Source organism: Micromonospora sp. NPDC005174 (genome assembly GCF_040608495.1).
Lineage (GTDB): Bacteria > Actinomycetota > Actinomycetes > Mycobacteriales > Micromonosporaceae > Micromonospora.
Window position 1 is genome coordinate 1 of sequence record NZ_JBEXIJ010000010.1, and the last position, 56288, is coordinate 56288.

52 protein-coding genes, 1 pseudogene and 1 riboswitch (1 of these 54 running past the window's edge) are annotated in these 56288 nt (G+C 73.0%); of the genes and pseudogenes, 16 read left to right on the forward strand and 37 right to left on the reverse strand.

What is annotated here, in order from left to right; translation table 11 throughout:
* Nucleotides 1-199: 199 nt before the first annotated feature.
* The 4 genes from ABZU91_RS13740 to pdhA all read right to left on the reverse strand — a co-directional run bounded on the left by ABZU91_RS13740 (nucleotide 200) and on the right by pdhA (nucleotide 5737).
* On the reverse strand, nucleotides 200-1879 hold the full coding sequence (locus tag ABZU91_RS13740) for a right-handed parallel beta-helix repeat-containing protein (protein WP_355239337.1): 1680 nt from the start codon (nucleotides 1877-1879) through the stop codon (nucleotides 200-202).
* Nucleotides 1880-2013: 134 nt separating this feature from the next.
* Entirely contained in the window at nucleotides 2014-3552 is a 1539-nt protein-coding gene (locus ABZU91_RS13745) for a dihydrolipoamide acetyltransferase family protein (protein WP_355239339.1), read from the reverse strand.
* Nucleotides 3537-4541 carry an alpha-ketoacid dehydrogenase subunit beta gene (locus tag ABZU91_RS13750; protein ID WP_355239341.1) on the reverse strand — a complete coding sequence of 335 codons (1005 nt, stop codon included), beginning with the start codon at nucleotides 4539-4541 and terminating at the stop codon, nucleotides 3537-3539. The genes ABZU91_RS13745 and ABZU91_RS13750 overlap by 16 nt, the downstream gene beginning before the upstream one ends.
* Complete coding sequence (gene pdhA, locus ABZU91_RS13755; RefSeq protein WP_355239344.1) at nucleotides 4538-5737, reverse strand: pyruvate dehydrogenase (acetyl-transferring) E1 component subunit alpha; 1200 nt, start codon at nucleotides 5735-5737, stop codon at nucleotides 4538-4540. The genes ABZU91_RS13750 and pdhA overlap by 4 nt, the downstream gene beginning before the upstream one ends.
* A 136-nt stretch (nucleotides 5738-5873) precedes the next feature.
* On the opposite strand from pdhA, the gene ABZU91_RS13760 reads away from it, so the two are divergent.
* Nucleotides 5874-6317, forward strand: a complete 444-nt coding sequence (locus tag ABZU91_RS13760) for an Lrp/AsnC family transcriptional regulator (RefSeq protein WP_355238872.1) — start codon at nucleotides 5874-5876, stop codon at nucleotides 6315-6317.
* Nucleotides 6318-6330: 13 nt separating this feature from the next.
* Here ABZU91_RS13760 and ABZU91_RS13765 read toward each other — a convergent pair whose 3' ends face one another.
* The 4 genes from ABZU91_RS13765 to ABZU91_RS13780 are packed head-to-tail and all read right to left on the reverse strand — an operon-like array spanning nucleotide 6331 to nucleotide 10545.
* On the reverse strand, nucleotides 6331-7302 hold the full coding sequence (locus ABZU91_RS13765; protein WP_355238875.1) for a DNA primase small subunit domain-containing protein: 972 nt from the start codon (nucleotides 7300-7302) through the stop codon (nucleotides 6331-6333).
* 37 nt (nucleotides 7303-7339) lie between these two features.
* Complete coding sequence (locus tag ABZU91_RS13770) at nucleotides 7340-8635, reverse strand: acyltransferase (RefSeq protein WP_355238878.1); 1296 nt, start codon at nucleotides 8633-8635, stop codon at nucleotides 7340-7342.
* Nucleotides 8636-8656: 21 nt separating this feature from the next.
* Nucleotides 8657-9631 (reverse strand): NAD(P)-dependent oxidoreductase, encoded by a 975-nt coding sequence (locus ABZU91_RS13775; protein ID WP_355238881.1) that lies wholly within the window; start codon nucleotides 9629-9631, stop codon nucleotides 8657-8659.
* Nucleotides 9632-9654: 23 nt separating this feature from the next.
* Nucleotides 9655-10545 (reverse strand): glycosyltransferase, encoded by an 891-nt coding sequence (locus ABZU91_RS13780; RefSeq protein ID WP_355238884.1) that lies wholly within the window; start codon nucleotides 10543-10545, stop codon nucleotides 9655-9657.
* 209 nt (nucleotides 10546-10754) lie between these two features.
* On the opposite strand from ABZU91_RS13780, the gene ABZU91_RS13785 reads away from it, so the two are divergent.
* The 4 genes from ABZU91_RS13785 to ABZU91_RS13800 all read left to right on the forward strand — a co-directional run bounded on the left by ABZU91_RS13785 (nucleotide 10755) and on the right by ABZU91_RS13800 (nucleotide 14555).
* Nucleotides 10755-12314: a glycosyltransferase family 39 protein gene (locus ABZU91_RS13785; RefSeq protein WP_355238887.1), complete on the forward strand. Its 1560-nt coding sequence runs from the start codon at nucleotides 10755-10757 to the stop codon at nucleotides 12312-12314.
* A gap of 61 nt (nucleotides 12315-12375) precedes the next feature.
* Nucleotides 12376-13107 carry a histidine phosphatase family protein gene (locus tag ABZU91_RS13790; RefSeq protein WP_355238890.1) on the forward strand — a complete coding sequence of 244 codons (732 nt, stop codon included), beginning with the start codon at nucleotides 12376-12378 and terminating at the stop codon, nucleotides 13105-13107.
* Nucleotides 13091-13960 (forward strand): NAD(P)H-hydrate dehydratase, encoded by an 870-nt coding sequence (locus ABZU91_RS13795; RefSeq protein WP_355238893.1) that lies wholly within the window; start codon nucleotides 13091-13093, stop codon nucleotides 13958-13960. Before ABZU91_RS13790 ends, ABZU91_RS13795 begins: the two co-directional genes overlap by 17 nt.
* 94 nt (nucleotides 13961-14054) lie before the next feature.
* Nucleotides 14055-14555: a hemerythrin domain-containing protein gene (locus ABZU91_RS13800; RefSeq protein WP_355238896.1), complete on the forward strand. Its 501-nt coding sequence runs from the start codon at nucleotides 14055-14057 to the stop codon at nucleotides 14553-14555.
* 260 nt (nucleotides 14556-14815) lie between these two features.
* On the opposite strand, the gene ABZU91_RS13805 is transcribed toward ABZU91_RS13800, so the two are convergent.
* The gene (locus ABZU91_RS13805) at nucleotides 14816-15622 is read right to left on the reverse strand and encodes an SDR family NAD(P)-dependent oxidoreductase (protein WP_355238899.1); all 807 of its coding nucleotides are present in this window, start codon (nucleotides 15620-15622) and stop codon (nucleotides 14816-14818) included.
* Nucleotides 15623-15773: 151 nt separating this feature from the next.
* A riboswitch (ZMP/ZTP riboswitch) is annotated at nucleotides 15774-15863 on the forward strand.
* 18 nt (nucleotides 15864-15881) lie between these two features.
* Here ABZU91_RS13805 and ABZU91_RS13810 point away from each other — a divergent pair.
* A complete protein-coding gene (locus ABZU91_RS13810; RefSeq protein ID WP_355238902.1) occupies nucleotides 15882-17318 on the forward strand; it encodes a glycine hydroxymethyltransferase in 1437 nt (478 codons plus the stop codon).
* Nucleotides 17319-17395: 77 nt separating this feature from the next.
* On the opposite strand, the gene ABZU91_RS13815 is transcribed toward ABZU91_RS13810, so the two are convergent.
* The 6 genes from ABZU91_RS13815 to ABZU91_RS13840 all read right to left on the reverse strand — a co-directional run bounded on the left by ABZU91_RS13815 (nucleotide 17396) and on the right by ABZU91_RS13840 (nucleotide 23663).
* On the reverse strand, nucleotides 17396-17656 hold the full coding sequence (locus ABZU91_RS13815; RefSeq protein WP_007460594.1) for a hypothetical protein: 261 nt from the start codon (nucleotides 17654-17656) through the stop codon (nucleotides 17396-17398).
* A complete protein-coding gene (locus ABZU91_RS13820) occupies nucleotides 17656-18972 on the reverse strand; it encodes a PLP-dependent aminotransferase family protein (RefSeq protein ID WP_355238905.1) in 1317 nt (438 codons plus the stop codon). Before ABZU91_RS13820 ends, ABZU91_RS13815 begins: the two co-directional genes overlap by 1 nt.
* A gap of 4 nt (nucleotides 18973-18976) precedes the next feature.
* Nucleotides 18977-20092 (reverse strand): alpha-hydroxy acid oxidase, encoded by a 1116-nt coding sequence (locus tag ABZU91_RS13825; protein WP_355238908.1) that lies wholly within the window; start codon nucleotides 20090-20092, stop codon nucleotides 18977-18979.
* A complete protein-coding gene (locus tag ABZU91_RS13830; RefSeq protein WP_355238911.1) occupies nucleotides 20085-21071 on the reverse strand; it encodes an alpha/beta hydrolase in 987 nt (328 codons plus the stop codon). Before ABZU91_RS13830 ends, ABZU91_RS13825 begins: the two co-directional genes overlap by 8 nt.
* Before the next feature lie 9 nt (nucleotides 21072-21080).
* Entirely contained in the window at nucleotides 21081-22292 is a 1212-nt protein-coding gene (locus tag ABZU91_RS13835; RefSeq protein ID WP_355238914.1) for a cytochrome P450, read from the reverse strand.
* Between the two features lie 66 nt (nucleotides 22293-22358).
* Nucleotides 22359-23663, reverse strand: a complete 1305-nt coding sequence (locus tag ABZU91_RS13840; protein ID WP_355238917.1) for an SGNH/GDSL hydrolase family protein — start codon at nucleotides 23661-23663, stop codon at nucleotides 22359-22361.
* A 285-nt stretch (nucleotides 23664-23948) separates the two neighbouring features.
* On the opposite strand from ABZU91_RS13840, the gene ABZU91_RS13845 reads away from it, so the two are divergent.
* From ABZU91_RS13845 to ABZU91_RS13865, 5 genes are all read left to right on the forward strand, one after another.
* Entirely contained in the window at nucleotides 23949-25514 is a 1566-nt protein-coding gene (locus ABZU91_RS13845) for an AMP-binding protein (RefSeq protein WP_355238920.1), read from the forward strand.
* A complete protein-coding gene (locus ABZU91_RS13850) occupies nucleotides 25511-26731 on the forward strand; it encodes an MFS transporter (RefSeq protein WP_355238923.1) in 1221 nt (406 codons plus the stop codon). The genes ABZU91_RS13845 and ABZU91_RS13850 overlap by 4 nt, the downstream gene beginning before the upstream one ends.
* 268 nt (nucleotides 26732-26999) lie before the next feature.
* Nucleotides 27000-27905 carry an aminoglycoside phosphotransferase family protein gene (locus tag ABZU91_RS13855; RefSeq protein ID WP_355238926.1) on the forward strand — a complete coding sequence of 302 codons (906 nt, stop codon included), beginning with the start codon at nucleotides 27000-27002 and terminating at the stop codon, nucleotides 27903-27905.
* A 418-nt stretch (nucleotides 27906-28323) separates the two neighbouring features.
* Nucleotides 28324-29265, forward strand: a complete 942-nt coding sequence (locus ABZU91_RS13860) for an exo-alpha-sialidase (protein ID WP_355238929.1) — start codon at nucleotides 28324-28326, stop codon at nucleotides 29263-29265.
* Between the two features lie 9 nt (nucleotides 29266-29274).
* Entirely contained in the window at nucleotides 29275-29961 is a 687-nt protein-coding gene (locus ABZU91_RS13865; protein WP_355238932.1) for an SGNH/GDSL hydrolase family protein, read from the forward strand.
* Nucleotides 29962-30106: 145 nt separating this feature from the next.
* Here the strand turns inward: ABZU91_RS13865 and ABZU91_RS13870 are convergent, their stop codons facing one another.
* The 22 genes from ABZU91_RS13870 to ABZU91_RS13975 all read right to left on the reverse strand — a co-directional run bounded on the left by ABZU91_RS13870 (nucleotide 30107) and on the right by ABZU91_RS13975 (nucleotide 51307).
* Nucleotides 30107-31465 (reverse strand): hypothetical protein, encoded by a 1359-nt coding sequence (locus tag ABZU91_RS13870; RefSeq protein ID WP_355238935.1) that lies wholly within the window; start codon nucleotides 31463-31465, stop codon nucleotides 30107-30109.
* Nucleotides 31462-32430, reverse strand: coding sequence for a transketolase C-terminal domain-containing protein (locus ABZU91_RS13875; RefSeq protein ID WP_355238938.1), 969 nt, complete (start codon nucleotides 32428-32430; stop codon nucleotides 31462-31464). Before ABZU91_RS13875 ends, ABZU91_RS13870 begins: the two co-directional genes overlap by 4 nt.
* A gap of 1 nt (nucleotide 32431) precedes the next feature.
* On the reverse strand, nucleotides 32432-33403 hold the full coding sequence (locus ABZU91_RS13880) for a thiamine pyrophosphate-dependent dehydrogenase E1 component subunit alpha (protein WP_355238941.1): 972 nt from the start codon (nucleotides 33401-33403) through the stop codon (nucleotides 32432-32434).
* A complete protein-coding gene (locus ABZU91_RS13885; protein WP_355238943.1) occupies nucleotides 33400-34191 on the reverse strand; it encodes a DUF3050 domain-containing protein in 792 nt (263 codons plus the stop codon). Before ABZU91_RS13885 ends, ABZU91_RS13880 begins: the two co-directional genes overlap by 4 nt.
* Before the next feature lie 2 nt (nucleotides 34192-34193).
* Nucleotides 34194-35105 (reverse strand): phytanoyl-CoA dioxygenase family protein, encoded by a 912-nt coding sequence (locus ABZU91_RS13890; protein ID WP_355238946.1) that lies wholly within the window; start codon nucleotides 35103-35105, stop codon nucleotides 34194-34196.
* Complete coding sequence (hppD, locus tag ABZU91_RS13895; RefSeq protein ID WP_355238949.1) at nucleotides 35102-36178, reverse strand: 4-hydroxyphenylpyruvate dioxygenase; 1077 nt, start codon at nucleotides 36176-36178, stop codon at nucleotides 35102-35104. Before hppD ends, ABZU91_RS13890 begins: the two co-directional genes overlap by 4 nt.
* Before the next feature lie 73 nt (nucleotides 36179-36251).
* Nucleotides 36252-37490 (reverse strand): beta-ketoacyl-[acyl-carrier-protein] synthase family protein, encoded by a 1239-nt coding sequence (locus tag ABZU91_RS13900; RefSeq protein ID WP_355238952.1) that lies wholly within the window; start codon nucleotides 37488-37490, stop codon nucleotides 36252-36254.
* Between the two features lie 22 nt (nucleotides 37491-37512).
* The gene (locus ABZU91_RS13905; RefSeq protein WP_355238955.1) at nucleotides 37513-39129 is read right to left on the reverse strand and encodes a class I adenylate-forming enzyme family protein; all 1617 of its coding nucleotides are present in this window, start codon (nucleotides 39127-39129) and stop codon (nucleotides 37513-37515) included.
* Nucleotides 39126-39620, reverse strand: coding sequence for a beta-ketoacyl synthase chain length factor (locus ABZU91_RS13910; RefSeq protein WP_355238958.1), 495 nt, complete (start codon nucleotides 39618-39620; stop codon nucleotides 39126-39128). Before ABZU91_RS13910 ends, ABZU91_RS13905 begins: the two co-directional genes overlap by 4 nt.
* A gap of 101 nt (nucleotides 39621-39721) precedes the next feature.
* Nucleotides 39722-40819 carry a beta-ketoacyl synthase N-terminal-like domain-containing protein gene (locus ABZU91_RS13915; RefSeq protein WP_355238961.1) on the reverse strand — a complete coding sequence of 366 codons (1098 nt, stop codon included), beginning with the start codon at nucleotides 40817-40819 and terminating at the stop codon, nucleotides 39722-39724.
* Nucleotides 40812-41057, reverse strand: a complete 246-nt coding sequence (locus tag ABZU91_RS13920) for an acyl carrier protein (RefSeq protein ID WP_355238963.1) — start codon at nucleotides 41055-41057, stop codon at nucleotides 40812-40814. The genes ABZU91_RS13915 and ABZU91_RS13920 overlap by 8 nt, the downstream gene beginning before the upstream one ends.
* A complete protein-coding gene (locus ABZU91_RS13925) occupies nucleotides 41057-41323 on the reverse strand; it encodes an acyl carrier protein (RefSeq protein ID WP_355238966.1) in 267 nt (88 codons plus the stop codon). The genes ABZU91_RS13920 and ABZU91_RS13925 overlap by 1 nt, the downstream gene beginning before the upstream one ends.
* 200 nt (nucleotides 41324-41523) lie before the next feature.
* Entirely contained in the window at nucleotides 41524-42918 is a 1395-nt protein-coding gene (locus ABZU91_RS13930) for a class I adenylate-forming enzyme family protein (RefSeq protein ID WP_355238969.1), read from the reverse strand.
* Nucleotides 42919-43196: 278 nt separating this feature from the next.
* Nucleotides 43197-43547 (reverse strand): antibiotic biosynthesis monooxygenase family protein, encoded by a 351-nt coding sequence (locus tag ABZU91_RS13935; protein WP_355238972.1) that lies wholly within the window; start codon nucleotides 43545-43547, stop codon nucleotides 43197-43199.
* Entirely contained in the window at nucleotides 43544-44794 is a 1251-nt protein-coding gene (locus ABZU91_RS13940) for a beta-ketoacyl synthase N-terminal-like domain-containing protein (protein WP_355238975.1), read from the reverse strand. Before ABZU91_RS13940 ends, ABZU91_RS13935 begins: the two co-directional genes overlap by 4 nt.
* Entirely contained in the window at nucleotides 44791-46059 is a 1269-nt protein-coding gene (locus ABZU91_RS13945) for a beta-ketoacyl-[acyl-carrier-protein] synthase family protein (protein WP_355238978.1), read from the reverse strand. The genes ABZU91_RS13940 and ABZU91_RS13945 overlap by 4 nt, the downstream gene beginning before the upstream one ends.
* Nucleotides 46056-46460 carry a cupin domain-containing protein gene (locus ABZU91_RS13950; protein WP_355238981.1) on the reverse strand — a complete coding sequence of 135 codons (405 nt, stop codon included), beginning with the start codon at nucleotides 46458-46460 and terminating at the stop codon, nucleotides 46056-46058. Before ABZU91_RS13950 ends, ABZU91_RS13945 begins: the two co-directional genes overlap by 4 nt.
* Complete coding sequence (locus ABZU91_RS13955) at nucleotides 46453-47208, reverse strand: SRPBCC family protein (protein ID WP_355238984.1); 756 nt, start codon at nucleotides 47206-47208, stop codon at nucleotides 46453-46455. The genes ABZU91_RS13950 and ABZU91_RS13955 overlap by 8 nt, the downstream gene beginning before the upstream one ends.
* On the reverse strand, nucleotides 47205-48635 hold the full coding sequence (locus ABZU91_RS13960) for an acetyl-CoA carboxylase biotin carboxylase subunit (RefSeq protein WP_355238987.1): 1431 nt from the start codon (nucleotides 48633-48635) through the stop codon (nucleotides 47205-47207). Before ABZU91_RS13960 ends, ABZU91_RS13955 begins: the two co-directional genes overlap by 4 nt.
* 16 nt (nucleotides 48636-48651) lie before the next feature.
* The gene (gene accB, locus ABZU91_RS13965) at nucleotides 48652-49236 is read right to left on the reverse strand and encodes an acetyl-CoA carboxylase biotin carboxyl carrier protein (protein WP_355238990.1); all 585 of its coding nucleotides are present in this window, start codon (nucleotides 49234-49236) and stop codon (nucleotides 48652-48654) included.
* A complete protein-coding gene (locus ABZU91_RS13970; RefSeq protein WP_355238993.1) occupies nucleotides 49233-50972 on the reverse strand; it encodes an acetyl-CoA carboxylase carboxyltransferase subunit alpha in 1740 nt (579 codons plus the stop codon). The genes accB and ABZU91_RS13970 overlap by 4 nt, the downstream gene beginning before the upstream one ends.
* The gene (locus ABZU91_RS13975; RefSeq protein ID WP_355238996.1) at nucleotides 50969-51307 is read right to left on the reverse strand and encodes a TcmI family type II polyketide cyclase; all 339 of its coding nucleotides are present in this window, start codon (nucleotides 51305-51307) and stop codon (nucleotides 50969-50971) included. Before ABZU91_RS13975 ends, ABZU91_RS13970 begins: the two co-directional genes overlap by 4 nt.
* 446 nt (nucleotides 51308-51753) lie before the next feature.
* Between ABZU91_RS13975 and ABZU91_RS13980 the strand changes: the two genes are divergently transcribed.
* From ABZU91_RS13980 to ABZU91_RS14000, 5 genes and pseudogenes are all read left to right on the forward strand, one after another.
* Nucleotides 51754-52563, forward strand: a complete 810-nt coding sequence (locus ABZU91_RS13980; RefSeq protein WP_355238999.1) for a BTAD domain-containing putative transcriptional regulator — start codon at nucleotides 51754-51756, stop codon at nucleotides 52561-52563.
* Between the two features lie 93 nt (nucleotides 52564-52656).
* Complete coding sequence (locus tag ABZU91_RS13985) at nucleotides 52657-53004, forward strand: TcmI family type II polyketide cyclase (RefSeq protein WP_355239002.1); 348 nt, start codon at nucleotides 52657-52659, stop codon at nucleotides 53002-53004.
* A 1-nt stretch (nucleotide 53005) separates the two neighbouring features.
* Nucleotides 53006-54355, forward strand: a complete 1350-nt coding sequence (locus ABZU91_RS13990) for an NAD(P)/FAD-dependent oxidoreductase (protein WP_355239005.1) — start codon at nucleotides 53006-53008, stop codon at nucleotides 54353-54355.
* A 1256-nt stretch (nucleotides 54356-55611) separates the two neighbouring features.
* Nucleotides 55612-55848: pseudogene (locus ABZU91_RS13995) on the forward strand (hypothetical protein); the annotation flags it as partial.
* 213 nt (nucleotides 55849-56061) lie between these two features.
* A protein-coding gene (locus ABZU91_RS14000; protein ID WP_355239008.1) for a low temperature requirement protein A crosses the window boundary here: on the forward strand, nucleotides 56062-56288 show its 5' portion. 979 nt of this gene lie beyond the right edge of the window; only the first 227 of its 1206 coding nucleotides appear in the window; the start codon lies at nucleotides 56062-56064; the stop codon falls past the right edge of the window.

A 56288-nucleotide genomic window follows, 5' to 3' on the forward strand; every position in this document is an offset into this window, starting at 1 on the left:
GGCACGCCAAGGCGATCGGCGCGTGGGGCGCCGGCGTCACCGTGCTGGAGCAGGCCGGGGTTCCACCTCGGCGGACATCAGCGCTCACCGCCCTGGCGTTCCGCCTTGCAGTCGTCGCACATCGGGCCAGTCGCCTGCGCCGACTCGCAGCGGCCGGCCAGCCGGAGGACACGTCGATCCGGTCGACGCGAGCGCCGGGTCAGCTCCAGTCGTTGTCGACGTGGTTGTCGCGCCAGCGTCCGCCCACCGGCGGGGTGTCCAGGCGCATCCCGTCCTCGGCGTTGCCGGCGAGGTCGTTGTCCTCGACGCGGCAGTCCACGCAGCTGCCCCGCTCGGTGATCCACAGTCCGTGGGTCTGGGTGCTGGCTTCGTGGTTGTCCCAGATCCGGTTGCCGCGGATGGTGGCCGAGTCGAACGCCGCGTCGATGGTGATGCCGGCCCGCCGCTGGGGCGCGGCGTCCAGCTGGTACCCGCAGCCCGGGGGCGGTACGTCCCCACTCCAGGCGCTGATGCCGTCGGGCCGGACCGGTGCCAGGAGGAGTTCGTCGCCGGTGTTCGCGGCGACCATGGCCACGGCCCGTCCCACCCGCAGGACCTTGCCCCGGTGCCCGTCGTGCGGCCAGTTCGCCGACCGGTCCACCACCGACCGTTCGGCGTAGCGGACGGTCTCGCCGCTACCGCTGGCGGCCTGCGCGTACTGTCGGCCATTGTTGCGGATCCGGTTGTTGAGCAGGACCGCGTCGGTCATCTGGTGGTCGATCCGAATGGCGTCCAGCCCGTTGCCCCAGAGCTCGTTGCTCTCGATCACCACGTCGCGTACCGGGCCCTGGTAACCCCGCCCGAGGTCGTGGCCGTGGTAGCCGTGCTGACCGTTGCCGCTGATCCGGTTGCCCCGGATCGTGTACGGACCGGGGGTGTTGCCGACGCTGACGCCGTCACCGATGTTGCCGTCGATGACGCAGTCGGTGAGCAGCCCACCCCGCCCGGCCACCGCCGCGGTGCCCTGGGCGGAGATGTCGAAGCCGGCCTCCAGGTTGCCGGTCATCGTGCAGGCGGACACGATGAGACCGTCGGCGCCCCAGTCGGAGATGCCGAACCGGTTGCCCTGGCTGTGGCAGCCGATGATGCGGTAGCCGCGCGGCGGCGGCCAGTAGTCCTTCTGCAGTTCGAGGAAGATGCCGTTGGTGCCGTTGGCGAGGGTGGTGCAGTTCGCGATGGTCAAGCGCTCCACCGTGCCCCAACCGCCGATGCCCACGCCGATGCCGGCGCCGCCGATCTGCTCGCCGTTGTCCAGCCGACCGCAGCCGACGACCACCACGCCGTCGATCAGGGAGTCCTGGAGGAAGTCGCAGCCCAGCCCGGTGGCCGCGGTGTGGTGGATGTAGAGGTTGCGGAACACGCCGCGTACGACGTACTGCAGGCCGAGGCCCTTGGCGAGGTAGCTGTACTCGGCCATCGCGACGCCGGAGCCGTCGATCTGGAAGTCGGCGAAGGTGCAGTCGGCGATGTGGCGTTCCCGGTCGGCGCCGTGCTGCACGGTGGTCCAGAAGGCCAGCGGGGTCGGGTCGGCCCGGTTGCCCTCGTTGCTGAGCATGAACCGGGTCGCCGCCGGGCCGGCGCCGACAAGCGAGACGCCGCTGCGCCACACCGTGCCGGCGTCGCGGATCGAGTAGATGCCCGGCGGGCAGTAGATGACGCGGGCCCGGCCGTCCGAGGCGTACCCGGCACCGAGTCGGTCCACGAGGGCGGCCAGCGCCGGCTGGTCGTTGGTCGTGCCGTCACCGGTGAGGCCGTACTCCAGCGCGTCGCAGTAGAGCGGCGCGCCGGCCGCCGCGGGCCGCCGCACGCGGATCGAGTTGAGTAGCAGCTCGTTCGCCACGGCCACGGTCGGCTCCCTTCGACGCGTCCGGCGCGTACCGGCGGGGCCGACTTCCCGGTGACGCGGCTGGGAAACCCCGGGACGCCCACGGTCCCGGCACCGCGCGGGCGGTGCCGGGACCGAGGGGGTACGCGTCAGACGGCGGCGATCAGCAGCGCCGGGCGTTCCACGCAGTCGGCGACGTGCCGCAGGAAACCGCCGGCCACCCCACCGTCGCAGACCCGGTGGTCGAACGTGAGGCTGAGCTGGGTCACCTTGCGGACGGCCAACTGCCCGTCGACCACCCACGGCTTGTCCACGATGCGCCCCACTCCGAGCAGCGCCGCCTCGGGGTGGTTGATGATCGGCGTGGAGCCGTCCACGCCGAACACGCCGTAGTTGTTCAGTGTGAAGGTGCCGCCGGTGAGGCGGGCCGGAGCGAGCGTCCCGGCCCGCGCCGCGGCGGTGGTCTCCGCCAGAGCGGCGGCCAACTCGGCGGTGGTCAGCCGGTCAGCGTCGCGCAGCACCGGCACCAGCAGGCCCCGGTCGGTCTGCGCGGCGATCCCCAGGTGCACGCCGGCGGACTGGACGATGCGCTGCCCCTCGGTGTCGACCCTTGAGTTGAGCTGCGGGTACCGGCGCAGACCGCTGAGGCAGATCCGGGCCAGCAGGGCCAGGATGCTCACCGGCGCGTCGGGCGTCGCCGCGTTGATCGCCGCACGGGTCTCCAGCAGTCCGGTGGCGTCCACGTCGACCCAGATGGTCACCTCGGGGATCTCCCGCCGGCTGCGGGAGAGCTTGTCGGCGATCACCTTGCGCACGCCGGTGAGCGGGACGACGACATCGCCGTCCCCGGTCGGGGTCGGGGTCGGGGTCGGGGTCGGGGTCGGGGCATCGTGCGGGTCCGGCACGGCGGCGAGCCGGGCCGCGGGCGCGGTCGAGGCCGCCTCCACGTCGGCGCGGCGGATCACCCCACCGGGTCCGGTGCCCCGCACCGCGCCCAGGTCGACGCCGCGCTCCCGGGCCAGCCGACGGACGATCGGCGAGATGACCAGGGCGCTCGACGGTGGAACGCCGACCGCCGGGTCGCCGGCGACGGGACCGGCGTGGGGAGCCGGGTCGCTGCCGGTCGCGGTGCCCGCGCCGGCCCGGCCCGCAGCCGTCCTGGCAGCGTCCGGCCGGACCTCGCTCGGCTGGGCCGCGCCGCCGTGAGCCACGTCAGCCTGGGCCGCGCCGCCGTGGGCCACGTCAGCCTGGGCCGCGGCGGGCTCGGCTGCGCTGGCCGGGTCGGGCGCGAGGGCCAGACGCGACCGACGGCGACGACGTGTCGCGCCGCCGTGGCCGGTGCCGTACCCGATCAGGACATTGCCGGAGCCGGCCCGCTCCTCCTCGCGGTAGGTGGCGTGCCCGGCGGACTCGTCCCCGCCGTCCAGCGGCGCGATGGTGATCAACGGCTGGCCGACGGGGCGGACCTCACCGGCCGCGCCGTGCAGGGTCACGACCCGTCCGGCGTACGGGCAGGGCACGTCCACGACCGCCTTGGCGGTCTCCACCTCGACGACGCTCTGGTCCACCGTGACGACGTCGCCCACGGCGACCCGCCACTCGACGATCTCGGCCTCGCTCAGCCCTTCGCCCAGGTCGGGCAGGAGGAAGACCTGTGTCCGCTCGACGGTGGTCATGCCGCCGCCCAGCGCGCGTCCGGCTGGTCGTCCCACTGCAGGCGGGCCACCGCGTCGAGGACCCGGTCGACGCCGGGCAGGTGGGTGTGCTCCAACATCGGCGCCGGGTACGGAATGTCCAGCCCGGCGACCCGCAGCACCGGGGCGTGCAGGGCGTGGAAGCAGCGCTCCTGCACCCGGGCGGCGATCTCCGCGCCGACACCCGCGAAGCCGGGCGCCTCCTGGATCACCACGCACCGACCGGTACGCCGGACCGACGCGGTGATCGTGGCGTCGTCGAACGGCACGATGGTGCGGACGTCGACGACCTCCAGGTCCCAGCCCTCCTCGCGGGCGGCCTCGGCGGCCTCCAGGGCGACCGGCACCGCCGGCCCGTACGCCACCAGCGTGGCGTCGCGGCCGGGCCGGCGCACGACGGCCCGGCCGAACGGCTCGGTGCGGGTCGGCAACTGCGCCTCGGCGCTGCCGAAGTAGAGCTTCTTGGGCTCCATGAAGACCACCGGGTCAGGGTCGTCGATCGCCTCCCGCAGCAGCGAGTACGCGTCCTCGACCGTCGCCGGGGTGACGACCTTCAGGCCGGGGGTGTGCGCGTAGTACGCCTCGGAGGAGTCGCAGTGGTGCTCCACCCCGCCGATGCCGCCGGCGTACGGCACCCGGATGACGATGGGCACGCTCAGCGCCCCCCGGGTGCGGTTGCGCAGCTTCGCCACGTGCGAGGCGATCTGCTCGAACGCCGGGTACGCGAACGCGTCGAACTGCATCTCGACGACCGGACGCAGGCCGGACATGGCCAGGCCGACCGCGAAGCCGACGATGCCGGCCTCGGCGAGCGGGGTGTCGAAGCAGCGCTTCTCGCCGAAGCGGGCCTGCAGGCCGTCGGTGATCCGGAAGACGCCGCCGAGCGCGCCGACGTCCTCGCCGAAGACGACGACCCGGTCGTCGGCGGCGAGCGCGTCGGCGAGTGCGGTGTTGAGGGCCTTCGCCATGGTGGTGGCCATCAGAGGTCGCCCTCGTCGTCGTGTGCGGCGGCCAGCTCGGCGCGGACCTGCTCGCGCTGCTCGACGAGCTGCGGGGTGGGCTCGGCGTAGACGTGGTCGAACAGGCTCAGCGGGTCGACGGTGGGCTGCTCGTTCATGCGGGCGCGCAGGTCCGCCGCGTACGCCTCGGCCTGCTCGGCCATCTCGGCGACCGCCGCGTCGTCGAGCACCCCGCGGGCGCGCAGGTACGTCTCCAGGCGGGCCAGGGGGTCCCGGTCGCGCCAGGCGTCGACCTCGGCGCCGTCGCGGTAGCGGCTGGCGTCGTCGGCGTTGGTGTGCGGCTCCATCCGATAGGTGTGCGCCTCGACCAGGAACGGACCGTTGCCGGCGCGGGCGTGCGCGACCGCGCGGGTCAGCACGGCGAGCACCGCGACGGGGTCGTTGCCGTCGACCTGCTCACTGGGCACCCCGTAGCCGACACCCTTGTACGCCAGCGACGGCGCCGCGGTCTGCCGGGACAGCGGGACGCTGATGGCGTACCTGTTGTTCTGCACGAAGTAGACGACCGGGGCCTTGAACACGGCGGCGAAGTTGATGCCCTCGTGGAAGTCGCCCTCGCTGGTCGCCCCGTCGCCGATGAAGGCCAGCGCCACGGTGTCGCGCCCCTGGTACGACTCGCCGTGCGCCAGCCCGGCCGCGTGCACGCACTGGGTGGCGAGAGGGGTGCACTGCGGCGCGGTGTGCACCTGGGTCGGGTCGTAGCCGCAGTGCCAGTCGCCGCGCAGCAGGGTGAGCACCTCGACGGAATCGATGCCCCGGGCAACCAGCGCCATCGATTCGCGGTAGGTGGGGAACAGCCAGTCGGTGTCACGGACCGCGAGCGTGGCGGCCACCTGGCACGCCTCCTGCCCCCGCGACGACGGGTAGACGGCGAGGCGGCCCTGCTTGGTGAGCGCGGTCGCCTGGGTGTCGAACCGGCGGCCGAGCACCATCCGGCGGTACAGCTCCCGCAGCGCCTCGACGGGCGGTTCGGGATAGTCGGTGCGGGCCGGCAGCGGCGTACCGGTCGGGTCGAGTAGGCGGACCGGTTCGGCGTCCGGCAGCAGCGGGCGCGCCGGGTCGGGCGGGGTGACCGTCCGACGGGCGCGCGGGGATGCCCTGCGGACCGCCTGGGGTGTGGTCGTCACGGCGGGACCTCCTGGGACGTGTGGTGAGCCTATGCTTCCGCCTGACGGATGATTGACTCAAGATCCACGCAGAAGGCGGGACGACTGGCATGCGGGAGGCGCGTCGGTGAGCCAGGAGAACGGGGACGGAGCGAGCCGGGTAACCGGATCGGGACGATCGGCCCGAACCATGGACGAGGTCGACCGGCGGATCCTGGACGAGCTGGTCCGCGACGGTCGCACGTCGGTACGCACCCTGGCCGAGCGCATCCACATCTCGCGCACCAACGCGTACGCCCGGGTGGAGCGTCTGGTGCGCGAAGGCGTGATCACGGGCTTCCGGGCACAGGTCGCGCCCGAGGCCGCCGGGTTGGGCACGTCGGCGTACATGGCGTTGACGATCGAGCAGAACACCTGGCGGGAGGTGTCGGCCGAGCTGGCGCAGGTGCGGTACGTCGAGCACGTCGCGCTGCTCAGTGGCGAGCACGACGTACTGGCCCTGGTCCGGGCACCGGACAACGCCGCCCTGCGGGACGTGGTGCTCGACCGGGTGCAGCGCATCGCCGGGGTGCTGTCGACGCGGTCGTGGCTGGTCTTCGAGGAGTTCGAAGGAACGCAGAGCCCGTGGCAGTAGGCCACCCGTCGGGTCACCGCTCGGGCGGCGCCTCCAGGCCCTCGCGGTCGGCCAGCTCCAGCAGCGGCTCCAACGAGTGCCGGTCGCCGTCCAGGCCGGCGTGCGGGTCGCCGCGCTCGGCGAACCGGGCCGGCACGGTGAGCACGTCGAAGTCCTCCGGACGCGCGTCGTCCAGCTCCGCCCAGTCCAACGGCGTCGACACCAACGCCCGGGGTGTCGGCCGGATCGAGTACGCCGACGCCATCGTGTGGTCGCGGGACATCTGGTTGTAGTCCACGAAGACCGGCCGGTCCCGCTGGTCCCGCCACCAGGTGGTGGTGACCAGCTCCGGCAGACGGCGCTGCATCTCGCGCCCCAGCGCGAGCACCGCCCGGCGGCACTCGCCGAAACTCCACCTCGGCTCGATCGACAGGTACACGTGCAGGCCCCGGCCGCCGGTGGTCTTCGGATAGCCGGTCATGCCCAGCTCGGCGAGGAACGCCCGCACCTCGTGCGCCACCGGCACCACCTGGTCGAAGCCGACGCCGGGCATCGGGTCGAGGTCGATGCGCAACTGGTCGGGGCGTTCCACGTCGCCGGCGGACACCGGCCACGGATGAAAGCGCAGGGTGCCCAGGTTGGCGGCCCAGATGACCACCGCCAGCTCGCTCGGCGCGACCTCGTCGGCGGTCCGGCCGCTGGGGAACGTGATGTGCGCGGTGCGCACCCACTCGGGCGCGCCCGCCGGCAACCGCTTCTGGTAGAACGCGTCGCCGCGGTTGGTCTGCCGGGTGGCGATCGTCGCGCCCTCGAAGACGCCGCGCGGCCAGCGTTCCAGCATGGTCGGCCGGTCGCGCAGCGCCCGCAGGATGCCGTCGCCGACCGCCAGGAAGTAGCGGACCACGTCCAGCTTGGTCAGCCCGCGTTCCGGGAAGTACGGCTTGTCGGGGCTGGAGACGCGGACCAGCCGCTCCCCCACCTGGATCTCCTCCGCCGCCGTGGCCACGCCCCCGAGGGTACGACGTGCGGGCGGACCCGGTGGGCTACCGGCCCGGGACCAGCGTGGCGTGCTGCTGCGGCAACTCCTCCGTCGGGCCGCCGACGGAGGCCGGCTGCGGCTCCTCGGCCACCGCGGTCTGCTGCTCGACCGGCACCGGCTGCGACGAGCGGCGGGCCACGAAGCCCGGCGTCCAGTCCTTCAACCGCAGCGCCGGCCGCTCGACGAGCTTCCACGAGATGAACGCGGCGACGAAGGCGACCGCGACCGACATCGCGGCGAACGGCACGTACCCCCAGCGGCTCCACCCCAGGCTGGCCATCACCTGCTGGCCGACGAACCCGTAGATGTAGATGCCGTACGAGTAGTCGTTCTTCCGGCCGACCCAGTGCAGCTGGCGCGGCATCCGCACCGACAGCCACACCAGCAGGTACGCGAACGCCGGCAGCCCGATGACGAAGAAGCCACCGAAGAGCAGGGACAATCCCAGCGCCACGGCCGAGGAGATGCCGAGCGCGTCGTTGATCGGCACCCGCTCGCGGTAGAGGTCCAGCGTCGCGCCGAACGCGAACAGGAAGCCCAGGTAGACGATGTAGTGGAAGCTCATCACGCCCACCAGGGGCGAGTCGAACGACCAGCTCGCCGTGGACGCCGGTCCGCTGAACTGCCCCGAGCTCACCCAGTCCTGCACGATGCTCAGGTAGAGCGCGACGGTCAGGAACAGCACGAACCGGCGGGCGTTGCGCAGCACCGCGGTGATGGCCAGGACGCCCACCACGACGTAGCAGAACATCTCGTACTTGAGTGACCACAGGGCGCCGTTGAAGACGCTGGAGCCGCTCTTCTCGCCCCACGGGGTGGTCGCCTTGAGCAGGTCCTGGATGCCGTACTGACGGACACCGGTCCACCAGTTGGCCTGGAGGTAGGCCAACGGGCCGCCGCGGTCCCAGGCGTTGTCGAAGAAGCCGGCGGTGGTGCCGTGCTCGCGCAGGGCGACCAGCGGGGCGACCACGAGCGCGGTGATCAGCAGGCACACCCACAGGCCGGGGAAGATGCGCAGGGCGCGGTGCCAGGAGTAGCGGATGATGCCGGTACGCCGGGCGCTGCGGGTGATCAGCAGACCGGAGAGCACGAAGAAGCCGTACACGGCCATGGTGCCGACGTTGGTCTGCCGGCCGGTCAGGTGGTAGCCGAGGTCGTTGGCACCGAAGCCGAGCGGCTTGGAGTGTGACAACACGACGCCGACGGCGAGGCAGAGCCGGATGAGCCCGATGCCGTTGCTGCGGCCGGAGAGCAGATCGGCAAGCGTGCCACGGGAGCGGACGAGGGCGGGGGTAGTCATGCGGTCAGAACCTCTCGACCATCAGGCGGGCACCTCGGCGCCGGCGTGCTCCCACAACTGCTTCATCTCGGTGTGCAGATCATCGCTCGGCGACCAGCCGAGCACCTCGGCGGCGAGCCCGACGTCCAGCCGCTGCCAGTTCGTCTCGGCCGGACCGGTCTGCTCGGCCTCGACCAAGTCGGTCGGCACCCCACTGGCGTCGATGAGGAGCTGGACCATATCACGGGCGCTGGCGGCTACTCCCCGACCGATGTTGATCACATGGCCGGCCGCTCCGGGTCGGGTCGTGGCCAGCACGACGGCGGCCACCACGTCGCTCAGGCCCACGAAGTCACGCCGCGAGCCGAGCGGGGCCAGCTCCAGGCGGGCGCGCTCACCGGCGCGCTGGGCGTCGCGCAGCCGACCCGCGACCACCCCGAGCAGGCTGTGCCCGGGCTGGCCGGCGCCGATGACGTTGCCGACCCGCAGCGTGACGCCCTCGATCAGGCCCGACCGGTCGGCCTCGCTGACCGCCGTGGTGCAGCGCAGCTTGAATTCGCCGTACGGCATGACCGGCGCGGGTCGCAGCCCCTCGGGCATCGAGGTGTCGACCGGTACCAGCCCGTACTCGTGCACGCTGCCCAACTGGACCACCCGGACCCGACCGGGCAACCGGCCGGCGGCCTCGATCAGCCGCTCGACCAGCGTCACGTTGACGGCGAGCATCTGCGCGTCGTTGAGCCCCCACATGCCGCCCGCGGAGTTGATCACCACGTCCGGGGCCAGCTCGCGGAGCATCTCGGTGATCTCGTCGACGTCGGCGGCAGCCAGGTCCAGGGCGCGGACCGCGACGCCCGGCCCGATGTCACGCGGGGTACGGGCGACGGCGACGACGGTGTGGCCCTGGTCGGCCAGGGCCCGGCAGATCGGGCGACCGAGGAATCCGGTGCCGCCGAGCACCACCACCCGTCGCCGCTGTCCGGCGTCCCGCGACGGGTTCCGTTGCTCGATGATCATGAACTCTCCCTGACTGCGGTCGCTCATCGGCCCGGCCCGAACGCGTGCCGCGACAGGCTCTTCACACCCGTCATCCGGCCCGCGAGGACCGCGGTCGGCAGCAGCGTCACGGCGTGCAGCCGGGAGGACATGTAACGGCGGGCCGCCCGCGCCGCCCGGGGCCAGCCCTGCTCGTCCATCCGTCGGGCGACCTGGACGAAGTACGCCCGCGCCTCGGTGAACCGGGTGCCGGTGATCGCGTCGGCGGCGGACTTGCTGACCGCGTGCCGCCGGTACTGGAAGCACAGGGTGGTGTCCACAGCCATCTGCTCGCCCCGCTGGATCAGGTCGATCACCAGCGCGAGATCCTGGATGACCTGGAACTCCTCGCGGAAGTCGACGGCCTTGAGGGCGTCCGTCCGCCAGCAGATCGACGGGAAGTAGAACCAGCAGCCGCGCAGCAGGCTGGCCGCCAGATCCTCGCCGCCCATCAGCTCCCGGGACTCGACGCGCGGCGCGTAGAGGCGGCGCTTGGCCTCGTCGACGATGGTGTTGACCACCGTGCCGTTGGCGTCGATGATCTCGACCCCCGGCTGGACCATGCCCACGCCCGGGTACTGCTCGATCACCGATCGCACCGTGGCGACGTAGTTGGGGTGCATGATGTCGTCCGTGCCCATCATGACCAGATACTCGTGCTCGGCGAGGCCGACGCACTTGCGGTAGTTGCCGGTGATGCCGAGGTTCCGCTCGTTGCGCTGGTAGCGGACCCGCTCGTCGGTGATCTGCGCGAACCACTCCGGCACACCCGGCTCGGTGCCGTCGTCGACCACTGTGAGACGCCAACCCGGATCACTCTGTGCCATCACGCTGCGGACCGCCGCCTGCATGAGGGGCACGCTCCCGTAGTACGGCAACATGATGTCGACAATCATCGGTTCCCCGGGCCTTACTGTGCGTGGTGGACGTGCGCGACGGGCGCGGGCCACATTATCAGGCGTGGCGTCCGAATCCAGTACCGGCGAGCCGGCCCCGGGCCCGTCAGGACACCACGGCCGGTGACCGGGACGACGGGTCCTCCGGCGACCACGGTGGCGGCTATCATCGTCGCGCCCCCTCCCCGCTCGCCCCCGATCGGACGCCGATGCCAGACCGCGCCGTCACCACGGACGCGCCTTCCGCGCCTACCGACGCGGGGCCGCCCCCGCCCGCCCCCGAGCCGGAGCGGCGGCGACTGTCCTTCGCCCGCCGGCTCGTGCTCAGCGTCTGGTTCTGGCCCACGGCGTTCGCGGCCCTCGCGGTCGGCTGGCGCCTCGGCAGCCCGGAGATGTGGCACGACGAGCTGGTCACTGTCGACGTGGCGACCCGCTCCACCGGGCAGATCCTGGGGATGCTCGAGAACGTCGACGCCGTGCACGGGGCGTACTACCTCTTCATGCACGGCTGGACGAGCCTGTTCGGCACCGGCCCGGCGGTCGTACGGCTGCCGTCGGCGCTGGCCATGGTCCTGGCGACCACGTGCGTGGCGTTGGTCGGGCGTCGGCTCTTCGACCGTACGGCGGGGGTCGCCGCCGGCTTCGTCTTCGCCCTCGTGCCCACGGTCACCCGCTTCGGGCAGGAGACCCGGTCGTACGCCTTCGTCGTCCTCGCCGCGGCCGCGGCCACGCTGTTCCTGCTCCGGGCCCTGGAGAAGCCGGGCTGGCTGCGGTGGATCGCGTACGCGCTCAGCGTGGCCGGTATCGGTCTGGTGAACGTGGTGGCGCTCACGCTGCTACTCGGGCACGGGGTGGCGGTGTTGATCCACTGCTGGCGTGAGCGCCGCTGGTGGTCGCCGGCCTGGTTCGTGCTGGCCGCCGCCGCCGGGGTGGGGATCGCCGCCCCGGTGATCCTGCGCGGCATGAAGCAGGCGGGACGGCAGATCAGTTGGATCCCGGACAGCGCGCCCTGGACGGTCTGGGAGCAGGTCTTCGGCTCGGTGCTGCTGGCCGCCGCGATCACCGCGCTGGCGCTGGTCGGGGTGCTGACCCACCTGCGCCGCGACGTGGCCGCGCGGACCGCCGCCGCCGCGGTGATCGCCGCGCTGCCGGTCCCGGTGATCCTGGTGGCCTCCGCCGGCGACATCAACTACTTCTTCTCCAAGTACCTGCTCTTCCTCGTACCGGCGTGGGCGGTGCTCGCCGGCGCGGCCGTCGGCGCGCTGCGCCGCGCGCCGCTGGTCGCGGTGGGCGTGGTGGTGCTCGCCGCGCTGAGCGTCCCCGGTCAGCTCGCGTTGCGCGGGGAGTACTCGCACGGCTGGTACACGTATCCGCAGAAGCGGGCGTTCGCGCCGCTCTCCTACTCGGAGGCGGCGCGGGTGATCGAGGCCGGCTACCAGCCCGGTGACGGCCTGGTCGCGGGTGGCCCCTGGTGGTGGATGCACGAGCCCGGCGTGCGCTACTACCTCCCCGCCGACATCTCGCCGCGCAACGTCTTCCAGGAGCGGTCGGCGGCAGCGCGTGACGAGCTGTTCGGCGCGGACTGCGCCAGCCCGGCCCGCTGTCTGCGCGACGAGCCGCGGCTCTGGGTGCTGCTGCCGACGGTCACCGACGCGCCGCTGACCGGTCTGCCGAAGAAGCAGTCCGCCGCTCTCGCCGAGCGGTACGAGGTGGTCCGCGTCACGCACGTGACCGGGCTGACCGTGGCCCTGCTGCGCAAGCGCGGCTGAGCCGACCCCGTCCCGGGCGCGCCCACGGTTACGCCGTGCCGCGCCCGGGTAGGGGGTCGGCATGGCGGAACTGTCGACGCTCTGGATCATCCGGCACGGGGAGAGCACCGCGAACGTGGCGGCCACCCGGGCCGAGGAGACCGGCGCGGACGTGATCGCACTGAGCCACCGCGACGCCGACGTGCCGCTCTCGGACACCGGCGAGGAGCAGGCGCGGGCGACCGGCCGGTGGCTCGCCAGCCTGCCCGAGGACCGGCGGCCCGACGTGGCCGTGGTGTCGCCGTACCTGCGGGCGGTGTCCACGGCGAAGCTGGCGCTGCACGGCACCGGGGTGCCGGTGAGCCGCGACGAGCGGCTGCGCGACCGGGAGCTGGGCATCCTGGACGGCCTGACCGGGCACGGGGTGCAGCGGCGGTTTCCCGACGAGGCCGAGCGCCGCGCCCGGTTGGGCAAGTTCTACTACCGGCCGCCCGGCGGTGAGGCCTGGACCGACGTGGCGCTGCGCCTGCGCGCGCTCCTCGGTGACCTGCGCCGTGACCACGAGGGTCAGCGGGTGCTGCTCTTCGGTCACGACGCGCTGGTCTTCCTGCTGCGCTACCTCCTCGAGGGCCTGACCGAGCCGGAGTTGATGGCGTTGACCCGCGAACACGTGATCGCCAACTGCTCGATCACCGACTGGTCCGCCGACGAGCAGGGCAGACTGCGGCTCGGCGGTTTCAACGAGGTCGGCCACCTGCACCGGCAGGGCGCCGAGGCGACCAGGGAGGACGAGATCCATGCCGAACCGGTCTGAGGTTCAGGTGATCACGCCGGCGCTGCTGCGGGACTGGGCGCTGCCCGTACCCGCCGGTGGCAAGGAGAGCCGGGGCACGGTGCTGGTGATCGGCGGCTCCCGCTTCACCCCCGGGGCGGTCCTGCTCGCCGGGGTGGCCGCGCTGCGCGCCGGCGCCGGCGTGCTCCAGCTCGCCCTCGCCGAGTCGACCGCGGCCGCGTTGAGCATCCAGGTGCCCGAGGCGCTGGTGGTGGGGCTGCCGGAGACGTCCGACGGCACGGTGGCCGCCGACCGGGCCGGCCAGCTCCGCGAGTTGGCCGGCGCGGCGGACGTGGTGGCCCTGGGCCCGGGGTTGACGGACATCGACGAGACCTCCCGACTGCTGGACCTCGTCCTGGAGGCGGCCGGGCCGGACACCCCGCTGGTCCTGGACGCGTACGCCCTCGGCGCGCTCAGCCACGAGCCGAAGCTGCTGGTCGGCTCGGGCCGCCCGGTGGTGCTCACTCCCAACGTCACCGAGGCCGGTCACCTGCTCGGCCGGGACGCGGGCGACGACCTGGGCGCCGAGGCCGCCGAGCTGGCACAGCGGTACGAGGCGGTGGTCTCGCTCTACGGGCACGTGGCCGCCCCGGACGGGCGCGGGTGGCGGGAGGAGAGCGGCGACGCGGGCCTCGGCACGTCCGGCAGCGGAGACGTGCTCGCCGGCCTGCTGGCCGGGCTGCTCTCCCGAGGCGCCGACCCGGCGCAGGCCGCCTGCTGGGGTGCCTTCGCGCACGCCGTGAGCGGCCAACGGCTGATCCCCCGGTACGGCCGGATCGGTTTCCTGGCCCGGGAACTGCTCGACGAGATCCCGCGCACTCTGGCCACGGTCTGAGCAGGCGGTATCGCCCGCGTTCGTCCGTTTCGCCGCGCACTCTCGGGGTACCGGATCGACATCAGCCAAGCTATCGAACAAGGGGGGCACACCGGTGTCGACCGATGCCATCGTCCTGCTCAAAGAGGACCACAAGGAGATGCGCCGCCTGTTCAAGGCCTTCCAGGACGCCGAGGAGGGGCCGGCGAGCCAGCGGCAGAAGCTGGTGGACCAGATCCTGGAGGCCCTGACAGTGCACACCTACCTGGAGAACGAGGTGATGTACCCGGAGGTCCGCCGGCTCCTGCCCGACCTGGAGGACGACATCCTCGAGTCGTACGAGGAGCACCACGTGGCCGACCTGCTCTGCCTCGAACTGGCCAGCATGGACGCCAAGGACGAGCGCTTCACCGCCAAGACGACGGTGCTGATTGAGAACGTCACGCACCACGTCGAGGAGGAAGAGGAGGAGTGGTTCCCCAAGGTCCGCGAGGCGTTGGGCCGTAAGCAGCTCCAGGAGATCGGCGAGAAGATGATCGCGCTGCGCGCGGACGCACCGCGTACCCCCACCGAGCCGAAGGCGATCAAGAAGGCGCGCGACGCCGTGACCGCCTGAGGCACCCGCTCACACCGAAGGGCCCGGCGAACTGCCGGGCCCCTCGTCATGCCGCCCACCCCGCCCCCACCCCCACCCCCGGCCCGCCGGCCCGGCGGGCTCCCCCGGCCCCTCGCCCCCGCGATCTTGCACTTTATGTTGCCGATTGGCGACGTTTAGTGCCGTTTCGTCACGACAGAAAGTGCAAGATCGCGGGAGGCGAGGCGAGGCGGGGTCGGGGAGGCGGGGGCGGGGTCGGGGTCGGGGTCGGGGGCGTCGGGTCACTCGCCCGAGCCCGGCTTGGCCATGAGACGGTGCTGTTCGGACTTGAGCTTGTCCGGGATGATCTTCCCGGCAGCCGTCTGCACCTTGTTGATCAGTGAACCCGCCGTGACGGTCTGGTCACCCTTCATCATCGCCGCGAAGCCCTGCGCGGCTACCTCGGCCGGGTCGTCCTTCTTGCCGGAGCCGACCCGGGTGTCCCGCATCTCGGCCCGGTCGAAGAAGGCGGTGTCGGTCGGCCCGGGCATCAACGCGGTCACCGTGACGCCGCTGTCCTTCAGCTCGTTGCGCAGCGCCTCGGCGAAGGACTGCACGAACGACTTCGAGGCGTTGTAGACCGCCTGGAAGGGGCCCGGCATCGTCGAGGCGATCGACGAGGTGAACAGCACGCGGCCCGCGCCCCGCTCGACCATCCCGGGAAGCAGTCGCTTGGCCAGGTGCACCGTCGACCGCACGTTGAGGTCGACGACCTCCAACTCGTCGCGCAGGTCGGTGCCGCCGACGAACGCGCCCCCGGCGCCCCGCCCGGCGTTCAGCGCCAGCGCGTCCAGGGGACGTCCGGTCGCGGCGACGGCGCTCACCAGCTCCTCGACGCCCTGCTCGGTGGACAGGTCGACGCGTACCGGATGGATCTGGACGCCGCCGTCGCGGCGCAGCTTGTCGGCCGCCGCGGTGATGCCGGCGTCCTCGGCGGCCACGATCAGGTCGAATCCGTGCTCGGCGAACTGCACGGCCAGTTCGTACCCGATGCCGCTGGACGCTCCGGTCACCAGAGCTGACGGTCGACCGGTGGTGGGTGTGGTCATGGGTGTCGACTCCTCTCGTGGCAGGGACTGCCGCACCCGTTGCCGGCGCGACGTCCCCCTTGTCGAATGCCCGAGCGCGGGCCGTCCAACCACCTCGGCGCGCTCGCGTCGGGAGTCGCGCGGCTCGGTCGACGCCCGGCCCGGTAGGATCGGCGCGGGCCGTTACTGGCGCGTTGGGATGGACAACCATCGGGGAGCGGCCCCGTCACGAGGACGTTTGCCGAGCGCCTGGGCCTTCCGCACGTACGTAGGAGGTCGCATGTCGCACAACGCCGAGTCCAGCGCATTCCGGAGCGCCCTCGAGGTGATCCGGGCCGTCGAGCCGCGGGTGGCCGACGCCATCGGTGCCGAGCTGACCGACCAGCGGGAGTCCCTCAAGCTCATCGCCAGCGAGAACTACGCCTCCCCGGCGACGCTGCTGGCGATGGGCAACTGGTTCAGCGACAAGTACGCCGAGGGCACCGTCGGCCGCCGCTTCTACGCCGGCTGCCAGAACGTGGACACCGTCGAGGCGCTCGCCGCCGAACATGCCCGGGAGCTGTTCGGCGCGGCCCACGCGTACGTGCAGCCGCACTCGGGCATCGACGCCAACCTGGTCGCGTTCTGGGCGGTGCTCGCCGACCGGGTCGAGTCCCCCGCCCTCAAGAAGGCCCAGGTCCGTCAGGTCAACGACCTCACCGAGGCGGACTGGTTCGCGCTGCGCCGCGAGCTGGGCAACCAGCGGATGCTCGGCATGTCGCTGGACGCCGGCGGGCACCTCACCCACGGCTTCCGGCCGAACATCTCCGGAAAGATGTTCGACCAGCGCAGCTACGGCACCGACCCGGCGACCGGCCTGATCGACTACGACCGGGTGGCCGAGGCGGCCCGCGAGTTCAAGCCGCTGATCCTGGTGGGCGGCTACTCGGCGTACCCCCGGAAGGTGAACTTCCGGATCCTGCGCGAGATCGCCGACTCGGTCGGCGCGACCTTCATGGTCGACATGGCGCACTTCGCCGGTCTGGTGGCCGGCAAGGTCTTCACCGGCGACTTCGACCCGGTGCCGCACGCGCACATCGTCACCACCACCACCCACAAGTCGCTGCGCGGCCCGCGCGGCGGCATGGTGCTCTGCCAGCCGGAGCTGGCCGACCAGGTCGACCGGGGCTGCCCGATGGTGCTCGGCGGTCCGCTGCCGCACGTCATGGCCGCGAAGGCGGTCGCGCTCGCCGAGGCTCGCCGCCCGGACTTCGCCGACTACGCGCAGCGGATCGTGGACAACTCGCAGGCCCTCGCCGAGGGGCTGCTGCGCCGGGGCGCGACGCTGGTCACCGGTGGCACCGACAACCACCTGGTGCTGATCGACGTGTCCGGCTACGGGCTCACCGGCCGGCAGGCCGAACAGGCACTGCTCGACTCGGGCATCGTCACCAACCGCAACTCGGTCCCGCAGGACCCGAACGGCGCCTGGTACACGTCCGGCATCCGGATCGGCACCCCGGCGCTGACCACCCGGGGGCTGGGCGCCGCCGAGATGGACCAGACGGCGGAGTTGATCCACACCGTGCTGACCAACACCACGGCCGGCGCCAACGCCGACGGCACCCCGTCCAAGGCGAAGTACACGCTCGACGCCGACCTGGCCGACAAGGTCTCCCGCCAGGCCACCGACCTGCTGGCCCCCCACCCGCTCTACCCGGGCATCGACCTGGCCTGACGGCCGGCCCCGACCCCGCACGCCCCCGTCGATCATGGAGCCGTGGTGTTTCCACGATCGACGGGGCGCGGCGGGGGTCAGTTCAGGGGGCGCTTCAGGTGGTAGCGGTGGACCTCGGTGCTGCCCTGGACGTTGTTGACGTCCTCGGCTGCCGACACCAGCTCCCAGCCCTCCCGGCCGGCGCGGTTGAGGTGCGCGATGGCCGTGTCGCCGTAGGCGGTGATGTCCTTGCGTGACCCGTCCGGGCCGTACCAGACGAACGAGACGGTGAAATTGCGACCCTGTCCCTGATAACGGCGGACGAGCAGGGCGTACTCCCAGGCAACCATGCGGCCCATTATGACCGTCCACCCAGGAGCTCGTCAGTGATGAGGGCGGCGAGCCGGTCCAATCCCACGTCGATCTGCTCCGGTGTCACCGCGCTGACCGACAGCCGCAGCGCCCGCACCGGCGCGGTGTCGTCGTAGAAGTGCGCCATCGGGGTCCAGAGCACGCCGTAGTTCCGCGCCGAGGTGTCCAGCAACGCGTCGTCGACCGTGAACGGCACCGTCACCACCACGAAGAACCCACCGGCCGGCACCGTCCAGCGCACCTCCGGGCGGTCCGCGAAGCGCCGGGCCAGGCCGGCCACCAGGTGGCGCAGGTTGCGGGCGTACGCGGCCCGCTCCCGGGTGTTCGCGGGCACCAGGCTGCACCCGTGCTCCAACAGCCGCCCACCGATGACCGCCTGCGCGAGGGGTGAGGTGTTCACGGTGACCATGCTCTTGATCATGGCGAGCTGGTCGGCGAACGGGCCGAGCCGGCCGTCCGGTCCGGCCACCCGCTGATCGGCGACCACGTAACCCACCCGCGCGCCGGGCAGCACCGTCTTGGCGAAGGAGCCGAGATAGACGACCCGCCGGTCGGTGTCCAGCGCCTTCAGGGTCGGCGGACGCGGCCCGTCGGCGACGGCGAACAGCCCGTACGGATTGTCCTCCAGCAGCAGCAGGTCCTCCTCGGCGGCCAGCGTGAGCAGCCGCTGCCGGTCGGCGACGTCGATGCTGACCCCGGACGGGTTGGCGAAGTCCGGCATCACGTAGCAGGCACGCGGCCGCAGGCCGGCCTCCCGGGCCCGACGCGCCTGGGCCCGCAGGTCGGCCAGATCCACACCGGACGGTCCGCCCGCGACCGGCCACACCGGCAGGTCCACCAGCCGGGCCGCACCGGTCAGCCCGACATAGGTCGGGGCGACCGCCAACAGCACGTCCGTCGGCCCGGCCCGCAACGCCCGCAGCACCAGGAACATGGCCTCCTGGCAGCCGACGGTCACCACCACGGCCTCCGGGTCGACGGTGATCCCCTCGTCGAGGGCGAGGTTGCGGGCGACCAGGTGGTGCACGATGCCCTTGGTCCGGCCGTACTGCAACAGCAGCCGTCGCGCCTGCTCGGCCGAATGTCCCAGCTCGTCCACGAGATGCCGGTGGAACGTGTCCAGGTGCCGGTGCACCGCGGCGACGTCGAGGAACTCCTCGTACGGGCGGCCGGCCGCGAGCGACACCGCCGTCGGGTACCGTTCGGACACCTCGTTGAGGAAGTTCATCGAGTTCAGCGCCGGATCGCCCAGCGCGGGGTGCAGGTCGGCGACGTCGAGGTCGGCCGGTTCGGTCGGGGCCACCGGATCAGCCCGTCCCGAGCGTCCGCAGCCCGGCCGCCGCCGTCGGATCGGCACAGCCGGCGAGGGTGAGCGCGTCCCGCACCTCGGCGGCGAGCAACGCCAACGCGTCCTGCGCGCCCTGCCGTCCCCCGACGGCGAGCGCCCAGAGCAGCGGACGGCCGACCAGGACGCCCGCCGCGCCCAGCGCCAACGCCCGCAGCACGTCGCTGCCGCCACGAATGCCGCTGTCGAGCAGCACCTGACAGCCGTCGCCGACCGCGTCGACGACCTCCGGCAGCATGGTGACGCTGGCCGGCGCGCCGTCCAACTGTCGACCGCCGTGGTTCGACACCACCACCGCGTCCGCCCCGATCCGCACCGCCTCGATCGCGTCGCGGGGATCCAGCACCCCCTTGACGACAAGCGGCAGGTCGACGTGCTCGCGCAGCCAGGCCAGGTCCGCCCAGCGCAGGGCCGAATCGAACGACGCGTCGGTGTGCGCGGCGATCGCGGAGACACCGGGAACGCCCGCGTGGGCGAGCGTGTCCCTGCCGTACGGCAGGTTGGCGGCGACCACGTCGGCCGGCAGGCGGAACGCGTTACGCAGGTCGCGGGGGCGTCGGCCGAGCACCGGGACGTCCACGGTGACGACCAGGGCGCGGCAGCCGGCCGCGACGACCCGGTCCAGCAGGTCACGGACCAGGGTTCGGTCGCGCAGCCAGTAGAGCTGGAACCAGACCGGGGCGCCGGTGGCGGTGATCTGTTCGATCGGCGTGCTGCTCAGGGTGCTCGCCACGTAGGGCACGCCCGCCGCACGGGCCGCCGCCGCCAGGCCCGCCTCTCCGTCCGGGTGCACGAGCCGCTGGTAGGCCATCGGCGCCACCCCGACCGGCAGCGCGTACGACTGGCCGAGCAGCCGGGCTCCGGTGTCCACCGTGTCCCGGCCGCGCAGCACCCGGGGCAGCACGGCGACCCGGTCCAGCGCGACCCGGTTGGCGGCCAGGGTCACCTCCGCCCCGCCACCACCGGAGACGTAGTCCCACACGTCCGGGGCCAGCACCGCCCGCGCCCGCTCGCCGTAGTCGGCGAACGTCACCTCGGGCGTCGCGGTCGGCCGGTCGGCCAGGGCAGGCTCAACCACCGCGTACCCCCGTGCCCTCCGGCTCGGCCGGAGCCGCCTGTCGATTCGCCGGCAGCCCGAACCGGTCCCGCAGGAACGCGGCGGCGCTGTCCTGTGCGCGCCGGCCGTCGGTGAACACGCCGGGCATGGCGAAGAACCCGTGGATCATGCCCGGGTAGTGGTCGACGCGGGCGGGCACACCGGCGGCGCCGAGCCGCTCGGCGTAGCGCTGCCCCTCGGCGCACAGCGGGTCCAGCTCGGCGGTGATCACCAGGGCCGCCGGCAGGCCGGACAGGTCGTCGGCGCGCAGCGGCGACGCCAGCGGGTCCCGCGACTGCTCCGGTTCGGCCAGGTAGTGCGTCCGGTACCAGGCCACCGAGTGGCGGTTGAACAGGGTGGGGTCGTCGCCGACCGGGCCGGACGGCTCACCGCCGATGTCGGTGTTCGGGTAGACCAGCAGTTGCGCGGCGAGCGCGGGCCCGTCCGCGCGGCACAGCAGGGTCACCGCCGCGGCGAGGTTCCCGCCGGCGCTGTCCCCGCCCACCGCCAGCCGGGTCGGGTCCACGCCGAACCGGTCGGCGTTCTCGGCGATCCAGACGGTCGCGGCGTGACAGTCCTGCACCGCCGCCGGAAAGGGGTGCTCCGGCGCCAACCGGTAGCCGACGGTCACCACCTGGCACGGCACCGCATTGGCCAGCCGTCGGCAGATGCCGTCGGCGGTGTCGATGCTGCCGAGCGTCCAACCACCGCCGAAGAAGTACAGCAGGGTGGGCAGTGGACCCGACCCGGCCGGCCGGTACACGCGGACGGGCAGGTCACCGCCCGGGCCGGGGACGTGCTCGTCGCGTACCTCGAAGACCTGCTCGACCGCGCCGCCGCCGGCGCGGATCGCGGCCAGGTCCGCGGCGCGGGCCTCGGCGAGGGTCTGCACGTACAGCGGCGGTGTGCCCGCCGCGGCGCGGGCGGCGCGGTAGGCCGCCACCTCCGGATGCAGGGCCATGCTGATCTCCTATCCGCCGGTGCTGACCAGCAGCTTGTCGATGCCACGCAGGAAGAGGCTGCCGCTGTACGTCGGGGTCTCGGTGACCGCGAGCCGGGGGAACCGGGCGAACAGGCGGGGCAGCGCGAGACGTCCCTCCAGTCGGGACACCGCCGCGCCGAGACAGAAGTGCAGGCCCACCCCGAAGGCCAGCGACGGCGGGCCGGTGCGGGTGGGGTCGAAGACGTCCGGATCGGGGAACCGCGCCGGGTCGCGGTTGGCCGCGCCGACGATGATCAGCACGTTGGCGTCCCGGGCGACCGGAACACCGGCCAGCACCGTGTCCTCCGGCGCGGCCCGGGCGAGGAAGTGCACGGGACTCTGCAGGCGCAGTACCTCGTCGACGCATCCGGAGGCTAGGGCGTCGTCGGTGGGCAGCGCGGCGACCGTCTCCGGGTGGGCCAGCAGCAGCGGCAGGCCGTTGCTGAACATGTAGACGGTGGTGACGAAGCTCGCGTTGAACAGCACGATCAGATTGCTGATCAACTCCTCCTCGGTCAGCTCCACCTCACCCGAGCCGACCGCCTCCACCAGCGCGCTGATCAGGTCCTCGCCGGGCGTACGACGGCGGTGGGCCAGCAGATCCCGGTAGAACGCCCGCAGCTCCTGCGCCGCGGTGTTGGCCGCGGCCAACCGCTGCGGGGTCTTGCCGGCCACGTCCAGGAACTCGTCGATGCGATCCACCCGGTCCCGGTACCAGGGCAGATCCCCCGCCGGGATGCCGATGAACTCGGCCATCACCAGCGCGGGAATCGGGTACGCGAAGTCGGCCACGAAGTCGACGACGCTGTCACCGGCGTCGGCCATCCTGTCCAGCAACTCGTCGACGACGCGCAGGATCACCGGCTCCAGGGCGCCGAGGCGACGCGGGGTGAAGGTGCGGGAGAAGACCTGCCGCATCCGGGTGTGGTCGGGCGGGTTGATGAACATCATCGACGTCTGGAAGGTCTGCAGGATCTCGTGCTCCTCCCAGCCGGGCGGCGGCTGTTTGGTCCACCGAGGATCGCGCAGCATCTGATCGATCACGTCGTAGCCCACCGCCACCGCCGCCACCGTGCGGTGCTCGGCGCGCGGCGGCACCGCGCTGACCGGCCCGAGCCGGTGCAGGCGCGCGTACCACGGGTACGGATTCTGGCGGCCCTCTTCGCTGTAGAGGCCGGTGAGCAGGTCCTGCACCGTCATGACGTACTCCTCCCCAGGATGTCGGTGCTCCGGGGGCGGCGGGGTCACCCCGCCGCCCCCGGGGTGTCACAGGCCGAGCAGCCGTAACGGCACGGCGTCGGCCATCGCCTTGTTGCCGGCGTCGTTCGGGTGGATGTGGTCCCCCGAGTCGTACGCGGGCAGCAACTGGCTGGGCTTGGCCGGGTCACGCAGCACCCGGTCGAAGTCCAGCAGTCCGTCGAACTCCCGGCTGCCCCGCAGGTACGTGTTCACGGCCTGCCGGGTGGCCTCCTTCTCCGGCGTCCACACGCCCGGAGCGCCATGCCCCTCGTACGGCGTCAGCGTGGCCACCAGGCTGGTCAGCCCGCGTTGCTGGAGTTGCTGATTGATCTGCCGCAGGGTGGCGATGATCGCCTCCGGCGAGTCGTTGGACATCCAGATGTCGTTGATGCCCAGGTGCGTGACGACGGTACGCACCCCGGTCTGGGCGAAGACGTCCTCGTTGAGGCGGGCCGCCGCGTTCGGACCGAGCTGGAAGTAGCCGGGGTAGTCGGCCGCGCCCGGCTCGGTGCCCTCGTGGTTGAGGCGGTTGCCGGCGAGGCTGAGGTTGAGCACGCCCGGGGTGCGCTTGTCGGGCCGGTCGGCGAGCAGCCGGTCGGAGAGCAGGTCGGGCCAGCGCCGGTTCGCGTTGACGGTGCTGCCGTTGCCGTCCCCGATGGAGTCGCCGAGCACGACCAGCGCCCCCGGGCTGGCCCTGCGCTGCACGTCGACGCCGGACAGGAAGAACCAGCAGCAGGTGGGACGGATGGTGAAGCCCGCGCCGTCGGCCGCCCCGGTCAGGTCACCGGCGCCGATGAAGTTCGTCTGCTGGGACTGCCCGTGGAAGGTGGTCGGCCCGGTCGGCGTCGGGAAGTGCAGGGTGATCACCAGGTCGCTGTCGTCCGCGACGGCGAAGGTCAGCGGGTCGCTGAGCAGCTCCGCGCCCCGGTTCATGGTCGCCGAGGCCGCGCCGGTGAAGGTCAGAGCCCGCAGCGTGGCCGGGTCGACGTCGGACACGTCGTCGACGGTCGCGGTGTTCGGTCGGGCGACGGTGGCGCGGCCCACCCGGACCGCCTGCTCGCCGTAGAGGTTGCTCAGCCGTACGCGCAGCGCCGGGCCACCCACCGAGACGTGCACGACCATCCGGACGCTCTGGTCGTTCAGGCCGGTGTTGGTCAGACCGACCGAGTTTCCCCGGGTGACGGCCGCGGCCCAACTGCCCGCCCACTCGTCGCGGTCCGGCCGGCCGGCGGCGGTAGGCGATCCACCAGCGGTGGCGACGACGGCGGGTGTTCCCGTGACCAGTAGCGCCGCGACCGCGGCGACCACGTGCCATCTCTTCGGGGTCGACATTGAACCTCCATCGTGTGGCAGCCCAGGGCCATCCGCTGACGGCTCCCGCCTGGACGATGGTCCAGAAACCTAGCCGCCGCCGATGACGGGCGTCAATCGACTGATCGACACGATCAAATGTCCTCCGGGCCTGCGGTTTCGCCCTTCGGCCCGGTCCCGGCGCGCCCTCGCCGGCCTAGGCTCGCAGGCGGCGGCGGTGCGGTCGCCGAACGCGCCCTCACCGCCCGCGACGTCGCCGGGAACCGACCCGGAGACCGCCGCTCGAATCCGATGGGGGTTTGCCGGATGACTGAGGGACCCGGGCACGCGACCTATGTGGACAGGGCGCTCGACCTCTTCGCCGACTTCGGCGACCGGGAGGCGCTGGTCGGCGGCGGGCAGCGCCTCACCTACACCCAGGCCGCCGCGCGCACACGCGCGATGGCCGCGGCCCTGACCCGCCACGGTGTACGGCCCGGGGCGGCGGTGCTGGTGACCATGGCGAACGCCGTGGAGGGTCCACTGCTCCAGCTCGCGCTGCACCTGATCGGCTGCCGGACGATGTGGGTCGCCCCGGTCACCGCCCGCCGGGAGGTCGACGAGTTCATCCGGCTGGCCCGCCCCGACGCCCTCGTCTACGACGCCCGTGACCCGGCCAGCCTGGGGGCGGAGCTGGCCGCCGCGCTGCCCGGCGTACCGGTGTGCTGCCTGGGTCCCGGCGGCGCGGGCCCGGACCTCACGGCCGACACCGAGCCGGACGGTCCCGTGGCGCTGCCGACGGCCGCCGCCGCGCCGGAGTCGTTCCTCCAGACCAGCGGCACCACCGGCGCACCGAAGCTGGTGCACCACACCGAGAGCTTCTACGCCCAGATCCTCACCCTCGCTGCCGACTTCCGCGCGGCCGGGTTCCCGCTGCTACGGCACCTGTCGCACTCGCCCATGTGGCTGGCCAGCGGCCAGATCACCACCCTGTTCAACCTGTTCACCGGCGGAGTGCTGTTCCTGCGCGACGACTGGGACCCGACGGCGTTCGTGGCCACCGTGCAGCGGGAACGGATCAACTCCACCTTCGTGACCCCGCCGATGCTCTACGAGCTGCTGGACCACCCGGCGCTGGTGGGCGCCGACTTCTCCGCCATGTTCATGTTCAACGTGGGCGCCGGGCCCGCCGCGCCCGCCCGGCTCCGCCAGGCCATCGCGCGGTTCGGCCCGGTCCTGCGCATCGTGTACGGCCTCAGCGAGGCCGTCGTGATCACCGCGCTGCCCGGGCTGACCGACGACCCGGAGCACCCGGAACGGCTGCGCTCCTGCGGGCGACCCTACGGCGACGTACGGATCGAGATCCGCGACGAGGACGGCGCCGTGCTGCCACCGGGGCACGACGGCGAGGTGTGGGTGCGTAGCCGGCTCAGCTTCGCCGGCTACCACGGGCAGCCCGAGCTGACCGCGCAGACGCTCGTCGACGGCTGGGTCCGCACCCGTGACATCGGCCACCTCGACGAGGACGGCTACCTCTACCTGGTCGACCGGGCGCACGACATGATCGTCACCCACCGGCGGAACTGGGCCATCTTCTGCCGCCCGATCGAGGACGTGCTGGCCGGGCACCCCCAGGTACGGTCCGCCGCCGTGATCGGCGTACCGGACGAGGAGGTCGGCGAGGTGCCGTTCGCCTACGTGGTGACCGCGCCGGACGCGACCGTGACGGTGGCGGAGCTGATCGACCTGGTGACCGCCGAGCTGAACGAGATGTGGGCGCCCGCCGGGGTGGAGTTCGTCGACAGGTTGCCGGTGAACCGTTCGGTCAAGGTGGACAAGCGGGCGTTGCGCGCGGAGTACGCCGCGCGGCGGGCGGCGGCGGTCGGCGCGTGACACCCCGCCGGCAGTTGGTCGTCCTGGTCGGCGCGGACCTGGTCTCCAACCTGGGTACGCGCATCTCGGTGGTGACCATCCCCTGGCTGGTGCTGGTCACCACCGGCAGCCCGACCAAGATGGGTCTGGTCGCGTTCGCCGAGACGCTGCCGTACCTGCTGTCCAGTGCCCTCGGCACGCCCTGGGCGGACCGGATGGGCCTGCGCCGGACCTCGATCCTGTGCGACGCGGGCAGCGCGGTGGCCATGGTCGTCGTCGCGCTGACCCCGTGGCTGGGCTTCGCCCCCCTGGTGGCGCTGGTCGCGGTCGCCGGGGCGCTGCGCGGCATCGGGGACCGCGTCAAGCACGTCATGTTCCGGCCGGTCGCCGAGGCCGCCGGGGTGCCCCTGATCCGTCTCACCTCGGCCTACGACGGGTTGAGCCGGGTCGTGACCTTGTTCGGCGCCGCCGTGGGTGGCCTGTTGATCGCCGCGTTCGGGGTGACCGAGGCGATCCTCATCGACGCGGCCAGCTTCGGGATCTGCGCGCTGCTCATCGGCCTCCTGGTCCGCCCCCCGGCCGCCCCGACGGCCCCCGCCGCACCGGTGGGCTACCTCCGCGCGCTGCGGGACGGCTTCGGCTACCTCGGTCGGGACCGACCGCTGCTGGGCATGCTGGTGGTCGTCTCGGCGCTGAACATGGTGGCCAACGCGAGCGTGGCCGTCTACATCCCGTTCTGGGTCGCTCGGGAACTGCACGGTCCGAGCGGGCTCGGCCTCGTGCTGGCGGCGTTCTCGGCGGGCGCGCTGCTGGGAAACGTGGCGTTCACCGCGCTCGGACCCCGGCTGCCCGGCCGACTGACGTTCCTGATCGGCGCGACGGTCGCCGGCACACCCCGGCTGGTCGCCCTGGCGATCAGCGACGAGCTGCCGGTCGTCCTCGTGGTCACCTTCCTGTCCGGGGTCGGCATCGCGGCGGTCAACCCGCTGCTCGGTGTGGCGCTCTACGAACGGGTGCCACCGGACCTGCAGACGCGGGTGCTCGGCATCGCCGGATCGCTGGCCTTCGTCGGCCTACCGGTGGGCGCGCTGCTCGGCGGCTGGTCGGTGGACGCGTTCGGCCTCACTCCGGCGCTGCTGGCCATGGCGGCAGCCTGCCTGCTCGTCACCGCATTCCCGCTGGTGGCCAGGGCGTCCAACCCGAAGGCGCCGACGCCCACACCTGCCGCCACCGCCTGACGTCCCGCGGCGCAGCAGCGCAGCGGCCCAGCGGCCCGCAACCGTCTCGTGCGCCTCCTTTGCTCTGCTTCAACCCACGCACCACTTTCGAGGGCTCGGTGTTGCCTGGGTTGAAGCAGAGCAAAGGGGGCAGGTGAGGTACGGCCAGGCCCGCACCTACCGGACACCTGGACCTCCAAAGGCACCTGTCCCGAGCGCTGGCTCGACCTGTCCCACTGTCGGCGCAAATCGGTTGCGGGCGGCCGGCGGCGCCCGCAGGCTCGGGCGGATGAGCGCACAGCCCGCACCCGACGTGCCGCACAGTGACGAGACGACGGCCCGGCGCATCGACGTGGACCTGGTCCGCCGACTGGTCGCCGAGCAGTTCCCGCGGTGGGCCGACCTGCCGGTGCGCCCGGTCGAGGTGGGCGGCTGGGACAACCGGACCTTCCACCTGGGCGACGAGATGACCGTCCGGCTGCCCAGCGGCGAGGGGTACGTCCTCCAGGTAGCCAAGGAGCAGCGGTGGCTGCCCGTGCTCGGCCGGTTGCTCCCGCTGGAGATCCCCGTGCCGCTGGCCCAGGGCCGACCGGGCGCGGGTTACCCGTACTCCTGGTCGGTCTACCGCTGGATCGACGGACACACCGCCCGGCCCGAGCGGATCGACGACCTGACCCGGTTCGCGACGGACCTCGCGGCCTTCCTGCGGGCGCTGCGCGCCGTCGAGGCCACCGGCGGCCCGGCGGCCGGCGGGCACAGCGCCTGGCGCGGAGGACCACTGTCCACCTACGACGCCGAGACCCGGGCGGCGATCAAGATTCACCGCGACCGGCTGCCCGTCGAGGCGGTCACCGCCATCTGGCAGGACGCTCTCGACGCCACCTGGGCAGGGCCGCCGGTGTGGTTCCACGGCGACGCCGCGTACGCCAACCTGCTGGTCCGCGACGGGCGGCTCGCCGCGGTCATCGACTTCGGCTGCTGCGGCGTCGGCGACCCCGCCTGCGACACGGTGATCGCCTGGACCCTGCTGCACGGCGCCAGCCGAGCGGCGTTCCGCGACGCGGTCGACGTCGACGCGGCCACCTGGACGCGCGGACGCGGCTGGGCGCTGTGGAAGGCGCTGATCACCCTCGACGGTCCGGACCCCGCCGGGGCCCGACGCGTGATCGACGAACTGCTCGGCGAGCAGCGCTGAGGCATTCTCAGTGGCCAGCCGCCGTCGGAGTCGGGTGTTCGGTGCGGCAGCCGGGCAGCGCAGCCGCGACCCGGCGGCCCGGGGCACCCGCAGCAGTTGACCGCACGCGCAGGCGAACACCGGCTGAGCTGCCCGTAGGTAGTCATCGCGGGTACGCCGGGGCCAGCTCCCGTGGCAGCGGTGGCAGCGCTTCGGCGGATAGCTGTGGTACCGGCACGCCGAGCAGCAGGCCCGCGAATCCCCACGTGAACGTGACCGACCGTCGCCACCCGACCACTCCAGCGCGCCGACGCCTTTTCGACAGGCCATCGTTCGTCCTCCGTTCGCCGCGCGGTCGTCCGGACGTCGGCGGCAGCGACTACCGTCGGCCGGCGTCACCGGGACGTCCCGCCCACCAACGCCAGGAGGCCCGTCGCGCATGACGTCGTCATCCATCCACCGCACCGGCGCCGAGGTCGTCGCCGTACACCGGATCGGCGACAACGCGCCGCACAGCGCGTTCACCGACCTCGTCCGGTACGTCGGTATGTGGTTCTGCGCGTTCCGCGAGGCCGACAGCCACCTCTCCGACGACGGTGTGATCCGGGTATTGACCTCGACGGACGGTCGGGCGTGGAGTTCCGCGGCGGTCATCCGGGCGGCCGGCGTCGACCTGCGCGACCCACGGTTCGTGGCGCGGCCCGACGGGCGGCTGCAACTGCTGGCGGCGGCGAGGACCGATGCGTTCACGACGGTGTCCTGGCTCTCCGACGACGGCCGCGCCTGGGGCGACCCGACGTCGGTCGGCGAGCCGGACGTCTGGGTGTGGCAGGCCGCCTGGCACGACGACGCGATGTACGGCGTCGGCTACGCCACCCGGGGGCCGAGGTTCGCCCGCCTCTACCGCAGCGTCGACGGGCTCGACCTGCGGCCGTGGGTGCCGACGCTGTTCGAGGGCGGCTACCCCAACGAGTCCGGGCTGGCCTTCGACCCGGACGGCACGGCCCACTGTCTCCTGCGCCGCGACGGCGACAGCGCCACCGCGCAGCTCGGGCGGGCCCAGCCGCCGTACCGGGAGTGGACGTGGACCGACCTGGGCGTACGGGTCGGTGGCCCGGCGCTGCTGCGGCTGCCCGACGGGCAGCTGGTCGCCGGGGTACGCCTGCTCGACGGCGACGTCCGCACCGCGATCTGCGCCGTCGACGAGGAGCACGGTGAGCTGACCGAGCTGGTCGCGCTGCCTTCCGGAGGCGACACCAGCTACCCGGGGCTGGTGTGGCACGACGACAGGCTCTGGGTCAGCTACTACTCCTCCCACGAGGAGCGGACCTGCGTGTACCTGGCCGAGGTCAGCCTGGCCGAGGAGGCGGTGGTCGGCTAGCGTGCCGACATGCCATCGACGCTGAGCGAATCGACGGACCCGTACTGTCTGCGTCCCGGCGAGGCCGCCGAACTGCTGCACGCCCACCCGTGGCGACGGTTCGTGGCACTCGGCGACAGCGTCGTGGAGGGCATGTGCGAGCCGACGCCGGGCTACCCGGACGTGCAGTGGGTCGACCGGCTCGCCGCCGAGCTGAGGGTCGTACGCCCCGAGCTGGCGTACGCGAATCTGGGCCGGCGCGGACTGCGCGCGCATCAGGTGCGGGCCACCCAGCTCGCCCCGGCGCTGGCGTTCACGCCGGACCTGGCGCTGGTGGTCTGCGGCGGCAACGACGCCTTCTCCCCGGCGTACGACGCGGACGCGGTGGACGCCGAGCTGACCGCGATGATCGGCGCGCTACGGGACGAGGGCGCGGACGTGATCACCGTCGGGATGTTCGACGTGTCGCACAGCCCGGCCGTGCCCGAGCACGTGCGGGCCGGCCTCGGCGAGCGGATGCGCCGACTCTCCGCCCACACGGCACGGCTGGCCGAACGCCTGGGAACAATCCACGTGCACCTCACCGACCATCCGCTCACAGCCGATGCGACCCTCTACAGCACCGACGGCCGCCACGGCAGTGCCCGCAGCGACGCGATAGCGACAGCCGAAACCCTCCGCGCCCTGTCCCGCCACATCCGCCCCGCACCCCGTTGATCATGAAGTTGTTGTCGACCGCATCGGCGTGTCGGGACAATAACTTCATGATCAACGGGGCCGGGGCGGGCCGGGGCGGGCCGGGGCGGGGCGGGGCGGGCCGGGGCGGGGCGGGGCGGGCCGGGGCGGGGCGGGGCGGGCCGGGTCAGTCGTGCAGGAGGATTCCCGTTAGGAGGACTCCGTGGGCCAGGTTGAGGATTCCGTCGCCGCCGGGGTAGCCGACCCTCGCCAGGCCGCCGGAGGCCGTACGGCCGAACAGGTACGGCGCCAGGGAGTACGGGACGTCGGCTGTGACCGTCTCACCGGTCTCGATCTGCACGAAGTCCATCGGCACCCGGTCGGCCGGCAGGTACTGCTGCAGGATCGCCCCGCCCCGGTCGACGGCCGCGCGTAGGCCCTCGGCCCAGTCCTGCGAGCTCAGGTCGGGGCCGATGAGCACCCCGTGCCCGGCCGAGCCGTCCGCCGGCTTCGCCACCAACTCGGCCTGCTCGGCGATTGCCCGGTCGAGCAGCGCGACGGTCAGCGCCACCGTGTGCGGGACGTGCCGGCGGATCAGTGTCTGGTCGTCGGCGGGCAGGATGTCGACGTCCTCCCACAGCCAGGCGAAGGTGGTCTTGTTGCCGAGCAGCCAGGCCGCCGCCGACACGTACATCGGTAGCGTGCCGGCGGCCAGCGCGCCGGCCACCGCGTCCAGGCCTGCGGTCGGAGTGACCCGGTTGGGCACGAACAGCCGGAACAGCGCGTCGACCGGCGCGCCGTCCACGACCAGCCGGTCGTCGGCGTCCAGGGTGGCGGTGGACAGGGGCGCGATGACCAGGTCGATGCCGAAGTCCCGGGCCCGTACGGCGAGCGGGCTGAGGATCCGGATGAACGTCTCCGGGTCGTCCAGGCCCGGGTAGTCGGCGTCGAAGTCCATCAGCAGCGCCAGCCGGGCGCCCTCGGGCAGCCCCAGCTCGTCGCGGATCGCCACGAACCGCTGGTCCAGCAGCGAGGGCGCGGCGCGCAGCGGCAGGCCGTCGAGAATGCCGTGCTCGGTGTAGAGCTGTGCGAACCGCTGGATGACGGTGTCGGCGTCGAACCCTCCGCCGAGGCTGCTGTCGATGTTGTACTCGACGAACTTCGGCACACCCTCGGTGAGGATCACATCCGGCCGGTACGCGGCCAGCAGCGCCTCGGTCAGCGGCTCCGACTCGTCCAGCAGGCGGGTCTCCCCCGCCGGAACGCCGAGCAGCCGACGCAGCTCGCCGGCGGTGTCCACCCGACGGCGGCAGGCGTCCAGGATGAGTTGGGCGAGCCGGTCGCAGACGTCGTTCAGCTCCCGCCAGGTGTCGGCGGCGAGCACCGGGGGTCGGGCCAGTCGCCACTGCTTGTTGTAGGTGGCCCGGCCGTGGAAGACGCGTTCCCAGGCGGCGGCGCCGGTCGCCACCATGGCCCGGCGGGCCGGCTCCGGCAGGTCCGTCCAGGCGCCGTCGGCCGAGGGCCACGGATAGTTCGGATCGATCATGAGCCGTCCTTCATGGTCAGGTGGATGGCGGTGGCGAGCTGCTCCCGGCCGGGCTGCACGGCCCGGTCCAGGGCGGGGGCGAACGGCAGCACCGCGCCGTCCGGTCGGGTCACCCGGCGCGGCGGGGCGAGCAGCCGGACCCGTTCCACCACCGAGGCGATGATCTCGGCGGCGATGCCGCAGGATCGGTTGGCGTCGTCGACGACGACGAGACGGCCGGTACGCGCCACCGACTCGGTGAGGCCGTCGATGTCGAACGGGTACAGGGTGCGCGGGTCGAAGACCTCCACCGACACGTCGTCGGCCAGCTCCTCGGCCACGGCGAGCGCGTCGTGCACCAGGTGCCCGACCGCGACCACTGTGACGTCGTCGCCGCGCCGGTGGACGCGGCCCCGACCGAGCGGCACCGGTTCCAGCTCGGCGACGTCGTCGCGGACGTCCATCGCGCCGGCCGGCGCGAACACGACCACCGGGTCGTCGTGCCGGATCGCGGTGACCAGCAGGCCGTACGCGTCGGCCGGGGTGGACGGTACGACGGTGACCACGCCGACGTGGGCGAAGAGGCTGTACGGGTGGTCGGAGTGCTGCCCGGCCCAGCCGGTCCGCGATCCGGAGCCCGGCACCAGGTAGGTGACCGGCACGGCGCACTGGCCGCCGGTCATCAACGGGAACTTGTGCGCGTGGTTGACGATCTGCTCGAAGACCAGGAACAGCAGCGACGGGATCTGGAACTCGATCACCGGCCGGAGCCCGGCCAGCGCCGCCCCGGTCGCGAAGCTGGTGAACGCCTGCTCGGACAGCGGGGTGTCGCGGACCCGGTCGACGCCGAAGCGCTTGGCCAGCCCGATCGTCACCAGCGAGGCGCCGACCTGGACGTCCTCGCCGAGCAGGAACACCGACTCGTCGCGGGCCAGCTCGTCGGCGAGCGCCCGGGTCAACGCCCGGCGGTACGAGAGTCGGGGCACCTCAACCACCTCCGGTGCGGGCGGTCAGGCCGCTGGCGTACAGGTACGCGAGGGCGTCGGCCGGATCGGGTTCTTCGCTGGCCAGGGCAAACCGCACGGCCTCGTCGAGGGTCGCCTCGACCTCGGCGTCCACGGCTGCCCGCTCCGCGTCGGTGAGCCGTGCGCCCTGGATGTCCACCGGGTCCCGGGATCGACCCCGGGACACCTCGTCGGGCGGGCGGTAGTCGAGGCGTACCGCGTGTTCGAACGTGTGGTGGACGTCGAAGCGGTAGGTACGGGCCTCGACCAGCTCGGGGCCGCCGCCCGCGCGCATGCGGTCGACGGCGGCGGCCGCGGCGACGCGTACCGTCTCCGGGTCCTGGCCGTCGACCTCGATCGCCGGGATGCCGAACGCGGCGGCGCGGCCGGCGATGCTGCCGGCCACCGCGCCGCCGACCGGCATGGTGGTGGCGTAGCCGTTGTTCTCGCAGACGAACAGCACCGGCACCCGCCACAGCGCGGCCAGGTTGAAGGCCTCCAGCAGCATGCCCTCGTTGACCGCGCCGTCACCGAAGAAGCTGACGCCGACGGTTTCCCGGCCCTGCCGCCGCCGGGCCCACACCGCGCCCGTGACGATCGCCCCGGACGCGCCGACGATCGCGTTGGCGCCGAGCACGCCGATGCTCAGGTCGGCGGCGTGCATCGAGCCGCCCCGGCCGGCGTTGAGCCCGGTGACCCGGCCGCACAGCTCGGCGAGCATCCGCGCCGGGTCCGCGCCGCGGGCCAGCACGTGCCCGTGCCCCCGGTGGGTGCCGGCGAGCACGTCGTCGGCACCCAGGGCGGCGCAGACGCCGGCGGCGATTCCCTCCTGACCGAGGTACGGGTGGATGCCGCCGACGATCTGCCCGCCGTGGACCAGCTCCACCGCCCGTTCCTCGAACCGGCGGATCAGCCGGACCGTGCGGTAGAGCCGGACCGGGTCGGCGTCGGTCACGCCGGGCCCTTGACGGCGGCGAGGATGTCGTCCCAGAGCCGGGCGCGGGCGGCGAGGGCGGTGTTGACCGTGTCGGCGCACTCCTGCCACTTGGCGTCGTCGTCGCCGCACAGGTCGGCGAGCATCTGCATGGCCATCGGCGTGTGCTGCTCGCCGTCGACCTCGATGTGCCGTTCCAGGTAGTCGACGAACGTGTGCAGCCGGTTGCTGCGCTCGTTGACCGCGACGACCTGCGTGAACATGTCGGGGATCAGGTCCTCGCGGCCGAACGCGAACGCCGCCGCCTGGCAGTGCACCGGGGTCGACTCGATGATGTGCCAGGTGGTCGCGGCGAACCGCGCGGACGCGGCCGGCGCCCCGGCCTCGGCCAGCGCGTCGGTCACCGGCCGGCCGGCGCGCAGCAGATCCACGAGGGCGTTCACGGCGGTGGTGTCCGCGCCGGCCTCGGCCATGCCCCGCACGTACAGCTCGAAGTGGCTGATGTAGCCCTCGCCCAGCTCGTCGCTCTCCTCGACCATGACGATGTCGTTGATGAGCCGGCGGCTGCCGGTCGGGCCGGTCGGGATCCACGGCACGGTGACGCAGGTCAACTGCCGCTGCAACGACTTCAGCAGCGACATGAAGTCCCAGACCGCGAAGACGTGGTGCTCCATGAAGGTGACCAGCGCCTCGTGGGTGTCCAGGTTGGCGTACAGGGGGTGCTTGACCACGGCGTCGCGCCGCTCGGTCACCGCCTGTTCCAGTCGCTCGATGCCCGGGTGCGTCCTACCCCAGTCGTACCGTGACATTGTCAACCTCCCTGTTGGGCGCGGTCGCGCCAGATGACCGGGCAGTAGTCGGGGTCCGCGTAGTCCGGCCGCCCCTCGTGGGTGCGGCGGACCAGCACGTCGTGGTTGTACGCGGCGAGCGTCCCGTCCGAGAGCGGATACTCCCGCCAGGCGTTGTCGCCGTCCTGTAGGTGCAGCGAGATCGCCTGTCGGGGGCGACCGCTGACGTTGGCGCCACTGCCGTGATACGTGCGGCAGTGGTGGAAGCTCACGTGTCCCCTGGGGATCACCATGGGGACCTTGCTGATCTCCGTGCCGTTGTACGCGGCGTTCTCGGCCAGCATCTCCTCGAGCTGACCGCGGTCGCGGTCGGCGAAGTGCCGCACCACCGTGTCGTCCGCGCCGATCTCCTTCCACCGGTGCGAACCGTCGACCATCGTGATGGTGCCCATCTCCGGGCCGCAGTCGTGGAAGGGGATGAACGCGGTGAGCATCTTCTCCGACGACGAGGACGCCCAGTAGTGCTTGTCGAAGTGCCAGGGCACGATGTTGCTCGGCTCCCCCTCGACCGGTGGCTTGAGGATCAGCGTGGACTGGAAGACGCGGATCTCGTCGGCCTGCGCCAACCGGGCGGCCACCGCGCCGATCAGCGGCTTGCGCAGGATCGCGCCGAGCCCGTCGTGTTCGTGGTGGACGTAGTCGTTGTGCCGCTGCACCGGCCCCTTGGACGGGTCCCAGTAGGCGAGCTTCGGCGGACGCACGGGCAGGCGGCGGTCGCGCTCACCGTCGTAGTAGCGCTGCGCGGCCGCCGCGAGGGTGTCCACCTCGTCGTCGGTGAGGATCTTCCTGGACAGGTACCAGCCGTGCTCGGCGTAGTGCCGCACGTCCTCGTCGGTGGGCAGCAGCGCTCGTTCCGCGGCGGTCAGCGCGCTCACGCCCCCACCCCCTGCCCGGCCAGTTCCCGCTCCTTGGCCTCGTAGAGCGCCTTGATGTTGCCGCTGCCGAAGCCGCTCGCGCCCCGCCGCTCGATCAGCTCCAGGAACAGCGTGCGACGTACGTGCATCGACTCGGCGAAGATCTGCAACAGCTGCCCGCCGTGGTCGGAGTCGACCAGGACCCCCAGTTCGCGCAGGCGGTCCAGCGGCGCGTCCACCCGACCCACCCGTGCCTCCAGGCTGTCGTAGTAGGCGCCGGGCGTGCCGGCGAAGCGCACCCCGCGCCGGCCCAGCGACTCCACGGCCGCCACGATGTCGTCGGTGCGCAGACCCAGGTGCTGCACACCGCCACCGGCGTGCTGGTCGAGGAACGCGTCGATCTGCCCGGGGCGGCGGGTGCGGTCCGGCTCCAGCAGCACCACGGTGACGCGGCCGGACAGGCTCTGCACCACCTTCGAGTTCATGCCCTGTCCGGCGACCTCGACGTGCTCCTCGAAGATCTGCGCGAAGTCGAACAGCTCCCGGAAGTGCCGGACCGTCGTGTCGAGTTCCCCGGGCGGCACGCACACCGCCAGGTGGTCGACCTCGGCGAGGACCGGCTCGGCCCCATCCGTCGTCGACCGGGTGGGCGTGATCAGGCCGGGCAGGAAGTCGCCCCGGCTCCCCCGGCGCTGCACCAGGCGGTGCCGCACGTCGGCGAAGCCCTCCACCTCGGCGGTCACCACCTCGGCGTCCGCGCCGGTGACGGTGGTCGGTGGCGTCACGCCGGTCGCACCCCGACCCAGCAGCTCGGCGTACGCGGCCACGACGTCGTCGACCTCGACGGCGACCACCGCGATGCCGTCACCGTGGCGGTGCACGTAGCGGGCCGCCGGGTGGCCGGCGTCCAGCCCGGAGGTGAGCAGCAGCCGGATGTCGCCGTGGCAGAGCAGCATCGAGCGCTGCCCGGCCAGCCCGGTTTCCGGGCCCCCCTGCCCGCAGAGCTGGAAACCGACGGCCGTACTGAACCAGAACGCCGCCTGTCGGGCGTCGCCTACGTAGAGTTCGATGTGGTCGATACCACGGATGTCCATGTTCTTGAGTGCCCTTCCCGATGCTTCGTCCGTGTTGCCGTCCGGACGCCCCCCGTCCGGGATGCCGCGTCGCTCACCTCCTCGGCTCGGCGACCCGCGCGAGCACCAGGCTCACGTTCTGGCCGCCGAACCCGAACGAGTTGGTCAGCGCGTACTCCGGGTCGGCCCGACGGGGCGCCCCCCGGATGTGGTCCCCCGGGCACGCCGGGTCCGGGTCGTCGAGGTGGTACGTCGGTGGCAGCAACCCCCGACCGAGCGCCAGCGCGGTCACCGCCGTCTCCAGCACACCGGACGCGCCGAGCAGGTGGCCGGTGAGCGCCTTGGTGGAGCTGACCGGCACACCACCGTCACCGAAGACGTCCGCGAGGGCCGTGGTCTCCGCGATGTCGCCGAGCTTCGTGCCGGTGCCGTGGGCGTTGACGTAGCCGACCGCCGCCGCGGGCACGCCGGAGCTGCGCAGCGCGCCCCGGATGCACGCCGCCGCGCCCGCGCCGTCGGGGCGCGGGGCGGTCGGGTGGTACGCGTCGGTGGTCGCGCCGTAGCCGGCCACCTCGGCGTACCCGCTGGCGCCGCGCGCGGCCGCGTGCTCGGGGTGTTCCAGCACCAGCAGCGCCGCACCCTCGGCCAGCACGAACCCGCTGCGGGACGTGTCGAACGGCCGGCTCGCCCGGGTCGGGTCGGCCCCGGCGCGGGCCAGCGCCCGCGCGTTGCCGAACGTGTCGGTGAAGGTCGGGAAGAGCGGCGCCTCGCTGGCCCCGCAGACCACCACGTCGGCTTCCCCGCAGCGGATGAGCCGGACCGCGTCGGCGACCGCCTGGGCGCCGGAGGCGCAGGCCGTGCCGACCGACGAGCTGTAGCCCTGGATGCCGTACCTGATGGCGATCCGGGCCGCCGGCATGTTCGGCAGGATGCCGGTGAGCAGGTACGGGCTGACCGCCGACCGTCCCCGGGCGGCCCGGGCCAGCACCTGCGACTCCAGGGTGGCCATCCCGCCGACACCGCCCACGATCACACCGATCCGGGACGGGTCGACGTCGCGGCCCACCTCGATGCCGGCGTCGGCGAGCGCGTCGGCGGCGGTGAGCAGCGCCAGGACCACGGTCCGGTCCAGCACCCGGCTCTCCGGCCCGGGCAGGACGCTGCGCGGGTCGATGTCGGGCAGCAGACCGGCCACGTCCAGCGAGCCCGATGCCGGATGGCCCTCGGGTGGGCGGGTCAGCCCGGACCGGCCGGTCGTCAACGCGTCGAAGGTCTCCTCGACACCCCGTCCGACCGGGCTGAACAGGCCCATCCCGGTGATCAGCGCGCTCACGCCGGCACTCCGAACCGTCCGCTCACGACGCGGCCTCGGTGAGGTAGCGCTCGCGCAGGGCCACCTTGCGGACCTTGCCGGTGACGGTGACCGGAATGTCGTCGGACCGTACCGGCACGACCCGGCGCAGCGTGGCGCCGACGTCCGCGCCGAGGGCGGCGCGCACCCGGTCGGTGCGGTCCTCGGCCTCGTCGGCGCCGGCGGCCAACTCCAGCAGCACGTCGGTCACCACCCCGTCCGCCGCGCCGACGATCACCACGGTGCAGTCGGTGACGTCCGGGCAGGCGGCGAGGACCCGCTCCTCCGACAGGGCGGTGAAGAACCGCCGGCCGTTCCCGGCATCGACCGAGTCGACCGCCCGGTCCAGGTGGTAGTAGCGGCCCTCGGCGTCGGCGCGGACCAGGTCCCCGGTGAGGTACCAGCCGCGCTGGCGGAACCGGTAGGTGGTGGCCGAGTCGTTCCAGTAGCCACGGAACAGCGACGGCGAGTCGATGCCCAGGAAACCCACCTCGCCGACCGGCACCGGCTCGCCGTCGGCGTCCAGCACGGCGACCTTGGTGAACTGGTACGGCCGGCCGATGCAGCGCCCGTACCGGTCGGTGTCGGCGCGGTGGGTGATGTGGAACATGGAGTGGCCCATCTCGCTGGAGCCCAGCCCGTCGATGAAGAGTGAGCCGGGCACCCGCGCCACCCCGTCGCGCGTGACGGTGTCGTGCCAGCCGACCGCGACGAGCCGGCGGATGTGCGGCTCGTGCGAGCAGTCGCCGGTGTTGAACCACAGCCGCACCGAGTCCAGGTCGTACCCGGACAGGTCGAAGCGGGCCAGCTCGGCCCAGGTGACCGAGAAACCGAACACCCCGTCGGGACGCCAGCGTTGGATCGCGTCGAGGACGCGCTCGCCGCCCTGCTCGGAGAGCAGGAACATCTCCGCGCGGTTGCCCAGCGCCTGGTTGACCATCAGCACGGTCGCGGTGTGCGGTGCCGGCAACGCGTTGAGGATCCGGGTGGTGCCCTGCGCCTGCGGCATGCTCAGCAGGTGCCGGGTGGCGGCGAAGAGGCTGGCGTGGGAGTGCAGCACCGCCTTGGGCACCCCGGTCGTCCCCGAGGTGTGGGTGATCACGATCGGGTCGTCCGGGTGGTGCCGGTAGTGCGGCGGGGCCGCCGCCGGATCACCGGTGCCGGCCTGCGCGGGCGTACCCAGCAGCGGTACGCCCAGTTCGTGCCCGGCCAGCAGGGCGGTGTGCGCGTCGTCCGCGAGCACACCGACGCCGCGCAGCCGACGGATGTACTCGGCGGCGATCTCCGGCCGGAGCTTGCCGTTCATCAGCGCCGGGATCGCCCCGAGCCGGGCCAGCGCCAGGAAGCTCAGCACCATGTCGGCGGCGGCGGTGGCCCAGACGGCCACCGGGTCGCGGGGGCGTACCCCCTGCTCGTGCAGCCACGCGGCGCGGGCGGCGACCCGCTCGTCGAGCTGACCCAGCGTGAGCGGTGCCTGGGCCGGATGCCCGTCGACGGCGGTGTCGAAGGTCAGCGCCGGTCCGTCCGGGTCGGCGCCGTGCGCCAGCACGCGGGCCAGCATGTTGCCCGCGCCCAGTTCGGTGTCGGCGGCCAACCGGCCGCGCAGTCCCGGTGTCCTCATGGTCGTGCTCCTCCCCCCAGCAGCACCGCGACCGCCTCGGTGGACAGGTCGGGCGTCTGTTCGATCAGGATCAGCAACACCTCGTCGGCGTCGCCGTCGTCGTGCAGCAGGGCCGCCTCGGCGGTGCCCTCGGCGTGCGGGTCGCCGGTCGGGCTGAGGCAGACCACCGGGCCGCGCAGTCCCCAGCGGGCCGCGATGTGGCCGGCGACGCTGTTGGGCACGGACTGGTAGAAGAACAGCGGTCCGACCCGGCCGCCGGCCTCGACCGTCGCGCGTACGTGTTCGGCGCTGGCCCGGTCCCCAGACGCGCTGACCAGCACGATCGCCGTGCGCACCTCCGCAGGCACCGGCGAGGTCCCGTACCGCCGGCCCAGGCACCGCTCGGCGACCGCCACCACAGTGGGCGCGAACGCCGAGTGCACGAACCCCGGCACCACCGGCACGACCCCGTCCCCCGGCTCGGGCCACCCCGCCCGCGCAAGCTCCCGCACCCCGCCCGCCCCCCGCGATCTTGCGTTTCCTGTCGTCGATTCGCGTTGTTCGTCAGATTCGTCGCCACCGAAAGTGCAAGATCGCGGGGTGGTGGGGGTGGTCATGGCACGCCGATCAGGAGCGCCGTGTTGGCGCCGCCGAAGGCCGCGTTGAGGGTCAGGGCGTGGGTTGCCGTCGCGCGGCGGTGCGCGGTGGTGACGACGTTGAGGGGGCAGGCCTCGTCGCGGCCCTGCCAGCCGGCGTTGACCGGCAGCTCACCGGTTCGCAGCGCCATCGACGTGACCACCAGTTCGAGCAGCCCGGACGCCTCCAACGTGTGCCCGTGCAACGCCTTCGTGGAGCTGACCGGCACCTCGCTGGCGTACCCGTCGAGGGCCCGCAGCAGCGCCGCGGCCTCGGCGGCGTCGCTCTGCGCGGTGCCGGTGGCGTTGGCGTTGACGTACCCGACCGCCTGCGGCGGCAGCCCGGCCCGGCGCAGCGCGACGCTCGCCGCGCGGGCCAGTCCGACGCCGGTCGGGTCCGGCTGGCACGGGTGGTACGCGTCCCCGGCGCGACCCCAGCCCGCGACGGTCGCCACCGGCTCCGCGCCCCGCCGGGCCTCGGCGCGGGACTCGATGACCACGGCGGCCACGCCGTCGCCGAGCAGCAGGCCACGACGGCCGGTGCTGAACGGCCGCACCGCCCCGTCGTCGGCGAGGGCCCGACCCGCGTCGAAGAGCGCGAACTGGTCCGGCTCGACGAGGTAGCCGGCGGCCACCACCACCCGCGTCAGGTCGCCCCGGCTGATCAGGGTGGCGGCGTCGGCCACCGCCGTACTCGCCGACACGCAGGCGCTGGTGTAGACCCGGGTGCGACCGGACAGTCCACACCGGGCGGCGAGCTGGCCGGCCAGCGCGGACGGGACCGGCTCCACGCCGGGGGCCGGGCCGCCGTGCACGGCGAGCAGCAGCGCGCACTCCGACCGTCGGGTGCGGTCCAGGCCGGCCGCCCGACAGGCCGCGTCGATCGCGTCGGCCAGCTCGTCGCCGAGGGTGCCCACCTCGGGCAGGGTGGCGGCCACGGTCACCCGGCGGGCGCTCGTGTCGAAGCGACGGATCGGACCGAAGGCCGGCGCGGAGGCGAGCTGCGCCTCGGCGCCCCGCCCCAGGGCGCTGACCGCGTACACACCGGTGAGCTGGACGACGGGCGGCTCAGCCATCTGCGGGAGCGGTCAACGACGCCCGCAGGACCGCCAGGGCGTCGTCGACGGTACGGATGCCGGCCAGGTCGTCGTCGGTGAGGTCGAGCTGACGCTCGTAACGCTGCTCGACGAGGTGCACGAGCCAGGCGAGTTCCATCGAGCCGACCCGGTCGGGAACCTGGTCGGCGGGTTTCGCGGTGAGTTCGGCGAGCATGGTCAGCAGGTCAGCTCGCCCCAGATCGGGCTGACCGGACATCAGGCGTCGTCGCGCTTCGCCTCGGCGGCGCGGTCGGCGACCATCGTGGTGAACTCGCCGACGGTCATCAGGGCCAGCTTCTCCGACTCGTCGTCGGCGAACCTCAGACCGAACCGGTCCTCGACGCGGACAGCGAGGTCGGACAGGGCCAGCGATTCCAGGTCGACGCCGGACGGGCCGAGCGTGGTGTCGTCGTCGAGCCCCTCGACGTCGTAGTTCATGTCGACGAGCTGCTCGACGACGAAGGCGCGGACCTCGGCTCTCATGGATACCCTCTCTGCGTATGCCAGGTGACGGTGTCCGATCGGGACACCGCGTCGGTCTGGGTCGGTGGGGACACCGGCGGTCGGCCGGGTCCCGCCGTACGGATGCCGCGCGCGGGTGCGACGCTGCTCGGGTTGGTGGTGGGCAGCGAGGCCCTGGCGCTCGCGGTAGGTGTCCACGTCGAGGTGGCGCAGCGGGCCGGTCACGACGTCACCGCCGAGCGCAGCACGTCGGTCGAGCGGACCAGCTTGCCGGTGGTGGTGCGCGGCAACGCGTCGAGCAGGCGCAGCACCCGGGGTCGCTTGTAGCCGGCCAGCCTCTCGGCGAGGAGCTTGTCCAGCATCTCTTCCGACAGGGGGCCGTCCGGCTGGACGTACGCGGTGATGCCCTCGTCCCACACCACCACGGCGGCGGCCACGCCCGGCAGCTCGGTGACGGTCGCCTCCACCTCGCTGAGGTCGACCTTCAATCCGCCCACGGAGACCTGCGAGTCGAGCCGGCCGCGCACGGTGACGAGGCCGGTGTCGGCGTCGACGGTGCCGGCGTCACGGGTGTGCAGCCAGCCGTCGGCCCAACGGGTCGGGTCGCTCAACCCGACGTACGGCGACGCCGGGCAGGACACCCACAGCTCGCCGCCGGACTCGCGGACCTCGATGCCGGGCGCCGGAGCGATCGACGGGCGGTGGGCACCGTGCAGGTCGGTGCCGATCACCCCGACCTCGGTCATCCCGTACATGTTGCCCAGCGGCACCCCGTAGCGGTCGGTGAACGCCTGGGCCACCGCGGCGGGCACCAGCTCGCCGCCGGTGGTCATCCGTTGGAACTGCGGCAGCGGGCTGGACGGCCGGGTGGAGGCGAGCAGACCGATGTGGAACGGCACGCCCAGCACCGTGGCCGGCGTGGCCTCGGCGGCGATCGCGGCCAGCACGGCGTCGCCGCTGAGCCGCTGCGGCGGCACCAGCTCCACGCCGGCGTGCAGCCCGTAGAGCAGGCCGCCGACCAGGCCGAGCACGTGCACCATGGACGGCAGCAGGATGATCCGTTCACCGGGCAGCGCCACACCGTCGATCCGGGTGTAGCGGCGCACCTCGGCGACCAGGTCGGCCGCGGTCCGGCCGATCACCTTCGACGGGCCGGTCGAGCCGGAGCTGAGCTGGATCACGGCGTGACCGCTGACCGCTGGACTGTCCGCGTACCGGGTGACGCTCTCGGTGACGTCGACGAACACCTTCAACGCGCCGCCGCCGGTGCGCAGCGGGGCGACCACCACCTGTGGGGTGAGCCGGGTCAGCGCTCGGTCCACCTCGTGGTCGGTGAGCCGGTGGTCGAGCAGGATGGCCTGCCCGCCGGCTCGCCACGTGGCGAGCAGATTGACGACGTACGCCAGCGACGGCGGCAACCGCAGCGCGGCAGCGCCGCCGGGACGCAGTCCGGCCGCGGTCAGCCGATCCTGCGCGGCGGTTACCAACCGGTGCAGGGTGGCCCGGTCGATCGGTTCCGGTAGGCGGAGACAAACATCGGTCGGACGGCCGGCGAACAGGACTTCGTCCACCCAGCCGGGGTCATCTACCGTAAGGTTTTCGGCGACATGAGTCATTGCCCCCACCATTCGACGCGCAGCGCAAAGTAGGGCATAGGAGCCAATTTTTGGCATCTTTCGAGGTGCTGCCGGAACCCTACGACAGCCGCGCGCGGCATCGCTAGATGCAAATGGCTAGATCAAAATGAGCGCCCGGACCGATTGCCACATACCGCCGCCGACCACTCGTTGACGCCCGCCGCCCGTGCTGGTCCGCTGTCCGTGATCGACTCCATTTCGCCGATGTGGGGGTATCCGGACGTCCGGATACCCCCACATCGGCGAGTTGGTGTGGATCAAACGGCCGTGCTTCCTCCGGCGGCCGTGAGGGGCACCTCGTCCGGGGTCTGGGCGTGGATGGTGAAGCGCAGCGAACGGGCGTCGGTGAAGCACTCCCTCATCGGACGGACCAGGTCACGGTGCTCCTCGGTGCGCTCCCACGCCTCGAAGTCGGAAAGGTCCGCCCACTCGCTGGTGATCAGCCACTGCTCCGGGTCGGTCGACGAGCGGCACACCTGGTCCACCAGGTGCCCCGGCACGCCGTCGGCGACGAGGTGCCGGATCTCCTCGTACGCGGCGAGGAACTGCTCGGTGCGCGGTTCCGGCACCCGGACCAGGAAGACCACTCGGGCCCGCTGCTCGCTCACGGCATCTCTCCCCTCGTCGGCGCGGCCCCCCGCAGGACCAGCGCGCTGTTGAACCCGTCGAAGCCCCGCGCGCAGACCAGCGCGAGGCGACTGCGCGGCCGGCGGTGCTCGCGCAGAAAGTCCAGCTCGCACCCGTCGGCGACCTCGTCGGGGCTGGCCGAGGCGGGCAGCGTGTCGTGCGCGAACGCCAGCAGCGCGGTGGCCACGTCCAGCGCCGAGCCGCCCTGGTGCGCCCGGCCGGTCAACGGTTTCTGCGTGGTCACCGGGGGCGGCCCGTCGGCGAACACGGCGCGCAGCGCCGCCGCCTCGCTGCGGTCGTACCGGGGTACGCCGAGGGCGTCGGGCAGCACCACGTCGATTGCGGTCGCCGCGACGCCGGCCCGGTCCAGGGCCAGCCGCATCGCCCGCGCGTACTGGATGGGGTCGCCGGCGCTGTCGGCGGTGGTGTGCGCGGCGTCGTGGGTGGCGCCCCAGCCGCTCACCTCCCCGTAGATCCGGGCGCCCCGGGCCAGCGCGTGCCCCAGCTCCTCCACCACGAACACCGCGCCGCCCTCGGCCGGCAGGTAGCCGCTGGCCGCCGCGTCGAACGGCCGGTACGCCCGCTCCGGGTCGGCGACGTCGCTGAGCAGTCCGGAACGTAGCTGGCAGGCCAGGGCGTACGGGCTCAGTGGACACTCGGTCGCCCCGGCGATCACCACGGGCGTACCGCGGCGCACCGCGCGGGCGGCGTGCGCGAGGCTGTCCAGCCCTCCGGCCGTCTCCGCGACCAGCACCCCGCTCGGCCCCTTGAACTGGTGGTGGATGGAGAGCTGTCCGACACTGGCGGCGTAGAACCAGGCGATCGACTGGTACGCGCCGACGGTGCGCGACTGCCCACCCCAGAGCCGTTGCAGTTCCCGCTGCCCGAACAGGTTGCCCCCGGACGAGCTGGCCAGGGCCACCGCGTACCCGTACGGGTCGGGCGCCTTCTCGGGCAGCCCCGCGTCGGCCAGCGCGAGGCGGGTGGCGGCGAAGCCGAGGTGCGTCCACCTGTCGGTCTGTACGAGCTGCCGACTCTCGGCGTACGACTCGGCCGCGAAGTCGGGCACCTCGCCGCCGAAGCGGGTGGGATAGCCGGCCGGGTCGAAGAGCGTGATCGGTCCGGTGCGCCGGGTGCCGGCCAGCACGGTACGCCAGTGCGCGTCCACGCCGACGCCGCTGGGCGCGACCACACCGATGCCGGTGACGACCGCCCGGGCGGTGCTCACGCCGCCGCCGGGAGCCGGCGGAACACCATCGCCGACTGGAAGCCGCCGAACCCGCTGCCCACCGACAGTGCCACGTTCACCGGCACCTCCCGCGCCTCGTTGGGTACGTAGTCCAGGTCGCACTCCGGATCGCGGGTGCTCCAGTTGGCCGTCGGCGGTACGACACCGAACTCGATCGCGAGGGCGCAGGCGGCCATCTCGATCGACCCGATGGCCCCGAGTGAGTGCCCGATCATCGACTTGATGGAGCTGATCGGCACCCGGTACGCGGCCTGGCCCAGTGCCCGCTTGAAGGCGGCCGTCTCGTGCCGGTCGTTCTGCCGCGTGCCCGAGCCGTGTGCGCTGATGTAGGAGACCTGTTCGGGGATGATCCGGCCCTGCCGCAACGCGTCGGTGACGGCGAGGCCCATCTCCAGCCCGTCGGGGCGCAGCCCGGTCATGTGGTAGCCGTTGCTGCGGCTGGCGTAGCCGGCGACCTCGCAGTAGACGTGGGCGCCGCGCCGTCGGGCGTGCTCGGCCTCCTCGAGCACCAGCACTGCCGCGCCCTCGGCCAGCACGAACCCGTGCCGGTCGGCGTCGAACGGGCGGGACGCGTGCGCCGGGTCGTCGTTGTCGGGACTGGTCGCCTTGATCGCGTCGAACGAGGCGACGGTGACCGGCGAGATCGGCGAGTCGGCCGCACCGGCCAGCACGATGTCCGCCTCACCGTCCACGATCATCTGGTGGCCGTAGCCGATGGCGTCGATGCCCGACGTGCAGCCGGTGGAGACCACCTGCGCCGGGCCGTGCAGCCCGTGCCGGCAGGCCACGTCCGCGGCGAGGCTGCTGGGCACCAGCGCCTGGTAGAGGTACGGGCCGCCGAGCGCCGCGTCGACCAGCCACCGCCGACCGTGCTCGCTGACCCGCACGTACTCCTGCTCCAGGGCCATCGTGCCGCCCACGGCGGTGCCGAGCACCACCCCGGCGCGGTCCCGCTCGGCGTCGTCGAGCACCAGGCCGGCGTCGGCGATGGCCTCGGTGGAGCAGGCCAGCGCGAACTGCACGTACCGGTCGGCGCGCCGCCGCTCGCTGTCGGTGAGCCCGGCGGCGACCGGGTCGAAGTCGCACTCGGCGGCGATCTGCGAGCGGAACGGCGACGGGTCGAAGAAGCTGATCCGCCGGGTGGCCGTACGTCCCTCGGTGATGGTCTTCCAGAACCGGTCCCGGCTGGCGCCGCCGGGAGCGACCACACCCACACCGGTGACCACGGTCCGACGGGCGGTCATGATCCGCCCCGCTGTTCGACGAGTTCGGTGTCGACGTGCCCCAGCTCCGGGCGCGGGGCGAGCGGACCCAGGTGGAAGACCACCTCGGCCGACTCCGAGCCGGTGTTGCGCAGCCGGTGCCGCACGTTGACCGGCACGAACAGAGCCTCGCCGGCGGCCACCTGGGTCGGCTGGTCGTCCAGGTCCACGGTGATCGCGCCGCGTGCCACGTACAGGAACTCCTCGCTGTAGGGGTGGTAGTGCTCGGCGATCCGCTCCCCCGGCGCGAGCGTCGCCACCCCGAGGAAACCGGAGGTGCTGCCGACGGTGCGGGGGCCGAGCAGCACCCGCAGCTCGCCACCGCGTCGCCGGTCGGCCGGTACGTCCGATGCCACGATCAGCCGGGTGCCCAGATCACTCATCGCCGGCCTCCGTCCCGGCGAGACCGGCGACCGGACCGACCTGTCCGGCGCGTTCGCGGGCGATCCGCTCGACCCGGTCCTTGATGACCGCGAGTTGGATGACGCTGTTGGTGTTGATCCGTTCGGTCATGGCGGCGTTGTCGACGGGCGCGGTCGGCTTCATGGCGAAGTCCTGCGTCCAGGTCATCCGCGTGCCACCGGCCTCCTCGGTGTAGCGCCAGTGGATCCGCATGTACTCGAACGGCCCGGTCTCCACCCGGTGCGCCCGCACCTGACGGCTGACCGGGTCGGCGGTGCGTTCACTGACCCAGCTCCAGGCCACCCCGTTCTCGTCGGGGTACATGGTGAGGCGGAACCGCACGGTGTGCCCGTCGCGGTGCAGGATCTCCACCACGGCGTACTCGGTGAACAGCTCGGTCCAGTTCGCGACATCGTTGGTGACGTCCCAGACCACGGCGAGCGGCGCCTCGATGACCACGAAGTTCTCGGTGTGCCCGGGTGGGTCGGTGCGGCGGGCGACGAGGTCGGCCACCGCCCCGATGCTCAACTGCCCGGCCTGTTCCGGGATGCTCACCTGCCACCGGTCGGCGACGACCGCGGAGAGTTCCAGCAGGGCGAGCGAGTCCATGCCCAGCTCCTCCAGGGACGCGGCGGGCGTACGGGCCGCGGCGTCGGCGTCCAGGCCGCAGTGCGCCACCAGGATGTCGGTGATCTCGGCGGTCATCGGGCGACCATGGGTGACGGTCATCGTGTCCTCCTGTGGGTTACGTCGGGCTCCGCGGCGGGCGCGGCGCGAGGTGTGGGGGTGGTCGCCGGCTGCGGTGCGGGCGCGGCGAGCAGACGGTCGACGAGGCCGGTGGTGTAGCGGCCCTTGCGGAACCCGGCGTCGTCGAGCACCCGTCGGACGAATCCGATGGTGGTGTGCACGCCCGGGCCGGCGATGTCGAACTCGTCGAGGGCTCGTTCCAGCCGGTTGAGCGCCAGCTCCCGGTCGGGCGCCCAGACCACGACCTTGGCCAGCAGGGAGTCGTACCAGGGGCCGACCAGGTAGCCGGCGCGGGCGTGGGTGTCCACTCGGGTGAACGGTCCGCCCGGCGGGGTGAACCGCTCCAACCGTCCGGGTGTCGGGGCGAAGCCGCGCGCCGGGTCCTCGGTGTTGACACGGCACTCCACCGCGACGCCGCGCAGCCGGATCTCCTCCTGCCGCCACCGCAGCGGCACACCGGCCGCGATGTGCAGTTGCTCGTGGACCAGGTCGATCCCGGTGACCATCTCGGTGACGGGGTGCTCCACCTGGATCCGACAGTTGATCTCCAGGAAGTGGAAGCGTTCCTCGGCGTCGACCAGGAACTCCAGCGTGCCGGCGCCGACGAAGCCGACCTCCAGAGCGCCCCGGAGCGCGGTCTCGGCGATGCTGTCGAGGGTCGCGGCGGACAGCGCCGGAGCGGGCGCCTCCTCGACGAGCTTCTGGTGCCGGCGCTGCACCGAGCAGTCCCGGGTGCCCAGGTGCACGCCGTTGCCGTGGGCGTCGCAGAGCACCTGCACCTCGACGTGCCGCGCCTCGGTGAGGTAGCGCTCGACGTACACCCGGTCGTCGCCGAAGGCGGCCTGGGCGGCGGCCCGGGTCCGCGCGTACGCCCGGGCCAACTCGGTCGGGCGGCGCACGACTGTCATCCCCCGGCCGCCGCCACCGGCGGCGGCCTTCACGATCACCGGATAGCCGACGGCGTCGGCGACCTCGGCCGCCGCGACGGCGGTCGGCACCGGCGCGACGCTGCCCGCCGGCAGCGGCAGCCCGGCCCGGCTCATCAGGGCCCGGGCCGAGGACTTGTCGGCGAGCGCCGCCATCACCGCCGGCGGCGGGCCGATGAACGTCAGGCCGTTGTCCGCGCAGATCTCGGCGAAGTCGGCGTCCTCGGAGAGGAACCCGTACCCGGGATGCACGGCCTGCGCGCCCACCTGTCGGGCCGCCTCCACGATCGCGGCGGCGTTGAGGTAGCTGCGTCGGCTGGACGCCGGTCCGATCCGGACGGCCTGGTCGGCGAGGCGGACGGCTGCGGAGTCCGCGTCGGCGGCGGAGTAGACCACCGCCGTGCGGATGCCGAGTTCGCGGCAGGCCCGCAGCACCCGCAGGGCGATCTCGCCCCGGTTGGCGATCAGCACGGTCTCGAACACGTGGTCACCCCCGCCGTCAGGCCGGATCCAGCTCGACCAGCGGCTGGTCGTACTCCACCGGCTGACCGTCCTCGACGAGGATCGCGACGACCCGACCGGCCCGGTCGGCGCTCACCTCGTTCATCAGCTTCATGGCCTCGACGATCGCGACCGGCTGGCCGGGGCGGACCAGGTCGCCGACCGCGACGAACGGCCGCGCGCCAGGTTCCGGCGCCCGGTAGAAGGTGCCGACGATCGGCGCCCGGACCGCGGCGCGTCCGGGCACCGGGGGCCGGATCAGCGCGGCCGGCGGGCCGGGCACGGCCACGGTCGGCAGCGGCGTGGTGACGGCCTGCGGCAGAACCGGGGGTACGTCCGATCCGGCGGCCGCCTCGCCCGGGTGCCACTCGACCTCGAGCACCGTCGTCCCGCTGCGCAGCCGGATCCGGCGTACCGGTCCGGCCAGCTCGGCGAGCAGGTGGCGCGCCTGTCGACGCAGTCCCGCCAGCACCTCCTCGTGGTCCGTGTCGGTCTCCTGCGGTCCGTTCGCCGGGAGGCGCCCGTCGACGTCCGCCCGGCCGTTCGGGCCGTCGGCGGTGGACACGGTGGCGCCGGCCGTCATCGAGCACCCACCTGGGCGCCGGCGCGGGTGGCGCCGAACCGGCGGAAGCGCTGCCGCCGTAGGCGGACCAGCATGGCGGGCGGCACGTCCAGCAGCGGTAGCAGGTTGGCCAGCAGCGCGGCGCGCAGCCGCCGGGCGGTCTCGGCCGGGTCGTCGTGGGCGGCCGTGGCCGGCTCGGGGACGATCTCGTCGACGACGCCGAGGCGGCACAGGTCGGGTGCGGTCAGCCGCAGCGCGCGGGCCGCCTGCGGCGCCGCCGAGCGGTCCGGCCAGAGGATGGCGGCGCAGCCCTCCGGACTGATCACCGAGTAGACGGCGTGTTGGAGCATCAGCACCCGGTCGGCGACGCCGAGGGCCAGCGCGCCACCGCTGCCGCCCTCACCGGTGATCACCGTGACGACGGGGGTCGGCAGCACGGTGAGGGTGAGGATGTTCTCCGCGATGGCCGCGGCCTGGCCCTGCTCCTCGGCGTTGATCCCCGGGTCGGCGCCGGGCGTGTCGACGAGGGTGATCACCGGCAGGCCCAGTCGGGCGGCGAGACGCATCAGCCGTAGCGCCTTGCGGTGCCCGGCCGGGCTGGCCATGCCGAAGTTGCGGGCGACCAGGTCGGCGGTGGTGTGGCCCTTCTGGTGACCGATCACCATCACGTGCCGGCTCGCCAACCGCGCGAGACCGCCGACGACCGCGGGACAGTCCCCGCCGAGCCGGTCGCCGTGCAGCTCGACGAACCCGTCGAAGACGGAGTCCAGATAGTCCAGGGTCGTGGGTCGGCCCGGGTGGCGGGCCGTCCGCACGGTCTCCCACGCGTCGTGCGTCGTCGGCTGCGGGCCGTCGCCGGCCGGCGGACGCTGCCCGTCCGGTGGGACCGCGTCGGCCAGGCGCTCGTGGTGCCGCGCCGGCTCCTGCCGGGGTACGGGTGTGCGCGTCGGACGGCCGGCGCGGGCCGCGGCCAGCAGGGCCGCCAGGCAACCTCGCAACGACCGGCGCTGCACCACCATGTCCACCTGACCGTGGCGCAGCAGGAAGTCGGCGGTCTGGAACCCCTCGGGCAACGCCCGGCCGGTGACCTGGCGGATGACCCGTGGCCCGGCGAACCCCATCCGCGCGCCGCTCTCGGCGAGCACCAGGTCGGTGTTGGTGGCGAACGACGCCGCCACCCCGCCGTAGGTCGGGTCGGTGAGCACGCTGACGGTGAGCAGACCCGCCTCGCGCAGCGCGGCGATGGCCTGGCTGACCGTGGCCATCTGCATCAGCGACAGGGCGCCCTCCTGCATCCGCGCCCCGCCGGACGCGGTGACCAGGACGAGCGGCACCCGGTCGTCGAGCGCCCGCTCGGCGGTCCGGGTGATCAGCTCGCCCACCGCCACGCCGAGGCTGCCGCCGAGGAACCGGAAGTCCATCACCGCCAGGGCGGCCGGGTGCCCGCCGATGGTGGCGGTGCCACAGAGGACCGCCTCGGGCAGGCCGGTGGCGGCGCGCGCCGCGGTGAGCCGGTGCGGGTACGGCAGCACGTCGACGAACTCCAGCGGGTCCGCCTCGGGCACCCGGTCGGGCAGCAGGCGCAGCGAGCCCGGGTCCGCGAGCAGCCGCAGCCGCTCCGGCGCGCCGAGGCGGGAGTGTGCGCCGCACTCCGGGCAGACGTCGAGGTTGCGTCGCAGCCGTTTGCGGTAGAGCAGGGTCGCGCAGCCAGCGCACCGGGACCAGAGCTGTTCCTCCTGCCCCGCGGTGGCGGTCACGAGCGTCCCCCGGCGTCCGGGGCGTCGAACCGGTAGAAGCAGTGCGCCATCGCGTCGCGCGGGGAGCTCCAGGTCGACAGGTACGGCGAGACGTACGGCCGCAGCCGGTCGCTGACCCGGACGAACTCGGGGTGTTCCCGGGCGGCCTCCACCGCCGGCTGCGCCGGATGCTCGGTCTCCAGCAGGTGCACGTAGAGGTCGTGCAGTCGGTACAGCGCGCGGTGCCGGACGCCGACCAGGCGCGGCAGCTCGGTCGCGTCCGACTCGGCGAAGATCTCGGCGACCCGTTCCTCGGCGGTCGGTACCACCTTCGCGACGATCAGCGATCGGTCCATGGCTGGGCCTCCCCCCACGGCGCCCAGGTCGGCTCGACGAGCCTGCGGACGCGCTGGACGACTGCCGCCACGATGCGGGAGCCGTCGTCACGACGGCGTCACGGCGACGGACCGGCCGGCGACGCCCAACGGTGACGCTGCGTTGACGCAACCTGTGCATGAGCTATGCGTCCCTTGTGTGCAGCACGCCCCGAAGATTCGATGTTTTTGCAGTTCGGAACCGATTTCATGGTTACCTGGTGAGCGACGACAAGCCACCGTCGGCGTTGACGCACGGTGACTGTTATTGATAATCTTCACGGTGGTCAGCCCGGCGGCTCCGCGGGTGGTGCCATGCCTGGACAGCCGTGGTCGGATTCCATCGACGGAGTCGACGGTGGCGACGCGGGCAGTCGATCCGGGACACAGCAGACAGTCGGGACGAGCGTTCCGCAGGGGGTGCCGCCGTGGCCGCTGATCCGTCCGTGCCGACCGCCGGAGGTCCCGGCGAGGGCCACCTCACGCTGCACCTGCTCGGCGGTTTCCGCCTTCTGCACGCCACCGCGCACATCGTGGTGCCGCGCGGGCTGCAACGGGTGATCGCGCTGATCGGGCTGCGCCCCGGCGCCACCCGCAGCCAGCTGGCCGGGCTGCTGTGGCCCGACGTGTCCGAGGAACGGGCGCTGTCCTCGCTGCGGACCGCGCTGTGGCGGCTGCGGCAGGACCCGTGCTGCCCGATGACCGTGGCCGGCGACACCGTCCGGCTGGCCCCGGCCGTACGCCTCGACGTGGACGACCTCGTCGGGACGGCCGAGCGGGTCCGCAACGGCGACGACCCGCGGACCACCGCCGGCGCGCTCGCCGCCGGCCGGCACGACCTGCTGCCCGGCTGGTACGACGACTGGGTGTTGCTGGACCGGGAGCGGCTGCGGCAACTGCGTCTGCACATGCTGGAGCAGGTGTCCGCCCAGCACCTCGCCGCGGGTCGACACGGCGAGGCGTTGGAGGCCGCGTTGGAGGCGATGGCCGCCGAGCCGCTGCGCGAGACGCCGCACCGACTGGTGGTACGCATCCACCTCGCCGAGGGCAACGCCTTCGAGGCCGTACACGCCTTCTACGTCTACCGGGACCTGCTGCGCCGGGAGCTGCGCCTCGAACCCAGCCCGGCGATGAGCGCGCTGCTCGACGACACGCTCGCCCCGATCCGGGCGGCCAGCCGCCCCGCCACCGGGCGGGACACCGCCGCGCGGCCGTCACCGGCCGGACGGCCGACGTGACGGTGACGTGACACGTCCTACGGCACGGTGACCGCATCGAGCACGTGACCACCGGCCCCCGGGTCGGGATCGGCCACCGGCGGAAGGGGTCCCATGAGTCGTCTACTGATCGTCAGCCGGATCATCCCGGGCGCGGAGGGGCGGGTCGCCCAGATCTTCGCCGAGTCCGACGCCACCGAACTGCCCGGTCTCACCGGCGTCACGCACCGGTCCCTGTACTGCCTGCACGACGTGTTCGTGCATCTCATCGAGACCTCGGACGTGAACCCGGGCGCCCTCGCGGCCGCCCGCAACCACCCGCTGTTCCAGCAGGTCAACGAACGGCTCGCCGCGCACACCTCGCCGTACCTGTCGACCTGGCGCTCCCCGAAGGACGCCATCGCCGACTGCTTCTACCGCTGGGACGCGGTCGACGCGGCGGCACCCCACCCGGCGGGCTGACATGTCCACCGCAGGACCGCACGTCCTGATCATCGGTGCCGGCACGGGCGGCCTGTGCCTGGCGCACGGGCTGCGTCGCGCCGGGATCAGCGTGGCCGTCTACGAGCGCCACCGGCACAGCGGCGAGGGGCTGCTCGGATACCGCGTGGGCATCGGTCCCACCGGCAGCCGGGCGCTGCGTGACTGCCTGCCGCCACAGCTGTTCGCCACGTTCCTGGCCACCTGCGCCCGGCCGCCGAGCTACTTCAACGTCGTCACGCAACGGCTTCGGGAGACCGCGTCGTTCGAGCTGCGTCCGGCGGTCGATCCCGTACGCACCGAACACTCGGTGGCCCGGACGGTGCTGCGCCAGGTGCTGCTCACCGGCCTGGCCGACGTGGTGCACTTCGGCAAGACCTTCGTCCGGTACGAGCAGCGTGACGACGGCACGGTCACCGCGTACTTCGCCGACGGAAGCAGCGCCACCGGTGACCTGCTGGTGGCGGCGGACGGCACGCACTCGGCGGTACGCCACCAGTACCTCCCGCACGCGGTCACCCGCGACGCCGGCACCATCAACATCGCCACCCGCATCCCGTTGACCCCGCAGACCCGCGACCTCGTGCCCGAGCGGGTCGGCAAGGGCATCTCGCTCATCTTCGGCGCCGGCGGCACCATGGGCGTGCTGCACGTGATGGAGTTCAAGTGGAGCCCCGACGGGGCGATCAAGTCCGGCGTCAACGACGAGGACGCCGCCCTGCTCCGGGCCTGGTCCGGCCTGTCGGAGAACACCAGCGCCGACTACATCAACCTCATCATCTGGAGTACGGCCCGTCGGTTCCCGGTCGACGTGCTGCAACGCCGGGGCGAGGACCTGAAACGGGTCGCGCTGGACCTCACTCCCAACTGGCATCCACACCTGCGGGAACTGCTGCGGATCAGCGATCCGGGCAGCGTCCTGCCGATCAAGGTGAGCACGTCCGAACCGACGCCACCCTGGAAGAGCAGCACCGTCACACTGCTCGGGGACGCCATCCACACGATGACGCCGGGGCGCGGGGTGGGGGCCAACACCGCGCTGCGCGACGCCCGGCTGCTCTGCCGGCACCTGTCCAGCGCCGTCACCGGGGACAAGACGCTCGTGCAGGCCGTGGCGGACTACGAGGCCACGATGGTGCCCTACGGCTTCGCGCGGGTCGCCGAATCGCTGAACCGCAGCGGCACCAGCGGCGACGACCGGATGTACCGTCCGGTGGTCGGGCGACTCGCGCTGCTCGGCGCGCGTGGCTACTTCGGAGTGACCAGCCGGGTGCCCCCGCTGCGACGCCGTTTCGTCGACGACTTTCACACCTACGAGGGCGACCAGGACTGACCACGGCACCACCGACCCGGGTACGGCGTGCGAGCGCCGGCCCGGGTCGTCCTCTGTCCATGCCCCGTGGTCGGTCGCCGCGCTGGTCGGGGCACGCGTGCGGCGCTGGTCGGGGCGCGATGACGGCCTGGGCGGGTGGACGTTCCGGGGCGACGCTGCGTCACCCGTCGCGCACCACACGCGGTGACGGACGACGGCGCGCGCCATACGGCCAGTCCTCTCTGTCGTCGTCCGAGCGCGTGTGCGAAGCTGCGGCGAGTTTTTCTCGTGACTTTCTCGACGACGTGAGAGGGAGGTTCGCCGTGGAGTGGTCTATCGGACACTCGCTGATAGTGGTAGTGGCGTTGTTGCTGGGCCTGGCCGCCGGATGGTTGCTGCGCGGCCGGCAGAGCGCGGGGGTCACCGGCAGGCCCATCGTGGACGGTGATCCCGTCGCTGGTCTGGCCGTGGTCAGCAGCCCGGAGCCACCGGCCACGACCGACGAGGCCCGACCGGCGGCGAGCATCGACTCCCCGCCCGTGGTGGTGGCCGACGAGCCGGCCCCGGTGGACACGGTCAGCGCGCCTGCCGCCGTGACCACCTCGGACGATTCCACGCCGAACGCCGTCGACCCGGGCGACATGGCCCTCACCGACCCCCCGCCGCCCGTTCCCGCCGCCGAGCGGACCGACGAGATCGACGAGCCGGTCACTGCCGACGAGCAGTCCGGCCCGGCGACCGTGATCGCCCCGCGCCAGCCGCTGGACGACAGCACCGACACGCCGTCGCCCGAGGCCACCCCGGCCGAGACCGCACAGGCGGAGACCAGCCCGGTCGAGACCACGCCGGTCGACACCACGCCGGTCCACCCGGTCGACGCCGGCCTGAGCACGACTGACGCCGCCGAGACCGACGCCGAGCCGGCAGAGCCGGCCGTCGCCACGCCGGTCGCGACCACGGCGGCCGACAGCACGCCGGTCGACACCACGCCGGCCGCGACCACGCCGGCCGACACCACGCCGGCCGACACCACGCCGGTCGACGCCACGCCGGCTGAGACCTCGCCGCTCGACACGACGCCGCTCGACACGACGCCGGTCGACACCACGGCGGTCGACACCACGCCGGCTGAGACGTCGTACAACGAGGCGACGCCGGCCGGGACGGCGGCGGACGTCGACGACGCCGAGCCGGTGCGGGCCACGCCGCCGGTCCGGGACGCCGACACCACGCCGGCCACGGCGGCGAGCGCGGACACCGACCCGACGGGCCGGGCCGACGACTTCCGCCGTATCCAGGGTGTGGGGCCGAAGATGGCCGCCGCGTTGCAGGCGGCCGGCGTGCGTACCTACGGCCAGCTCGGCGCGCTGGACGAGCCGGCGCTGCGCGACCTGATCCGGGCCGCCGGTCTGCGCGCCGCGCCCGGGTTGGCCACCTGGCCCCAGCAGGCCCGGTTGCTGGCCGGCGTCGGTGACGAGGCGGCCGCGGTGCTGCCCGGCGGCGACCAGGGCTGAACTGCCACCGTGAACCCCCGGTCGTCCGCGCGGACGACCGGGGGTTCGCTCGTTCCGGCCGCGTCACGAAGGGTGCCCGCCGCTGCCCGTAATCGACCACCCCGGTCGGGGGACGAGGGGACGAATCCCCAGGTGGCGCGCGGCGCTGCTGGCTAGCGTCGGTCGAGGTGGGCCGGACGGTCCGCCGAGTCCACCGGCACCGCAGGAGCGAGCGTGCACCTCCCCGCGCCGGAGCCCGGCCCGGAGGGGTCCCGACCACCGGTACGCGACCCGGAGTCCCCGCGACGGGTGACGCTGCTCGAACTCTTCTTCGACCTGGTGTACGTGGTGGCGCTCGCGCTCATCTCGCGGGGCATGGTCACCCAGCTCGACTGGCATCGCGCCGGGCAGGCGTTGATCCTCCTGGCCGCCGTCTGGTGGACGTGGGCGATCACCACCCT

Excerpts from the sequence above, each read along its gene's own strand:
- ABZU91_RS13760 (WP_355238872.1), top strand. The coding sequence starts at position 5,874 with ATGGACGAGGTCGACCGGCGGATCCTGGACGAGCTGGTCCGCGACGGT.
- ABZU91_RS13770 (WP_355238878.1), bottom strand. The coding sequence starts at position 8,635 with ATGACTACCCCCGCCCTCGTCCGCTCCCGTGGCACGCTTGCCGATCTG.
- ABZU91_RS13775 (WP_355238881.1), bottom strand. The coding sequence starts at position 9,631 with ATGATCATCGAGCAACGGAACCCGTCGCGGGACGCCGGACAGCGGCGA.
- ABZU91_RS13780 (WP_355238884.1), bottom strand. The coding sequence starts at position 10,545 with ATGATTGTCGACATCATGTTGCCGTACTACGGGAGCGTGCCCCTCATG.
- ABZU91_RS13785 (WP_355238887.1), top strand. The coding sequence starts at position 10,755 with ATGCCAGACCGCGCCGTCACCACGGACGCGCCTTCCGCGCCTACCGAC.
- ABZU91_RS13790 (WP_355238890.1), top strand. The coding sequence starts at position 12,376 with ATGGCGGAACTGTCGACGCTCTGGATCATCCGGCACGGGGAGAGCACC.
- ABZU91_RS13795 (WP_355238893.1), top strand. The coding sequence starts at position 13,091 with ATGCCGAACCGGTCTGAGGTTCAGGTGATCACGCCGGCGCTGCTGCGG.
- ABZU91_RS13805 (WP_355238899.1), bottom strand. The coding sequence starts at position 15,622 with ATGACCACACCCACCACCGGTCGACCGTCAGCTCTGGTGACCGGAGCG.
- ABZU91_RS13810 (WP_355238902.1), top strand. The coding sequence starts at position 15,882 with ATGTCGCACAACGCCGAGTCCAGCGCATTCCGGAGCGCCCTCGAGGTG.
- ABZU91_RS13815 (WP_007460594.1), bottom strand. The coding sequence starts at position 17,656 with ATGGGCCGCATGGTTGCCTGGGAGTACGCCCTGCTCGTCCGCCGTTAT.
- ABZU91_RS13830 (WP_355238911.1), bottom strand. The coding sequence starts at position 21,071 with ATGGCCCTGCATCCGGAGGTGGCGGCCTACCGCGCCGCCCGCGCCGCG.
- ABZU91_RS13835 (WP_355238914.1), bottom strand. The coding sequence starts at position 22,292 with ATGACGGTGCAGGACCTGCTCACCGGCCTCTACAGCGAAGAGGGCCGC.
- ABZU91_RS13840 (WP_355238917.1), bottom strand. The coding sequence starts at position 23,663 with ATGTCGACCCCGAAGAGATGGCACGTGGTCGCCGCGGTCGCGGCGCTA.
- ABZU91_RS13845 (WP_355238920.1), top strand. The coding sequence starts at position 23,949 with ATGACTGAGGGACCCGGGCACGCGACCTATGTGGACAGGGCGCTCGAC.
- ABZU91_RS13855 (WP_355238926.1), top strand. The coding sequence starts at position 27,000 with ATGAGCGCACAGCCCGCACCCGACGTGCCGCACAGTGACGAGACGACG.
- ABZU91_RS13860 (WP_355238929.1), top strand. The coding sequence starts at position 28,324 with ATGACGTCGTCATCCATCCACCGCACCGGCGCCGAGGTCGTCGCCGTA.
- ABZU91_RS13865 (WP_355238932.1), top strand. The coding sequence starts at position 29,275 with ATGCCATCGACGCTGAGCGAATCGACGGACCCGTACTGTCTGCGTCCC.
- ABZU91_RS13870 (WP_355238935.1), bottom strand. The coding sequence starts at position 31,465 with ATGATCGATCCGAACTATCCGTGGCCCTCGGCCGACGGCGCCTGGACG.
- ABZU91_RS13885 (WP_355238943.1), bottom strand. The coding sequence starts at position 34,191 with ATGTCACGGTACGACTGGGGTAGGACGCACCCGGGCATCGAGCGACTG.
- hppD (WP_355238949.1), bottom strand. The coding sequence starts at position 36,178 with ATGGACATCCGTGGTATCGACCACATCGAACTCTACGTAGGCGACGCC.
- ABZU91_RS13905 (WP_355238955.1), bottom strand. The coding sequence starts at position 39,129 with ATGAGGACACCGGGACTGCGCGGCCGGTTGGCCGCCGACACCGAACTG.
- ABZU91_RS13915 (WP_355238961.1), bottom strand. The coding sequence starts at position 40,819 with ATGGCTGAGCCGCCCGTCGTCCAGCTCACCGGTGTGTACGCGGTCAGC.
- ABZU91_RS13920 (WP_355238963.1), bottom strand. The coding sequence starts at position 41,057 with ATGTCCGGTCAGCCCGATCTGGGGCGAGCTGACCTGCTGACCATGCTC.
- ABZU91_RS13925 (WP_355238966.1), bottom strand. The coding sequence starts at position 41,323 with ATGAGAGCCGAGGTCCGCGCCTTCGTCGTCGAGCAGCTCGTCGACATG.
- ABZU91_RS13930 (WP_355238969.1), bottom strand. The coding sequence starts at position 42,918 with ATGACTCATGTCGCCGAAAACCTTACGGTAGATGACCCCGGCTGGGTG.
- ABZU91_RS13945 (WP_355238978.1), bottom strand. The coding sequence starts at position 46,059 with ATGACCGCCCGTCGGACCGTGGTCACCGGTGTGGGTGTGGTCGCTCCC.
- ABZU91_RS13950 (WP_355238981.1), bottom strand. The coding sequence starts at position 46,460 with ATGAGTGATCTGGGCACCCGGCTGATCGTGGCATCGGACGTACCGGCC.
- ABZU91_RS13955 (WP_355238984.1), bottom strand. The coding sequence starts at position 47,208 with ATGACCGTCACCCATGGTCGCCCGATGACCGCCGAGATCACCGACATC.
- accB (WP_355238990.1), bottom strand. The coding sequence starts at position 49,236 with ATGACGGCCGGCGCCACCGTGTCCACCGCCGACGGCCCGAACGGCCGG.
- ABZU91_RS13975 (WP_355238996.1), bottom strand. The coding sequence starts at position 51,307 with ATGGACCGATCGCTGATCGTCGCGAAGGTGGTACCGACCGCCGAGGAA.
- ABZU91_RS13985 (WP_355239002.1), top strand. The coding sequence starts at position 52,657 with ATGAGTCGTCTACTGATCGTCAGCCGGATCATCCCGGGCGCGGAGGGG.
- ABZU91_RS13990 (WP_355239005.1), top strand. The coding sequence starts at position 53,006 with ATGTCCACCGCAGGACCGCACGTCCTGATCATCGGTGCCGGCACGGGC.